Below are 41,107 nucleotides of genomic sequence, written 5' to 3' on the forward strand. Positions count from 1 at the left end.
CGGTCAAAACACAACCAGAACCCAAGGAAACGCCGCCAACGCTGGTGTTTTATCCCTTGTGTTCTTTCATTGGAGCGTTTCATGGTGGCGCCAAGAATTCGCATCACCGACTAGTTTCGATCATCATGCCATCGCCTTGCTGCGTGCTGCGGTCCAACTTCCTGGCGACCGGCCGGCAGGGCGATGGTACGGTACCCGACAAACGCCAACCATGGCGTTTCAAGAAAATTCTGATATCGTCGGCGCACCCGTGGGGAGTGAGCGTGATGACGAGATTGGTCCCAGATGCGTTTTATTGGGCGCGACCGCGAAAGCATGCAAAGGGAAGTGCAACAGTCGTTCAAGTGTCCAGGATCTTTGGCGAGGACCCAGACTATTGGACGCTAGCGGTGACCGGTTCCGACCAGCACCACATGATCGAGGACTTCGATATAATCGCGCCGATCGAATTGCTTGACGCCGTCGCGGCGGAACTCAGGGTCGCTGCCGAGTAACCTTGCCCGTTGGAGCCTCCGCTTTAACGGAGAGCCCCAGGGAACTATGCGTTTGGTCGAATGACAACCCTCACGCAGCCGTCCTTCTTGTCGCGAATCTTCTAGGCCTCTGCCCTCCTTCTAGCCTGGTCCTATGCGTGAGGAGGGAAGATGGATCGTTCCTCCCTTCGACGATCCGATCCATCAGCGGGCGCGGGCATCTCTGAAAATGGGTCCGCCCCCTCTTTAGCGTGAGGGCTTTGCCGTGGAATGCACCAAAGGGCGCCGCGATGGCCGACCCAACGAACATGCCAGGCGATAAGACGATGCCGCCTGGACGACATGCAAGGACCGCTTGCCACAAGGCGTAAGGAGGCTCGATGCTGGAGCTTCGATTGCATTGTTTCCATCAATCTCCCCGCCCCATGGCTTTCCATGCCAACATGCCTCGATCACCGCATCCGCCCCTACCGTCCGTCAGGTCGAGCATACGCTCATGGAGATTCTCGTCGGTGTAATCGAGCGTTTCGGCGCCGATCCCCGTGCTAGCGCCAACCGGTCAGCCATGGTGTCGATCCCGATCTCACGCTCGGCAGGGATAAAAAAGGTCGATTTGACGGCGAACTGCCCAGCGGGCAGTTGATGTCGCGATTTTCCGCGGCCATTTATCCCGTCGCAAGTCATGAGACCCCAGTCCAATGTGGAAAACGCCACTGGGTTCCCAACGATAGTCATATTATCCACCCGTCTTAGATAGCGCGGTTCTTTCCAATCACGCTACGAAGCCCCCGCGAATTTCGCGAGGGCTTCACCCGACCGAAGGATATCGGGCAGACATCCGGGTAGCAAAGGACGCCTTCGTACCGAACAAAAGGCGATTGAATAGGTTCCCTGTGTCGGGATATTCGCCAGCTGGACTGAAGGGGATAATCTGCCGAGGGCTGCTCATCCGCGGAGCTTCACGAACTGGTCGGATTGACGGCTTCGCGACGAGCCCTAACTCAAGCTGACGACCAACGGCTTCGATGGAGCAAGCAACATGGAACAGGCAGGCATTGGCTGGTTAGCGGCAATAATCATTGGTGGAATCGCGGGTTGGCTCGCCGAGCAGTTCATGAGGTCCAACATGGGCGTGATCATGAACATCATACTAGGCATCGTGGGCGCAATCGTCGCGAATGCTATCCTTTCCGTTTTCGGTGTCGTGCTTGGAGGTTGGATTGGATACCTCATTGCGGGTTTCGTCGGCGCCTGCATCCTGATCGCGATCGGACGAATCTTCCGGCGTTGAGGAAATCACGGTTGCTCTCAAACCAAGCCCCAAAAGCGCGCGGCGACGCGGCGGCCCATTAAAGTTTCCTGGGCCATGCAGCGTTGCCGTGGCCTCGCTCCTAACGGGGTCTGTCCGGGGCGGCTCGAACGCGATCGCGTTCTGTCGGCGCCGGGTCACCGTGGGGCGCCGCGTGAGGTCATCTGGACATGAGTCTGACGGCGGGACACAACATCGCAATTCAAACGGATAAGCTTTGGACAAGGTGACGACTTCCACTGCCGTCGGTTAAAGTGCGCCACAACGCCGTGATAACGCTTGGCAAGGCCCACGCGAGACCCCGCAAGTCTCGAAAATATGTTTGGCTCGTGGGAAGAAACGCGTGGCGTGGAGCAGATGCGGCTTCGAAGTTTCAGATGGACCAAAAGACTTCGGTCGCTTTTCGAGAGGTCAGGAAAATACACCGCGACCGGCTGGTGAGTCCGCGTAGGGGCGATCCGGTCTTGAGGTGGGTCTAGATCTTCACGGCGCACGCGTGATTCGAGACAGCTCGGAAACGTTTTCCAAACGAGTTAGGCGAATTCTTCCAACGACTGAGCTCTGGTCGGTTCCGGTAGCCCATCCCTTTCCATCAGGAGGTTGTCGTGATCGCGGTCACCGTGGGGACACGTCTCCCCACACAAAAATCAGATCCAAACGCGCGTCAGCCATCACCGCATGCCCTGGATCAAAGCCAGTGAGAGCTGCGTATCCCAAAGCTGCGTAAAGGGTCTTACTTCCCAACCTTCCTCGAGCCACGCCGCATGGCCGAGAAGGCGCTGACAGCTGTTATCCAGGAAGCTTGCATTCAGGGCATCTCGACGTGTTGCGTGGATGATCTCGTCAAGGCCATGGGGATGAGAATTTCATCGCGTAATCGACATTTACATCCACTCTCGTGATTATCAGGATCGTGGGCTCATCGGCTTTACCGGGATGGCCATCATCGTTGCGGTCTACTCGGCGAGACGGGACAGTATGGATTGTCACGCAGTGACTGCGCGATTGGGACCGAATAACCTTAATCAAACAATTTGTCATAAGCCTCGGAACAAACAGTCTTTTTCGAGGTTTCGTCCTCGTAACTCGAGGAGACACCAATGAAAAAGATCACAACGCTTTCCGCCGCCATAATCCTTTCGGCAACCGCCGCGTTCGCGCAGAGCGAGACCCCGTCCACCTCGCAGACGACGCCGGCCGTTAACACGGAACACAATCCCGCCGCCCCGGTCGCCGGCAAGAATAGCTTCACCGAGGATCAGGCGAAGTCGCGCATCGAAGGTGCCGGCTACACTGACGTCATGAGCCTAAAGCTTGACGACCAAGGCGTTTGGCGCGCCAACGCGAAGAAGGACGGGGCGGACGTCAAGGTTTCCCTGGACTTTCAGGGCAACGTGACGTTGGCCAAGTAAACAAAAGAAGAGGAGACAAAAACATGCGAACAGTTACTGGACTATATGACAGCTACGACGACGCCCGTTCCGCTGTGAAGGCGCTTGAAGACGCTGGCGTGCCGTCCGACGACATCAGTATCGTCACGAACAAGGCAAACGGCGTCGATGTCGAGGGACAGGGATCCCATGCGGCTGAAGGGGCTGGAACCGGCGCGGGTGTCGGCGCGGTTGCCGGCGGCGCGGGCGGTCTTCTGACGGGACTTGGAATGTTGGCCATTCCAGGTGTTGGTCCGGTCGTCGCCGCGGGATGGCTGGCGGCCACGGCAGCTGGCGCTGTCGCGGGCGCTGTTGCAGGGGGCGCGGTTGGCGGCATCGTCGGCGCCATGGTTCGGGAAGGCGTATCCGAAGACGAAGCGAATTTTTACGCCGAGGGAATTCGCCGAGGGGGTTCGGTAGTTACCGCGAGGGTCGAAGAGAGCAAGGTCGCAACCGCTCAGTCCATCCTTACGCAGTCCCGTCCGGTTGATTATCAATCGCGACGAGCCAGCTATGTGGAACAGGGTTGGAACCGCTTCGACGAGAACGCTGAGCCCTATTCGGCGGAACAGATTGAAGCGGAGCGTTCGCGGTATCGTCGCGGTTGATCCATCGCGGTGAGGCAACGTCGAGCGGTCCATCTCGGGCCGCTCGAAGCGCGCCTTTATGGGGTCTCGCGGCGCCGCGTGGCGAAAAGCCAATGCACGAGGCGGCCCGGTTGGACCTGACCAACACACTGGCGCCCATGTCTTCAGAAAGCCGGTGGAGAGCAGTTGGATATGCTGAAGAGCCGACTAGGATCTATGCTTCGTGGCTGTAGTGAAGCATATCGGCCAATCATTAGAAGATTGTGCCTCCCCTTTAAGACGCCTCGCACGAGTTCGCGATCGTGTCCCCGAGCGTTCTCTGATCGCGGTTGTCAAGCTGGTCGCAGCTGGCATCGCGGGTCAGGCTCATGGTTCTCTTCGAGGTCGGCACTTTGACCGCCTCTTACCGAGAACGGTTCAAACGCTTCCAATCGCGTCTGGGCACGACGCTACTTTCCGCTCGGCCACAATCCTGCCTTCGTCATCAGCGATCCAGATTGATGTCGTTTGCTGGCTGACATCCAGTCCGGCATGATACTTCATGGCAGTTCTCCTCATAGCTTGGGCACACTGGCCACAGTTGACAAGAGACAGTGTGGAGAGTCGACGCCTGAGCCTAGGCCCTGAGCGATCACACTATGTGGTGTAAGTCGACGGTAGCAAAGCCGCTCGCGAGCGCGCCCTTAGCGCGCTGTAGCGAGTGAGCGGCTTTGCGGGCGGTCATCGATAATCTCCGGTATGGTTGGGTTGCTGACACTCAACCAGATACGAAGGATACATCGATGACCAACGACATAATGGACCTACGCGAGCTCGTGGAGAAGACCCCGGACGCGGATATTCTGCGCGAAGTGATCGGTTTTGCTGCTGAGCGACTGATGGAATTGGAAGTTAGCGCTGCAACTGGCGCGGCCCACGGTGAGAAGAGCCCATCACGATTGGCGCAACGCAACGGTTATCGCGACCGTGACTGGGAGACCCGTGCAGGTACGGTAGAGCTGCGTATCCCAAAGCTGCGTAAAGGGTCCTACTTCCCAACCTTCCTCGAGCCACGCCGCATGGCCGAGAAGGCGCTGACAGCTGTTATCCAGGAAGCTTACATTCAGGGCATCTCGACGCGTTCCGTGGATGATCTCGTCAAGGCCATGGGGATGGGCGGCATCTCAAAGAGCCAGGTTTCCCGCCTGTGCGAGGAGATCGATGACAAGGTCAAAGCCTTTCTCGATCGGCCAATCGAGGGCGACTGGCCGTACTTGTGGGTGGACGGCACCTACCTCAAAGTGCGGGCGCGTCAGGCGGGTGGGCGACACCAGGACGCAAGCCGTGAAGGCGACGGGGCCAAGCGGATCGCTGTTTGCGCGGTCCGAATGGGAAGCGCTGATCGAGAGCAACGAACCCGTTCTCGATCACACGAGCCGGCTGCCTGGGGAATTCGGTGGCGAGCTGAAGCTTGAATCCTTTTTCGACTTGATGATCGCGAGGCGGCTGTGCAATATCGTGGAGAATGGCTAACGGATAGAGGTGGCCCTTGATGAGGTTTACGCCATTTCCGCTGACCGCCGTTCTCCGACAAGGGAGGTCGAGATCGAACTGAAAGAGGGACGCGCGAGCGATCTGTTCGTTTTCGCCCCTAAGGTTGATACGGTCGCCAGCTTCCGGATCGGCGTGAGATCAAAGGCCGAGCGGGGCCCGAACGCCGCCGCCGCGTTCAAGGCGATCGCGCTCTGATGCGTTCGCCAGTATAGGCTCAGCGGAGATACTTTCCTCCAGCGCCAAAACCCCGCAGCCCTTCACCAGGCGAGGGTAGTGCTGCGCCGCCTGCGATCCGCGATCGTGGTTAAAGAGCGTCCTGCCGGGTAGCGGTCACGCGGGCGCGCTGCAGTCATATCCCCGCGCGGAAAAAAGCGGACCCAGCGGTCCCAGTTTTTGTGGTTCTGAAACATACCGTGTACGAAAAAATCTGGGTTATCTCTCATCCACCATTTGGTTTCGAGACATCGAACCCGGCGCAGTCAAACCTGTTCCCCGCGTCGCCCTTGCCTTCAAGCCCGACGGCGCTTGGCGGAAGAGGTCATCTCATCGACCAATGACGCGATGGCCGTCACGCTGTAGGGCTTGGGTATAAACACCGCGCCTGTCGGCAGATCATCTTGACTAAGTAGATGCCCACCGGAGGCGACGATGACGGGGACGCTCGCGTGGTTTCTTGACATCATCCGCAGAAGATCGAGGCCGCTCAAGCCACCCGGCATATCAACATCGGTGATTACGGCATCAAGCTCTTTTTGCCCGAGGATTGCGACAGCCTCGAGAACGTTTCCTGCTTCCAGCACATCGTAGCCCCGGTCAAACAATGTGTCGGCGAGCACCATTCGGATCAAAAGCTCGTCTTCTACGATAAGTACGGTACGCTGGTACATGGCCGTCTCCATTCCGTGGATACGAGATGAACTCGCTCGCCCAGGTTTTCGATCGCCCCTCCGACGGGATTATTATCGAACATATTTAATAAAATACGAACGAACCGCCGGAAGGTGGCGTCCTAAAACCTCCAAGTATCGCGGCCTTGAAGATGACGGTGGCCGCAATCCCATGATACAGATGACCTCTGTGGCTTTTACTTCCCGATTTCAAACGGCAAAATGTCATAGGCAAGTTAGTTTTAGCGAATAGATTCGCGCGAATTTTCCGCTAACGATTTCAATGAAGCACTCTCTTGACCAAGCAATTGCGCGATCCAATAGTCGCAACTCGACCGATTCCGGATGAGCAATGGTCGGCCGCTCGCCGCTGTCTCGAGAGCTGGACAAAATCCTCGATAGTGATGGCCCGCGGCAAGCTGCCACGGCTCGCGCCGCAGCGGAGCTGCGGCTGACGACGCGGCAAGTCTACAATCTCCTTGCCCGTTATCGCGCGGATCGAACGGCGACGGCCCTGCCGCCACGCGCCGCCGTCAGCCGGCGCAAGCGACTGCCCCAACAGATCGAGGACATCATCGACGCAACGCTGCGCGAGGAATGGCTGACGCTCGAGGCGCCTCCACTCACTCCTGTCGTTGCCGAGATCCAGGCGCTGCGAGGAAGCCGGTCTTGCCATGCCATCCTATGTCACGGTCGCCCGGCGCATTCCGGCATTATTCTCGCCTGAAGAGATTGCGAAGAAGCGCTCATCCAATCCGAAGCACCTGCTGCGCCTGAAGCCAAGAACGGGCTATATCCATGCACCGCCTCGGCGCCGGTGGCCTCGGGCGTTCGGTATTGCGTTCGACATTTTACGCGGACGAGAACCCGATGCCCACGCCGCCTAAAACCGTACGCGGCTCAAGCTGCACGTCTGGACGATCGTGGCTTTTCTCCTGGGCGGCATATTGGGTGTGATCGCCTATCGCCAAGTGGGTGGATATCTGTTGCTGGTCTGCGCGGGGCTGCTGTTTGCGATTTCTCTCAGCGGGATCCGACACGGACGCGGGACCTTTGCCACCACAGCAACCAGGCGTCTCCGGTGGCTACCGCAACGCCGGCAATGAGGCCTCGATAACGCGAGAGGATTTGAAGCATGGACGCCTATGGACACTTGCGAGTTCTCGTCAGCCTGGTCCTCGGGCTGTCGATAACCCGCGTGCTGTCCGGTCTGTCTCGTCGCCTGCAGGAGCCAGGAAAGACCGATAGAATGCATGCGCAGATCGTCTGGTCAATGGCACTTCTGCTTGGCGCCGTCCATTTCTGGTGGTGGGAGTTCGCGCTTCGCCTGGTCGAGACATGGAATTGCTGGATCTACATTTTCGTGCTTGCCAACGCTTCGTTGTTTTTCCTGATGTCGACGCCGCTCTACCCCGACCATCTTCAGGACCATGGTGACAGGGAGGTGTTTGTCATCCGAAGACGGCACGCCTTCTTCGCCCTCTTTGCCATATCCTTTGCTTTCGACCTGATCGACACGCTCATCAAAGGACGAGAGCACTTCGCCTCGCTCGGCGTCTGGTACATCGTGCGTGGCCGGGGCCGCGATCGCTCTGTTTGCAACGAGAACCGACGACAGCCGCAAGCTCATGTGGCCCGGGCTGGTCTGGCTCGCGGGGAGCGTCCTGTGGATCACCATGCTTTACAGTGAATTGCTCTGAAAAGTTCTTTGTGACTGCTCTCGAAACCGGGCAGGCGGCGTCCTGGTCGTTAAGTGTCCATCTCGTCCGCGGGTCATCGAACCTATGCCCTCACATTCTGATTGAAACCTGTTCGCGGTGGCTGGAGCGCGGCGATCAGGATAGGACGTCTTACCGACATTGCGCTCTGTACGGTCCCAGAGTTAGAGCGTCGTCCTCCAAGCGAAAGCGCTTTGGGGGAGTCGGCCCCCTTCATCCGTATGAAATCGGGTGGGAAGATGTTCAGTGCCGACTTCATCCCGTTGCCCTTCGCTTGAAATTTGAAGCTAAAGCTTCACCCGAAACTGGTTCCAGGGTTGGGCTACTGTTTTATCGATCTTGGAGTAACGCTCGTAGGGCCTCATGTTCAGGCCCGTTGGGTTTCAGATCGAGGAAGGCGTCGACCGACCTTCGTGTTTCGTGCCCGCCCGACGCCGGATTGGCCCGATGAAGGACAAAGGCACTTTCAGGCTTGCTCTGACCGCATAGGATCCAGCAGTCGCCATTGGAGCTCGCGGCGAATTCGATCTGCTCTTCCGGTTCACAGCTTTTCTCAACAGGATTCATCTCGTCCAGGCGATGCGCCTGCCCGTGCGAGATCGTTCCTTGATCCATCGGCTCGCCAGGGCGTCGCGTGTCAGCTTTGATTGTCGGCGCGGGATAGCCATCCGGTCGGATCATGCCGGATCGGATCTGCTCAATGAGAGTGCTCTCCGCCGCGTGGTTCGCTCCCGCTTCGGGCTTCAAGTCAAGCGTCGCGTAATCAGCTCTTTTGAGAAGCTTTCGAAGAAGAGACTGTTTCACGCCGGTTATACTCACCATAGCCAACCCTCCGAGATTAGGAACAGGATGAAGACGAAGCTTGTAACGGCGACAGCTACAGGAGCGGCGCTGGAAGGGCTTGGCCAAAAATTTTTAAAGGTGAGAAGCATCGTCTCTTTCCGTGAAAGCGTCGTCCAAGCAGCGGTTGGTCCCCGCTGATACGCCCTTATCACCCAACCTATGGTGCTGATTTCCGGCGCCGAGCAGGACGTATCGGTTTCAGCTCGATCGGCTGCGCTTCGCGCAACTGGCGCAGGCGCTCGGTTTTGCGGATCCGGTCGGCCGCTTCCGTTTCAATGATCTGTCGCGCGACTTGACTCGTGGTCGCAGCCTTATCGCGTGCGGAGATTTTCTCGGGCTTGAACAACTCCTGCGTCGTCGTGGTCATGATAATTCTCTTTCGGTGTGTAGCTCGGACGCATCCGAGACGTCGACGGTCGGATCGAAGCCGGAGACGAGGCCAGCCAAACAAAAAGGCCGGGCGCTAACCCCGACCTCTCACAGTCACTCAGCTCTGCTGCCAGTACATCCGTGGTCAGCGAGGCGAATGAAAACTTAAGCCGCCTGAAGATTTTCGGCGGAGCTTTTGCCGGACTTGCGGTCCTGAACAACCTCGTAGGAGATCTTCTGGCCATCTGAGAGCGAACGCATTCCGGCGCGCTCGACAGCGGACGGATGGACGAAGATGTCCGTGCTACCGTTATCCGGTTGGATGAAGCCGAAGCCTTTGGTGGAGTTGAACCATTTGACGGAACCAGTCGTCATGACGATCTCCTTTCAGAACAATCGTTGTGGTTCCCGCGATGCCTTGCGGGATAAGATCGATGATTTGAGAGGAAATCCGACGGGAGCGAAGCTCCGAACCAACATCACAAGCAATGGTCGATAAACAATATATGGGCACAAGTTCTGATTTTACAAGGGAGCGCCGGATTTATGTTCTGCCCATGGAAAATTCAACCGCTCCGTCTGTTGCTCGCACCGTCAAGCGATTAAAGCGATGTCCACGGCGACATCCATCGACACGAACGCATCCGCAGGGCCGATAAACGTTCCCGACACAGGCATAAGCTGGGTAATGTCGCGTGCGACGGCCACCGGGATCAGGTTTGCGCTACCCATGCTCCTGTTCGTCGGATCGAACGCGATCCATCCTGCGCCCGGGAGGAACACTTCAACCCATGCATGGGTCGATCCGCCCGGCGACGAACCGACGAGGGTTCTCACTGGGTCGTGGAGATATCCGGACACGATCCTCGCCCCGAGGCCAAGAACCCGCACAGATTCGGCAAAGAGTGTCGCAAGGTCCCGGCAACTCCCGGACCTTACGCGAAGGGTTTCCAGCGGAGCCTGCGTCCCTTCAATATCTCGCCCCTGATAGGCAACGCCGTTCGCAACGCCGGCACTGAGGTCCTTCAACAGCGACAGCGTGTCGGTCGAGTTCTCCATGACGAAGCCCATGACCCACTGATGCAGTTCACCGGAGGGGTCGGGATATTGAGCATCCCTGAGAGAACCAAGATCCTTCCAATCCTGATCGTCGTAAAGGAAAGGGTAGGTGGCGCCCGACGCGGCGATGTCGAACACCGGCCAGGCCTGCGATTTCAGGTCGACGTCGGCATGGCTTACGATCTCCAGCCGGCGTGTCGGCTCCGAGAACGTCAGGGTCGCAACCGCGTTTCCGAATACATCCGTCGTCCAGGCCACCCTGCCTTCGGGCGAGACCGTAATCTGGTGATGTTGCAGCAAAAGATCCGGCCCTTCGCGCGGTCGCAGCAATAGCCGATAGGGCGTGAGTTGGACGGGAAACCGGTAGCTGTAGGTCGTCCGGTGCTGTATGGAAAGCTCTGCCATTTACGCTCCTCGCGCAGAAGGACCAAAAGCGCGCATGTGTTCAGGGATGGTTTCTCCCTCGGGGCAGCCAAGGAAATCTCATCTCATAAGCCCGGCGGATCGCAGCGCGCTCTCGATGACATCCTGGACATAGTTCGTCACATCCTTGCGGTCATCGCTTCCTATCTCGTTTGAGGTCGTCGCCCTCCCATCAGGTTGGACCCGACGCTCGAAGGAGGGCGTGAGACCCCAACTGCGGGCAATGTGTTCCGTCGAGGAGACGCCGACGTCGAGCATGTAGGGGGCTCGCGCGCCATAGCCGCTCGACGTGTCGATCGGAGTGCCGTGTCCCATGCCGCGAATGCGGTGAAGCTCAATGGCGTCCGCGCCTGCCCTGTTTGTCCAAATGTGATGTTCATGTCCATCCATAGCGTCGGACCGCGCCGGCTGATCGCCAACCTCGTGCATAGCCTTCCACTGCTCAATGATGGCCCGTGCGTTCAACTCATCGACGGTCTTGTCGGCCGTACCGTGCCAGACCGATATCGTGGGCCACGGGCCAACATGCGGCGATGCCGATCGGAGACGCTCTTGGAGCCGTTGGTGGGAGGGCAGGCCGTGGCCCCGCATCCGGTCAAACGCTTCCGGGACCGTGGATGCAACGCCATAGGGCAGACCCGCAATGATCGCTCCGCCGGAAAACACCTCCGGATAAGCAGCAAGCATAGCGTTCGCCATGGCGCCGCCGGCTGACAGCCCCGTGATGAACACTCGTGCTGGATCGATGCCGTGGTCGGAAACCATCGTATCGATCATCTCACGGATCGAGCGGACCTCTCCGCGATCCCGCTCAATGTCGCTTTCGGAAAACCAGTTGAAACAGAGGTTGGGGTTGTTCTGGCGGGACTGTTCGGGAAACAGAACGGCGAAACCGAATTCGTCCGCCAATTTCGACCACCCTGATCCGGCATCGTAGCCGGCCACGGTCTGGGTGCAGCCATGCAGGACGACGACAAGCGCAAGCGGGCCAGATCGATCGCCGTTTTCGGGAGCATAGTACCAGCCGAGGAGGTTGCCGGGATTAGCGCTAGCGATCTCCAGCTGCGTTAGTCTGGTTGGAGCCGCATCCATCACCGGAATGTTGCGGTATCGTTGCAAGCGCTGCAATGTATCCGAAAGACTTCTCATGGAGCATCCTCGCTGGTCGCGGAAGGCCAATCGACGTCCCGGATGTCGTAGGTAATGCTGCACTGCACAATTGCAAGTGCCGAACGTCGGATAGAGAAGCCGAGCCCACTGCAAACGCCGCATTCAACTGGCAGATAGGGCCGTTATCACGCTTCCTTCTCGGCCTGGCTGCAGGAAATCGCTGCGTTTCTCGTTCCAAGGCACGAGCCTGACTGACGCCGGGCTGTCGCGAATACCGACAGGACCAACGTCGGCAAGCTGAGGATGGTCGCGAAGTACCTAAGGCAGCCAATGAATCGGTATGCGTCGTCAAGATGGCGCCGAAAAGCATTATCTAAAGAATGGCCCAAATCATCGAGCAGAACAGGCAAAAATCACGTCGAGGAGAGCTCAGCGCCGGCTGACAGTGCGGAGGTGGCGCCGGCGGCGCAATGTGGCCAGATCAGACTGAGCTTTCCGCTGAATCGTTTGCCGACAGGCTTCTCTTGAGGCGGTGTTCATCAGCCGTCGTCTCGCTGAAGAGCCAATCTCGAAACGCTCTCAGCTTCCGATGCCGAAGCCCGCCTTCAGGGTAGACTACGTAATAGCTCCATCGGGATTTCAACGCGAGATCGAACGGGCGCACCAACCGTCCCGATGCCAGATCGGCTGAAACCAGCGCGCTGCGTCCAAGAAGAACCCCCTCCCCTTGCGCCGCAGCCTCGATAGCATAGGCCGCGGTTTCAAATTTCACGCCGCTTGTGTGGTCAATGCCGTATAGGCCCGCAGCCTGGAGCCAGGTCGACCAGGCAATGCGGAAGTTGTCATGAATGAGCCTGTGGTGCCGCAGATCCTCGGGCGTCCGCAAAGGATGCTTTCTTTGGAGGAGCTCGGGACTGCAAATCGGAGAGACGTCCTCGTCCATCAATAATTCCGACGTCACGTTGTCGTAATTGCCTTCGCCATAGCGGATCGCGATGTCGATTCCATCCCTGACGAAGTCGGCGAGCACTCCGGACGTTGAGAGGCACACGTCGATATCGGGGTGGGGCCGATGAAACCGATGTAGCCGGGGAACAAGCCACCGTCCGGCAAAGCCATCGGACGTGCTGACATTCAGCACGCCGGACGATCGCGAAGCGGCGGTTGCCATCGTCGCGACGCTTATCCGATCCAGGGCCGCTCCTACCTCTGCTGCATAAGCCAGGCCTTCCGCCGTGAGCTCTACTGAGCGCGTCCCGCGATCGAACAGCCGCACGCCCAGCCCGTCTTCGAGATGGCGCACAGCTCGGCTAATCGCGCCGTGGGTCACATTGAGCTCGGCAGCAGCCTTCGTGAAGCTGAGATGGCGGGCAGCAGCGTCGAATGCGGGCAATGTCGTCAGGGGCGGCAGTCTACGAGCCATGGCAAAGCCTGTGAGTAACAGTCACATATGATCGACTATTCATCGTTTGTCGTCCAGCGGTGCAAGGCTCAAAATCCCCTCATTACAGAACATTTTTCGCGCTGTCCGAAGGCAGCGCCACGGAAAGAGAATGACAAGCCATGATGAATACTCACTCAAACACGGGGGACTGTGGCGGTGCGCCGTCATCTGCTCTTGGCCCGGCGGTTTCCTCCCTGCTCTCGACGATGAGCGGAATGACCACGGGCCTGCTCTTCGCTCTGCTGCACCGCGTGGCGATGCGGCGCATCGAGCGGTTTTCAGATCGTCGGCTCAACGATATCGGATTCGAGCGCGACTGGGACAGCTCGGTGATCCACCGGGTCCGATCGTCCGCACCCCGTGGTCTCACGCCCTGAAGGAGAAGCGATATGAAAGTCTACCCCCATCTCTGGTTCAACGGACGAGCCGAGGAGGCCATGGAATTCTTTATGTCCGTGTTCCGCGGATCCAAGGTCCTCGAACGCACGAAACTGCCCGACCCGGAACTGTCAGTCGTGCGGTTCGAGCTGCCAGGCCTGCCTGTAGCCGCCCTCAATGCCAACTCGTCTATCCCCTACAACGAAGCGTTCTCCTTTCTGGTGGAGACCGACGACCAGGCGGAGACGGACTACTATTGGAATGCCCTCATCGCCGACGGCGGCAAGGAACAGCCCTGCGGATGGCTGACCGACAAGTTTGGCGTCTACTGGCAGGTGTCGCCCAGTATTCTTCTCCGGATGATTGCCGATCCCGACCAGGCGAAGGCCAGCCGGGTGATGCAGGCCATGTACAAGATGAAGAAGATCGTCATCGCGGATCTGGAGCGCGCCTACCAAGGCTAACTACTATCGCAACGCTCCCCGACGCAAAACTCAACCCAAATCACAAGCTTATGGAGGCTCCCATGGCATCGCTTATGGAAAGAAAGTTATCGTAAATTGGCGGCAGTTCCGGCATTGGGCTGGGCGTGGCCGGCGCTGCGCTCGAGCGCGGTGCGGAAGTTGTGATCGTCGGGCGCGCTGAAGGACAAGCTCCAGGCAGCCGCTGGGACGCTTGCCGCAGGATCCCGCTTGCGCACCATGTCCGCCGATATGACACAGGAAGCCGAGATGAGCCGCCTATTCGGCGATATCGGCGCCTTCACCATCTGGTGTCGACGGCGGGCGCTGCACGGTTCGAATAAGGCCGTCGGGATACAAGCCGGGGTGTTTGACCTGCAAGCGTTCAAGAAACTCCCGCCAAGTTCGCCAAGGCTCCGCCTCGAACCATTCCGGGAGTTCAGCAGTGACGGCGAGTAGAGGATCGGGTCTGCGCCGCTCTCGCTTGGCTGCTGGCTTGGAACGGGCAGTCGGCTTCACTTCACCGCCACGCCAAGCTGCAACGGCGGTCTCGACACACCCACCCGACACATAGCCAACAAATCCCGCCATCCGCAACGATCGCAACTTGCGCTCCCAGCGCACGCGCTGCGCCGCCGCTTATTTCGACCAATGTCGCAAGGGCTGCTCCGCCGCGTTGCACAGCGGAGGCCGCAAAGGTGAGGATATCGACAGGACTGTCGGTGCTGCTTACCCTGAACGGGACGAGTATTTCCGTCATAAGGACCTATCCTCGTTAATTGGACAAGGTAAAAGCGTGAGTGCGTTGATTTCAGAGGGAAGTGCCCGGCTTCTAAAGAGCCGAGCCACCAAGTCGTTGCCCATAAGCAACGGTTTGCTCGTCGATGAACATGCGCTCCGACTGATATGCTGCTAAACCCTCCCGAAGTGAGCTTGCCCGCACCAAGTTTCGTTGCAGGGAAACTGCATCTGCGGCCGCCTTCGAAACTCCCATCGCGGTATGGGGTCGAGCAACAAAGGCCGCGTCTCCGACCAGCGCTACGGATTGGCCAACCATGCGATCAGCCGCGTAGTCAAAGATCGCCTGGATCGACGGCGTATTCTCTGCCTGAACGGCGAGCGCGAACGGTGTCGGCAGCATCGCCGCAGCATCCGCATGCAGGGCCTCCACCCGGCTTGTTACAATAGTGCCGCGCGGGAGGGAATAAGGATAGGCTGTTCCGTCACGATCGGTCAGGGTGCTTGCCAGCTCGGCGTCATTGACGGGGCGGTACCAGACCCAGTTGTAGCGCCTTTGTCCCGGCGTCGTTTCGCCGTTAGGGCCAGGTACTAGGTAGCCGAGAATATGCACACCGGACTGGATATAAAAGGCGAAACGATCGATCAGAATTGATGCTCCCGAAGGAAGTTCATTTTCAGGCAACAGTCCGCGCCAAGCGACATATCCCGCATATCGGTTATGCCAGTCCTCGTTGAGGGTCGCCCGAACCACCGAGCCGAGCCCGTCCGCACCGATCACCAAATCGGCTTTTTCGGATGAACCATTGGCAAAAACGATGGTAGCACCATCGTCGGCATCAATTACGGCCTCAACGGCACGTCCGGCTTGGTACCGTCCTTTTTCCAGACGTGCCAAGACTTCAGAGTAAAGAAAGTCCCACGAAATCTGCATCTGTGGCATCGACAGCTTCTGGGCGACCGAGCCATCGGCATTGAAGTAGATCCGTTCGCGGGCGATCACGCCGACATTGGCAGCGTGATCCGCGCCGATCATCCTCAGCATGTGAAAGACGTCTTCCTGGGGCACCAGTCCCGCTCCGCGTCCGGCAAGTCCGGAGTGAGAGCGCTCGTAAACAACCACATCATGACCGTCAATTTGCAACAGAATTGCGGTGAACAGGCCCGCGAGCGAGCCACCGACAACGCGAATACGCAATGGTTTCATGATTAGCGTCCTTCTTGTTCGCTGAAGGCAGCGCCTGAGCGTCGGTTGCCGAGGACCAGAACCAAAAGCGCGATGAGGGCGAGCATTCCACCCAAGATGCTGACGCCGGTCCATTCTCCTTGACTCCACGCGACGGTAGCGACTGCCGAACCAAATGAGCCACCAAGGAACATGCCCGTCATGAAGATGGTATTCAGACGGCTACGGGCTTGCTGGTCGAGCGCATAAATGAGGTGCTGGTTCGAGACGAGCGCACTCTGGATACCGAAATCCAATACGATGACGCCGACGATTAGACCGGCAATCGCGCCCCAAAGACCGAACACCACCCATGCAACCAGCGTCAGGATAGCACCACACCACACCACGAAGGACGGGCCATGCTTGTCGGCGACGCGACCGGCGAGCGGTGCTGCGAAGACGCCCACGGCGCCAACAATGCCGAACAGACCGGCCACATCGGCTCCAAGATTGAAACGCGGTCCCTGGAGGTAGAGTGCCAGAATAGTCCAGAACGCCGTGAACGAGGCAAACAGAGCAGCTTGAACGAATGTCGCCGTGCGCAGCGTTGGCAAGCGTGTCCAGAGATGTGCGAGCGAGCGGAGCGCCTTACCATAGGGCATGCTGGAGGTTGTTCGGTGATGGGGCAAAGTCACGAACATCAAGACGGCGGCGACCAGAGCCAGCGGTACCCCGATCCAGAACATTTCACGCCAGCCGCCGTGCTCTGCGACAAAGCCGGACAACGTGCGGCTGAAAAGGATCCCTGACAGCACGCCGGCCATGACAGTGCCTATCGTGGCACCGCGCTTTTCCGGTGTTGCCAGTGACGCCGCAAACGGAACAATCTGCTGCGCCACCGTGGCGCTCGCGCCAACGACGAGCGAGGCCATGACCAACATCCAGGCTGTCGGCGCAATTGCAGCCAGAGCCAAGGCGACAGCCAGCACGACAAACTGACCGACGATCAGCGGTTTGCGATGGAGGATATCGCCCAGCGGCAGCAACAGAAACAGGCCGAGCGCATAACCGAGTTGGGTTGCGGTCGGGATCAACGTCGCCGCGGACTGCCCAGGAAACTCCGCCTCGATTATACCGAGCATCGGCTGGTTATAATAGATATTGGCAACAGCGATACCGCTGGCGGCCGCCATGGCCAGCAGGCCGAGTTTACGGGTTCCTTTGGCGGTCACGTCACTGGGTAAGGGTGATGCTTTCGAGTTTTGTAAAGTTTTCATTTCGATGTCTCTCCAGGGTGGTTTCGTCAGCCACTTTTCTATAATTTAATCTTAATCAGTTTTAGTGGGTCCGATTGTTTGGCCCGAATATCGAGACTCGTTATAATGAATACCGATGATTTGCGCGTTTTCACCACTGCCGTCGACGCTGGCAGCCTTGCAGAAGCAGCCCGCCGGCTGGGCATCCCGGCCATGGCTGCAAGCCGTCGGCTGGCTGCGCTCGAAACATCGCTCGGCATACGGCTGATGCACCGCACCACCCGCGCGTTGTCGCTGACACCAGAAGGCGAAACCTTTCTGCCCTATGCCCGGTCGATCATCGACAATGAGCAGGAGGCCACATCGCGGTTGAGGTCCGATGGCCGGGGCGCGGGCGGATTGCTGCGCGTTTCGGTATCCGCGGCCTTCGGCCTTACATTTGTGGCGCCGCTTGTGCCCCGTCTGCTGATGGAAAATCCCGAGCTGCGCATCTCGCTCGACGTTACCGACACACTTCCTGATCTGGTCGCGACTGGTATCGATCTCGCCATCCGCATTGCTCATTTGCGCGACAACAGCTTGATCGCTCAAAAACTGGCCGACAATCCGCGGCTTCTGGTAGCAGCACCCGATTATCTTCAGCGACGTGGCCAGCCGGCTTTCGTGGGTGATTTGGCTTTGCACGATTGCCTTCCGCTTAACGGCATTAGTCATTGGACGATGCGGGACGAGAGGGCGCCGGAAAGTGAGCGGGAAAAACATATCCGCGTTCATGCGCGTTTTTCATCGAGCAGTATTGCCATCTGCCATGCCGCCTGCCTGGCGGGCGGCGGCATTGCGTTATTGTCGCACTGGGCCGTCCGCGATGACCTGCGGGCGGGCCGGCTTGTGGCTGTCACTCTCGCCGACGGCGCGCCAGAGAACATGCCAATCTGGGCAGTGTATCCCACCACGCGGCTGGTCTTGCCTAAGGTGCGGGTATTCGTCCTGGCACTGCAGGAAGCCTTCGCCGCCTATGCTGATCAAGGGGGCCAAGTCGCAACTTGATCTGCTAGAGGGTTACAATCGCGGCTCTTACTTTCTCGGCAGTGATCGGCATGTGAGTGAATCTGACACCGGTGGCATCAGCCAGTGCATTCGCAAGTGCTGCGGAAGCTGGGCCTTGTCCACACTCGGCTACGCCCAGGAAAGGCTTTCCCGGCTGCTGCTGGACGGTGACAGCAATCTTTTCAGGTACGTCGCGGAAGCGTAAAATTGGATAGGTGCTCCAATCGAAGGCTGTGCGCAGAGTGCCGTCATTGCCCGATGCTTCGCGGGTGCACCAGCTCAACGATTGAATAATCGCCCCTTCAACTTGATTATGGACACCGTCCGGAGAAACGACCTCGCCGCAGTCCACATCAGCCTGGACCCTTCGAACTGTCAGGCGACCCGTGTCGCGCTCGACTGTGATTTCCATGAACACGGCGCAATAGGCGCCCAGATTTTTGTAACGCGCGAACGCCATGCCGAACCCTTGCAGCGGCGAAGTTTTCTTGCGAGTTTTCCAGCCGAAGGCTTCCGAGGCGGTCAGCATGACGCTTCGTGCTCGGTCGTCGGCCATGTGAGCCAACCGCATATCCAGCGGATCCACTCCAGCCTTCAACGCAAGTTCATCAAACATGCTTTCGATAGAAAACACGTTCAGGTGCGCTCCGAGCGACCTCAGCGCGGAAACCCGTATCGGCATGTCCTTGATGAAGTGGTAGATGACATGCGTGTTTGGCAAATCGTAGAGCGGGTTCGAGTTGCGGCTGCCGTCGCCTTCCGGCATTGGGATCGGCTTGCCCTCCGGAATAGGAAACGATTGCGCCACCTCGTTTCCAACAAGCACGCCGCCCGCCCCGACCGGCCGGTTGTTGTGAGGATTGCTCCAGACATCGTAGTTCCATTTGACGATCCGGTCGCCGGCATCGATGGCGGCGTCGACTTCCGTCACCATTCCCGGACCAAGTGGTTCCCAGCCGAACTCTTGCTCTCGCATCCATTGTAACCGGATAGGCTTGCCCGGCATCGATGCGGCAATCAGGGCAGCTTCCGCAGCAACGTCATCCGCGCCGTTCTGTCCATAGCAACCGGCGCCTTCGACGTGGATGGCGCGTATGGTTTCTATCGGGCGATTGAGAAGCTCCGCGGCCACACGCCTGACGTCAAACGTCCCCTGACTGTGTGTCCATATTGTTAGCTGATCGTCTTGCAGCCATGCCAACGCGCAGGAGGGTCCAATCGACCCATGGCTGATCCAGTTTCTGGTAAAACTTTGGCTGACAGAATGCTTGGGGTCAGCAGTCGGTGTACTCGTATCCAGTATGACGATGTCGCGTGCAGGCAGCGCCTTCAATGTCTCGGCGACTCCTCCCGAGGGAAGAGGTTCGTTCGCGGCCGTGTACGGTAAGGCTTGCAGTCTCCGCATCAGCTTGACAGCATCCCACTCGCGCCGGGAGACGACTGCCGCAAAATCGCCGTTGCGGACAAACTTAACAACGCCGTCCATAGCTTCGATTTCGCTATCCGGCGGAAGCTTCAGCCGTGTGCCTATGCTTGGACCGCGAATGACCCGGGCATGCAGCATTCCCGGCAGGCGCATGTCCTGTATGAACGCCTCCCCCCCGGTCGTCTTTGCCGGGATATCCAGCCTCGGTAGGTTGAAACCCATCGTCCGAAACTGGCCTTTCTGGCGAAGAGGTGCATTGGGCAGCGCTTCCACATGCAGCGATACCGCCGCGGCAATCTCGCCATACCCAAAGCTGCGGCCATCGGCTGCGACAATGGTTCCATTCCCCTTTGTAGCAACATCGGCCTCTGCGACCCCGAGCGTTGCGGCGGCTTTCGCGAGCAGGAGCATGCGCACGTTTGCAGCAGCGTTGCGGATCGCGGTGCCACTGTCCTGCATGGAATGACTGCCTGCCGTCAGCCCTTCGTCCGGTGTGCGCAATGTATCGACCGTAACAAGTGTGACTTTGGAAGGAGGAAGATCGAGTTCTTCCGCAGCTACCTGCGTCAACGCTGTCCGTATTCCCTGTCCGAGCTCGGCCTTACCCGTGAAGACGGTGGCTTTCCCGTTTTGATCGAGCTGTATCCAGGCGTCAAGATAGGGCCAGGATTTCAGGCTGCCTGGCAGGTCGGCATTGACAATAGCCGGGCCGGCGCCCCCTTCTCCGCCTCCGGCCAACTGGGCTCGTGCAGGTCTTGCGAGAGCGAATGCTACCGCGATACCGCTGGCCGCCAGAAAAGATCGTCTGGTGATCGCGCTCATCTGGCCACTCCTGCCATGACGTCGCTGGCGCGCCGGACGGCGCGGAGGATCCTCGCATGGGTGCCGCAACGGCAGAGGTTGGGTTGCAGATGGTCGCGGATTTCATCATCGCTCGGATTGGGGATCTTGTCCAAAAGGGTCTGCGCACGCATGATCATGCCAGCGATACAGTAACCACACTGCGCGGCTTGCTCATCCTGAAACGCCTTTTGCAAAACGCCTGGAGCGTCGACAGAGCCGAGGCCTTCAATCGTTCGAACCGACCTTTCGCCAATCGCGCCTAGCGGAGCGAGGCAGGAAAAGACTGCCTTGCCGTCGATATGAACAGTGCAGGCGCCGCACTGCCCAAGCCCGCAACCGTATTTGGCGCCGTTGAGTTCCAGATCGTTCCGCAGCACGTAAAGAAGCGGTGTATCTGTGTCGCTATCGACCTGGTGTCTCTTTCCGTTGACCGTGATCGATGTCGTCATTGTGCGTTCTCCTTGCGAATATCGCGAACGGTGTCTTCAAGAGGCGGCCAGGGTGGTTGCGTTGTGAAGCGCGATCGGCCGTAGGCCAGCAGGTCCGCGATCTGTCTATCGGTGAGATTGTCGGCAAACGACGGCATGAACGGAGCGTCGCTGGACGGATCCCTTATGCCCTGCAGGACGGCCTGAACCGCATTGCGGGGGTCTTTCGCGTTCATGTCCGACGTCTCTGAAAGCAGCGGGCGCCCTTGCCTGCCCATCGGCGCGGATGGCTCGTGACATCCGCCACACGCACCATCGAACAGGTTTGTCCGAGCGTCCGGCAGCCCAGCGATGGCGGGCGGCGTCACCGTCGAAGACGGCGTGGTACCGGAATGAATTGTCGTATTGATGTAAACGGCAATCGCCCGTACGTCGGCATCGTTGAGCCTCGACAGGCCCTCGGTCACTGGCCCCATCGGGCCAGCTGCCGTGCTGTGGCCCTTCGCAGTCCCGGTTTTCAGATAGGCTTGAAGCGTATCGACGTTCCAGCGATCAGCTGACGGGTTGGAAGCGTCCAGAGGTGGCGCGTTCCAACCTTCCGCAACACCCCCAGCAAACTCGTCCGCCCACTTTTCCCCGCCCAGGATGTTTCGGGGCGTGTGGCAACCTCCGCAATGGGCGAGCCCGTCGACCAGGTATTTTCCACGGTTCCATTCGCTGCTTTCCATGGGTTCGGAGACCGTCGCTTCGTGCCGCAGAAACAACAGTTTCCAGCCGGCAAGAAGTGGACGAAAGCCCAGACCAGGGAGAAGTTCGTTTGGAGGAGCGCTCTCCTTGACCGGCTCGCGGCTCATTAGAAACGCGTAGATAGCATCGAGATCTGCATCTGTGACGCGCGTGAAATGTTCATAGGGAAGTGCTGGATAGAGATGGCTGCCATCGCGGGCGACGCCCTCCTTCATCGCGCGGCGAAACGCATCTGCCGACCAGTTGCCGATCCCAGTTTCAGGATCCGGCGTGATGTTGTTGGAATAAAGAGTTCCAAATGGCGTAGTCAACGGCCGCGAACCGGCAAGCGCCGGGCCGTCATCGGCGGTGTGGCAGACGATACAGTCGCCTACGGTCGCCAACTGCTCACCCTTGCGGATCAGAGCCGGCGGAATCGAAGCCCGATCAGGGGGCGGGATTCTCGAAAGTTCCGGTTCGTAGGCGATCCACCCAAAGACCCCAAAGCCCACGGTGATCGCGAGGCCAAGGATTGAGGCCCCCGCCTGCAGTGTGCGTTTACTGTAATGCATATGGACTTGCCTCTGTATTACGAATGCAGGCGACGATCTGTCTGACAGCATCGCTGTGGCAGGCGCAAAGACTGAGCGCACCGTTGCCTCGGCATCCATGCCGTCATCCAGAAATCGATTTGTGAAGGTTTAACAGCCTCGGCGGATGGCGAAATCGCACTTTGGTTTGAACGACCTATACCTCGGTTTAGGACCGACCTCGCTTTTTCAGTCAGCCGTTTCCCGCACCGGTTTCGGCAGCCGCGTGGATGAGGGCTGGATAGTCCACATATCCGCGACTGTCGCCGCCGAAAAACGTTGAACTGTCAGGCTCGTTCAAGGGAGCTCTCGTGCGCAAGCGATCCGGAAGATCAGGGTTTGCGATGAACAGCCGTCCGAATGCGATAACATCGCCGCGTCCCTCGGCAATTGCTGCCTGGGCTTTCTCGTAAGTGAAGCCACCCGCCAAAATCAGGGGGCCTTTGAACCGCTCGCGAAGCAGTTTCATGATGCTGTCCCAACGAGGGTCGTAATTCTCATCGAGAACGGTTCCGACAATTTCCGGCTCCACCAGATGAAGATATGCAAGGCTGCGTTTGCTGAGCTCTTCGGCAATGTAGCCAAATGTTTCTTCCGGAGTGTCGTCTCCCATCCCCATGAAACGCCCCATTGGCGTCAAACGGACACCCACCCTACTGGCACCAATTTCCTTGGAGATTGCATCGGTGACTTCCAGAAGCAGCCGCGCGCGGTTTTCTGTCGAGCCGCCATATTCATCCATGCGATGATTGCTGTTGCTGTTGATGAACTGGTCCAAGAGATAGCCGTTGCCCGCATGGATCTCCACGCCGTCCATACCGGCAGCGATAGCGTTCCGGGACGCTGTGACATAGTCGGCAATGATCGTCTTGATGCCACTTGTGGTCAGTTCCTGCGGCTCCGGGATCTCTCCCCAGACGCCCTTGCCCGTTTCATCAACAATGAACGTTTTTCCAGGCACCGGCATTGTGGTCGGGGCCACCGGCAGCCCGCCGTTCGGTTGGAAGCTTGGATGAGAGACGCGTCCGACGTGCCAGAGTTGTTGGAATATTACCCCGCCCTCTTCGTGAACGGCTTTGCTGACCTCAAGCCAGCCGGCGATTTGCTCAGGCGTATAGATACCCGGCGTCCAGGCGTAACCCTGTGCTTGCTGCGAGATTTGCGTCGCCTCGGTAATGATCAGGCCGGCGCCCGCACGCTGACGATAATATTCCACATTCATCGTGGTCGGCACGTTACCTGGTTGCCCGGCGCGAGAACGGGTCAGGGGTGCCATCGCAATACGATGACGCACGGTTAGCCCTGCTATTTCTATAGGAGAAAAAATGTTGGCGTTCACGGCTTTGTCTTTCAATTTGAAGTTTTGATGCATGGCCCGAGACCTGCAATCTAACTTCACAACGATCGACGCTGTAGTGGTTATAAATGATCAGCCGGCATATCGGTTTCCGTTACAATGATGCCGGTGCCCCTTTTCAGTCCGACAGTAGGCACCAACATTTCCCTGGCTCTAACCATGCCGGCAGTCGCGTCGGAAAGAAATCCGGCCTATGAAACACCGATCGCGCCGATTGACAGAATCCCCTCCTTTGCCGACAGGCAAATTCTGCCTGCCCGTTTTCATTGGTGATCCATACTATAGCTGGCCGATTTGGAGCGGTGGTGAGGGCATATTTGACATGAATAACTCTTTACTCGCTTTCACTTCGGGGACTCGTCGAGCAAGGTGCGCGCCAGCGGCACGACCTTTGATCCATAAAGTTCAATGCTCTGCATAAGTTTGTCGTGATCCATGGGACCAGCAGAATACTTCATCTGGAACCGTGATATCCCAAGCGTCCGGACGGTGGTTGCGATCTTTTGGGCCACGGTCTCCGCCGATCCCGCATACAGCGAACCATGTTCGATCTCGTTCTCAAAATCCTGCTCGGTCACCGGCGGCCAGCCACGTTCCTTGCCGAGCCGGTCCCGGATCTTCTTGAAATGTGGGAACAGGTCACGGCGAGCCTGCTCATCGCTTTCGGCTATATAGCCTGGTGAATGGACGCCAATAGCGCCGAGCGTTCTCCCAGCTTGGTCGGAAGCCTTTTTGTAGAGCTCGACATAGGCACAAACCGGGCTGGATCGCCACCGATGATGGCCAGCATCAGATTCATATCATACCGGACTGCACGTATGACGGACTCCGGGCTACCGCCGACACCGATCCAGGTTTTAAGCCGACCGTCTCCGATGGGCGGATAGATGCGCTGATCCTCCAGCGGCGCGCGCCAGTCACCGCGATAATTGACGACGTCTTTGGAGACGATCTCCGAGAACAGATCGAGTTTCTCTTTAAACAGTTCCTCGTATTTCGACAGGTCGTAGCCGAAGAGTGGGAAGGACTCGATAAACGAACCGCGGCCGAGAATGACTTCGGCGCGCCCGTTCGAAATCGCATCGAGTGTCGAGAACCGCTGAAACACACGGATCGGGTCGTCTGAACTGAGAACGGTGACGGCGGAGCCGAGCCGTATCTTGCTGGTCTGAGCCGCAATGGCAGCCAACACCACCTCCGGCGCGGAGATGGCAAAATCCTTGCGGTGGTGTTCGCCGACACCGAAGAAGTCGATGCCGTGCCGGTCAGCCAGAACTGCCTCTTCGACCACATTGCGGATCACCTGCGGCTGCGCAAGCAGGTCTCCGTCAGGGCCTGTTGTGACATCGCCGAACGTATCGAGGCCGAATTCCAAGGGTTGTGTCATGATATGTTCCAATCGGATAAAAGAAGACGTTGTTAGCGCACAGCTGGGAGTGACGATGAGGGCGAGCCGGATCCTGCTGACGAGGTCGCATTTTTCGTCCACGGCCACTGGCCATCGATCTCGGCTTCAAGGGAAAAACTGAGAAATGTCCGGATGAGCACGATCAGTCCGAGAAGTCCGACGCTTTCCCAGGTCAGTGGTGCGATGATGGTCGCTATGATGTCAGCACCGATCAGGATCTCCAGTCCCAACAAGATCCCGCGGCCGAGATTGGCGCGGTAGCGCTCATAGGCCTCGCGTTGGTCGATCGAGAAGACATCCCTGATGTATCCGACGGTTGCGACCAGAACGCCGACCAGGATCACACCCACGCCGAAGAATTCCAGACCGGTAGCCAAGGGCTTGAGAATGGGTGCTATCAGGTTGGCGATACCGCTTGCCTCACTGCCGATATCCATGATGATTTCCTCTTCAATTCAACAGAGCAGAAGCTGGTAAGGTTTCAGGATTCGGCCGCGGCGCTGCTTGCAAACAGAGCGACGACCGCTATGACAGCAGGCAGGGTGAAAGCGACAGCCGGTGCGTACATGTAGCCGACGGCACCAAAGCCGCAGCCAAGGGCAAAAGTCGCCACGGCAGCCGCCATCTTCTTTATCCGCGCCTTGGCCGTTGCAACCTCGTCGGCTTTCGGATCGGCCAGAATGTCGGCAAGATCCAGCATGATTTGCGTGGTCGTGCCGGTCATCAGTGTCGATGGCGGCGCTTTCGACAGATGCGCCTTGTGAAGCCCGTTCTGAATGGCCATCGCGGAAACCAGCGCCATGCCGACCGTAAGAGTGGCGACGCCTTCGTCTGCCCGGAACGGACCGTGATAGAGCGCGTAGGCGGCAACGCCGACGAATAGCAAGAGCTTGACCACAAGCATCGGACGGATCGGCGAGCGATTTTGGCTCGGCAGTTTCAGGCAGACCAGCCGTGAGGCAAAGACGACCAGGCAGAACACCGGCAGTGCCAGGAGTTTTGACCATGCGCCATCCAGACCGTGCGCCATGCTTGCGCCAAGCGTCACGAAGTTACCCGTGACATGCGCGGTAAACAGGCCGGACAGCGACAGGAAGCCAAGGGTATCGACATAACCGCCGTTGAAGCTCAGGAGGGTCGGAAGGGGGGGAGTTTTCATCGCTGTTCTCTTATCTAAAATCTGGTATCGCGATGTTCTGTCTCGCGATATGCCCCAGTTTTGCCCGCAAATCCTCCGTTCAACAATTGTATCAATAGTTTCGAATTTATTGCGCCGCGCGACATAATGAAAAGGGCGACCGAAGCCGCCCTGCCATTTGTTCTGATGCTGGTATCGTTATGCAGTACCTGGCCGATTGATCGTCAGGAAATGACGGACGACCGGCTTTTCGGGTCCGACATGGTAGGTCAGAACCTTGCCCTTCAGGTCGGCGTCGGCATTGGAAACCCGCTTGTGCTGGCGAAGGTGCTCGGCCCAGGATTCCACCATGAACCATTCGACGATCTTTTCCGGATCGGCACTGTCTTCGGTGACACCCCATCCATAGGCTCCGTCGCGGCGCCGTTCCTGGGAGAGTGTATCGAGCGCATGCAGGAAGGCGCTGCGATGCTGCTTCTCGACCTTGTATTCGATCAGGATCAGGACCGGACCACGATCATGGGCAAAAGGGCTCGGCAACGAGCGGCTCGGGCCAATGGTTGGACGGTACCATGTCGGCATCGCCGGCCGGAAGCTTGATACGGTGCATGATGAAGCCTGCCACGAGAAGACCGGCCGCACCGATGAGCAGGGTCGTCTGGATGCCGACCGCCGTACCGATGGCGCCCCAGCCAAGGCTCCACGACCACGCACCCAGTTCGGGAGCACAGCCTGCGCGGCGCCATTCAGTGTCGTCAGCGCGGTGATCCATGCGCCACCAAGGAAGAGAAGCGCAACGATGGCGACGATCTTTGGCGGAGCGAGCGCCGCGGGGCTTGTTGGGCAACAGCGGTGTCGACCATTCGTGGTCCGTCAGTTCGTAGCGACGACGCGTCATCAAATGCGTCCTTATTCGGAAGCCTTGAACAACGACAGGCGATAGACACCAAGCATTTTATGAGTTTACGCCGTACAATCCAATGTTCCCGACGTAAGCCGTGAGGCATGCTCCCTTTTTTCAATTTCGAGGTCAATCGATCCAATTGGCTGCGGGATTTCGGTCTTACGGAAAAAGAGACCTGACGTCGTGATGGAAGCCAGCGTGTTCGGTTGCAGCGAAATCGTTTCGACGCCTCTCGTCAGCTGCAGCCTACCTCGCGGTCAGGTCGAGAGCCACGCCTTGTTGGCGATGAGATCGCCAACATTAACATCGGACCAGTTCTCTTGATCCAGCGTGAACTTGGCCTGATTAGTGGTCCGGGCCACATGCCAGTCGTCGTCAGCGGCCTTCGCCGCGTTGGAAAGAAATATGAGTTTATTTAAAACATAACGAAAAACAACGACATGGACCTCCCCTCAAAATTAACGGGGATATGACCACATGCCGCAGTTGAGATTAATTATAGAAACTTCAGCTTGGTGTGAGACCGTACGAAATAGTCGGCTCCGACGTGAGCGTGGTCTTTGAACCTTTAACAGGCTGTTGAAGAAGTCAGTCGCGTTCGCACACGAAGCCGGAATCGTCTCCGTTGTGGATATAGATATGCCCGACAAGGCGTCCAGCGGAGCCAAGTGCTGCCCATCCGCGACCACAGACCGGGTCATTCTCGTCTTGTCTTTCCCACGAGAACTCCGCACAGGCTGATCCACTTCGCGCGCTATACCGGACATCGAGAAAGCCCTTGAGAGCAACGAATGCGATTTCGCCGTCGGCCGTGCCCTGGAATGACAGATGTGCCTCTTCCACGAGATCGAGCGCGTCATTGTCCCAGTTGTCCATCTCGACGATGCGCCAACGACCGGCAAAGGCCCTGGCGAAAGCAGGAACTCTCGCCATCAGCTTGTCTCCGTCATGAGCTTCGGCAGCCGCACAAGATTGTAGGCGGCGGCCGCGAAGGTGAAAGCCCATCCGGCGCGGCCGCGCCCGCGCAACTTCGTCTTGTCTTGCTCCGCGACGGTTTTGATCCCGCCGAACGCCTCCGCGATGCGCTTGCCCATGCGCAAGGTGACCCCGTAGCCAGGATGGCGCGTCGTTCGTCCGTCGATAGCCGAGCGGCGACCATTGACGTTCTGCGCGACATGCGGGTTCACCTTCATCGACCGAAGATCTTCGACGACGTCCTTTGTGTCATGGGCCCTGTCGGCACCCAGCGTGATCGCTTTCGTCCGCCCGGTGAAGGGCCCGATCATGTGCGGCGACGCTACCCGTTCAGCATAACCGCTGGCCTCTGTTAGTCGCGCATCGACCAGCAGGCCATGGCGGTTTTCCATCAGCCCGTGCCCCATGAAGCACATCTTGGCCTCCTTGCCTTTGCCTGTCCTATAAAGCTTTGCATCTGGATCAGCCGTTGAAGCATGCGTCTCGTTCGAACGCCTTTCGCCATGAAAGTCTGCTTCCACATTCCGACCGCCGCCATCCGATGGTCCGCCCGAGCCATTCCTCGGCCTGAAGCTCTTGATCGACGCCCAGGCTTCGATCAGCGTGCCATCGACGTAGAAGTGGTCCGTTGATGGTAGCCACTCTACCTTGGGCGGCGAAAGGGTCGTACCCAAGAGCGGCGATGTCGCCTTTCAGCAACCGGTCGCGGTTCTTTGAAAAGAACCGAATGGTTCCGAGCTGGATCGTCAAAGCCAATCTCCACAAACCAGCTGAACACAAGGTCGTATTCCGGCCGTTCCATCAAAAGCCGCTTCGAACGGCTTGAATAGAAGGCTTGCAGAAGCATTGCCCGCAGAAGCTTCTCAGGAGCGATCGATGGCCGTCCAATCGGTGAATAGAGTGCCGCGAACTCGCGTTCCAACGAAACGAGCGCTTCGTTCACGATCTGCCGGATGGCCCGTAAAGGATGATCCTTTCGAACCCGATCCTCCAGATCGACATAGCTGAAGAGTTGACCTGTCCTCGCATTGCCGCCGCGCATCCATCAACTCCAAATAGCCATACCGAGAGTGAATCACGACAAGAGCATATATGCCAGCGCCTTTCTCAACAGCCTGCCAGTTTTCTACTCGGCGACTCATTGCAACTAGCGTCGAGGCTACGCGGAGCGTCGCTTATTCAGCCATCGCAAGACACGTATCTCTTCATCGTCCAGCCAAGTGAGTAGTCGGATGCTCCTCGTTTTCAACTTGAAAATGTCCTTCAACTGGCCCGCTTCGAAATCTTGAAAAACCGCGGGGTGTATGTAGGAGGAGCGGCACACGGACCGAGTGTTTACAAGCTTGGCGGCCACGTGATCGATCGCTTCGTTCACCTGACGAGCCAGCGCTCGGTTGGTGGTAGCCTTCTCCACACCGGCGAGGGCCTCAACCGCCATGCATGTCGCGCCCCAGGTTCGAAATTGTCGGGAGGTGAAATCCTCGCCAGCGACTTCCTTGATGTATGCATTCACGTCGTTGGACGATATCTGCCGACAACCTCCATCGTCGCAAACGTACTGGAAGAGATGCTGGCCGGGTAGTTCCTGTAGTTTCCGCACGACATTGGCGATCCGTCGGTCGCTATGAGCTAAATTCCATTCCTTTCCCGATTTCCCCTTGAACCGAAACCTCACGCTGCCTCCTTCAACGTTGACGTGGCGGTTTCTAAGCGTCGTCAGCCCGAACGACCTGTTCGTCTCGGCATAGGCGGCGTTGCCGACCCGAATATACAGGTTGTCGAGCATCCAAACGACCGTCGCGAGCGCTTTATCCATGTTGAGTTTTCGCGAACGCAGGTCAGTGTCAACCCTTTCGCGAAGATCCGGCAAACGGTTGGCAAACGCCGCAAGTCGCTCAAATTTCGCCTTTCCACGCTCCGCGTGCCAATCTGGATGGTAGCGATACTGGCGACGTCCTCGTGCGTCGGTGCCAACCGCCTGCAGGTGAGAGAATGGGTTAGTCGAGATGACGACATTGGTGTAGGCCGGGGGTATCGCCAGCGCGTTAAGGCGAGCCACTTCCGAACCCTCGGTGATCCTACGACCATCGGGTCCGTAGTATCGAAATCCTCTTTCGCCCTGTCGGCGGGTTATCCCGGTTTCAAGTCCCGCAATATAGACTAGACCGGAGGACAGTTTCGCCTCGGCTACCGTGGTATCGATTTTGGTTATTACGGTGTCCATTCCGCTAAAACTCAAATCTGATAGCTAGGTTCCCTACGACCTCCGTCAGGACGAGATCATTGCGGACATGCAGTTTTCGTTGGCATCTCACACGGGATCCGCCGTTATCTCTGTTGGGACACTGTGTGCCATGGCAGGGGAGGGTCATATTGAATGACGCCGCGGATCAAACCCATATTGTTCGCTAGAACATAATCTCAGTGGCCGAAGTCGGCCTTACCGAACTCTCCCGCGCCGGGCGTTGCGCCCAAGACCAAGGACCTCGTCACCGAGGCGGCTAGCCGCACATGTTCCAGATTCAAGCGAGCAAGCTTGCTCTCAAGCGTTCGCGAGATGCGTCGACCAAGAGCTTTCCTCAGCAGATGATCACCGATCCTGCGAAAACCACGGAAGAATGTTGGCCCGCGCGTCATGCGCAATCGGTGAATCCCGAGGCAAGATTAGGCCGGAACCAAAGCGTTCGTTGCACATTCTATGGCCGTAAACAGCCGGATTGAATTCGGTGTCGTGCATCGCCTTCAATCATACAGGACACCTCCACTTCCCACGCCCACGAGATACGATCATGGATGAGAACAGAAACGATTGGACCGCAACTCGAGCTTATTCCCTCTGGGAGCAGGCAGGACGTCCCTTCGGCCAGGACGAAAGACATTGGGCGCAAGCCGTACTTGAGAGAGACCTCCTTGAACGTACCCGCGCTTCGAGCGATGGCGCTGAGGTAATTTCTCGCGCGCGGCAAAACGAGCGTTCTGGTCATGGTGCGAAACATAGTATTCTAATTGTGGAGGATGAGCCGCAGCTCCGCTATAGCTTCGTCGATTTTTTTGACGAAGCTGGACATAAGACGTTTGAAGCAGGCAATGCCGACGAAGCATTGGTGCACCTCAGGAACAACGAGATCAACACCCTCTTCACGGACGTCGACATGCCTGGGAGCCTGGACGGCCTTGGTTTGGCGGCAACGGTTCGATCTAACTGGCCAAGCATCAAGATAATCGTGACGTCGGGTCTTATCACACTCGCGCATTATGATGAGGAGCTCGGCGTCTCGTTTCTCGCGAAACCCACCTCGGCTTTCGAATTGCTCGAGTTGATCGCCACGAACACCCAAAAGGCATAGGTCAGTGCATTCGGGTCTGGGGGGATGCTCCGATGGAGCGCTCCTCCGGATGACAAGGTTGGTTTTGTCGATCCCCCCAAGCTTCCCATGAATCCGTCCGGTAGCAGACAGGAACAAACGTCTCGCGGCCAAGTTAGCTTTCGTCTCCCATCGAAGGCGCGGCTAAACCAGCAACTTGCATGCAGGGAGAGAACAAACCAACGGAGGATATCATGGCAACGACCAAGACACTCGATGACCTTTTTCTCGATACACTCAAGGACATCTATTTCGCGGAGAAGCAAATCCTGAAGGCTCTGCCAAAAATGGCCCGTGCCGCGCAATCCGAGGAAGGCAAGACCGGATTTCTTCAGCACCGCGACGAGACGCAAGGACAAATCGATCGGCTCGAGCAAATTTTCGACCTCCTGGGGAAATCTGCCCGTGGAAAGACCTGCGAAGCGATTCAGGGCATACTGGCCGAGGGCGAGGAGATCATTGATGAGTTCAAGGGCTCACCGGCGCTCGATGCCGGCCTGATTTCATCGGCGCAGGCCGTCGAACATTATGAAATTGCCCGTTATGGCACCTTGATCGCATGGGCAAAACAGCTCGGTCTAAAAGAAGCTGTCCCGCTGTTGGAAGCCACACTGGCCGAGGAAGAGGCAACGGATCGGAAGTTGACGCAGCTTGCTGAATCACGGGCCAACGCGCCTGCCAAGGGCAAGGCTGCTTGACACCATAAAGCGGAAGTACGAGGGGGCCGCCGGCAAGGCGGCCTCTTCGCAGTTGTCTGATTTTTACCAAGGGACATCAACATGGCCAAACGCCCAGCGAAATCCGCATCCATCTCCCCTGATGGGACGATCCATATCAACGACCAGCAGCTTCACCGAGGCGATGGAGGTGAACTCCATCAGTTCGCCGAGCAAGGACAGGATATCCTCACCACATCGCAGGGCGGGCCGGTCGCCGACGATCAAAATTCGCTCCGCATAGGTCCACGCGGGCCACTTCTAGTGGACGATTTCCATTTCCGTGAGAAGATTTTCCACTTCGATCATGAGCGTATTCCCGAGCGTGTCGTTCATGCTCGTGGCTACGGTGCGCACGGCTTCTTTGAGACGTATGAATCTCTGTCGGACATCACGCGCGCGGATGTATTTCAACGCGCGGGCGAGAAAACGCCCGTATTTGTTCGGTTTTCAACGGTGGCCGGCAACAAGGGCTCCTCGGATCTCGCGCGCGACGTCCGCGGCTTCGCGGTCAAGATGTATACGAAGGAAGGCAACTGGGATCTCGTCGGTAACAATATTCCCGTCTTTTTCATTCAAGATGCCATTAAGTTTCCCGACCTTGTCCATGCCGCTAAGCAAGAACCGGACCGAGCGTTCCCTCAAGCCCAGACCGCTCACGATAATTTCTGGGATTTCATTAGCTTAACCCCAGAGAGCATGCACATGGTCATGTGGATCATGTCAGATAGGACGATCCCCCGATCGCTCCGTTTCATGGAAGGTTTTGGGGTTCACACCTTCCGTTTCGTGAACGCCGAGGATAAATCCACATTCGTCAAGTTCCACTGGAAACCGAAACTGGGCCTGCAATCGGTCGCTTGGAACGAGGCCGTTAAGATCAACGGCGCGGATCCTGACTTTCATCGCCGCGATCTTTGGAACTCAATCCAATCTGGCAACTTCCCGGAATGGGAGCTCGCGGTTCAGCTGTTTGATCAGGACTTCGCCGACCGGTTCGACTTCGACGTGCTGGATCCGACAAAAATCATTCCGGAGGAAGTGTTGCCAGTGCGTCCGATCGGCCGGCTGGTGCTCGATCGCATGCCAGACAACTTTTTCGCCGAGACCGAGCAGGTTGCTTTCATGACCCAGAATGTCCCCCCTGGGATCGATTTCAGCAACGATCCGCTACTGCAAGGCCGGAACTTTTCCTACCTCGACACCCAGCTCAAACGCCTCGGAGGACCGAACTTCACTCATCTTCCGATCAATGCGCCTAAGTGTCCCATGCATAATTTCCAGCAGGACGGGCATATGGCCATGCGCAACCCCGTCGGCCGCGCCAACTACCAACCGAACTCGCATGGCGAGGGACCGCGAGAATCGCCCACTCGCGGTTATCGGCATCTAGCCGCCGAGGAACAGGGACAGAAGGTGCGGGCGCGTCCAGAAAGCTTTGCTGATCACTACAGCCAAGCAAGGCAATTCTTTATTAGCCAGACCGGCGCGGAACAGCGTCACATCGCCTCGGCGTTGACATTTGAGTTGAGCAAGGTCGAAATTCCAGCGATCCGAGAGAGAATGGTTTCGCACCTTCTGAACATCGATGAGACGCTGGCGACCACGGTCGCGCAAAAGCTGGGCCTCCAGTCGATGCCGGAGCCCGCTGACGCGGCGATGCCGACCCGCCAAGATCTGGACGCCTCTCCGGCCCTTAGTATCGTCGAACGAGGCCCAAAACGCTTCGAGGGGCGCAAGCTTGGCATTCTCGTTACCGACGGCGTCGATCGAAAGCTCCTTATCGCGCTGACCAAGGCGATTGCCGCCGAAAAAGCTAATGTCGAGCTGATCGCGCCCAAGGTGAGCGGGGTGACCGCGGACGATGGGAGCTTCATCGCGGCCAATCATATGATCGACGGAGGGCCTTCGGTCCTGTTCGACGCGGTTGTCCTTTTGACGTCCCATCAAGCCATCGACGATCTCGTCAAGGAAGCCACCGCCCGCGACTTCGTCGCGGACGCCTTCCAGCACTGCAAGTATATAGGCTTTCACCAGTCCGCCATGCCGCTTCTAGGGAAAGCGGGAGTTGCAGATCAGCTCGACGAAGGGACGATTGAACTGACAGCCAGCAAGGCCATTGCCGCGTTTGTCGAGGAACTCGGCAAGCTACGTGTATGGGGTCGCGAACCCTCGCTCAAACTTGGGCAGGCTTCACCGCCACTCGCATGAGGCAAAGCGGGCGCGGGAAAAACCCGCGCCCTCTCATGGGCCAACAGGAACCCATTATCATTTTGAACTCCTGCATCCGCCAAAATGCATCGTCATCCAGCTTGCGTAACAAACTTGTCTGTTTGGCAACCCCAGACGCCGACCGTGCCGGTAGGCATGAAGGTTTATCGGTGAGTTCGAGAACGACCGCTCAGATTGCAACAAATCCACCGGCGACCCGCTATCTCTCGGTGATACATTGACGCCCTTCAATCTCAATTCATTAAGCAACACACGCGCCGCTAACTCTTGGGAACGATCACTCAAGTTCGACGTTACTCGGTCGCAACACTTAATTTAATGGGAGATTTCATCATGGGTCGCGGCATTCTACTTTGGCTTCTCGGCGTACCATTGCCGATCATCATCCTTCTTGCGTTATTCATGCGATAGGAGGCAACGATGTCTCTATCGGATGTGCAAGAAGCCGTTCCTGTCGAATCCTCAAAGTCAGCTGTGTCCTGGGGCCCTATCCTCGGTGGTGCCTTCGCGGCCGTCGGCACCACGCTAATTCTCTTACTACTTGGGTCAGGCGTTGGCCTGACCATGGTTTCGCCTTGGTCGGGAGAAAGTAGCTCCGCGGCAGCGGTTGGTGTAACCGCCGCAATCTGGCTCGTTGTCGTCCAGTGGCTTTCCTCGGCTCTCGGCGGCTATCTTACAGGACGACTGCGCACCAAGTGGACGGCTGCCCATACCGACGAAGTTTTCTTCCGCGATACGGCCCACGGTTTTATCAGTTGGGCCGTGGCGACCGTGTTCGTGGTCGGCTTTTTGACATCATCCCTAACGTCTCTTGCCGGCGCGGGGGCAAGTGCCGCCGGTGCGGCGGCGACCGCGGCCGGTGCCGCGGGAACGGCCGCCGCGTCATCTTCAGCATCCGCGACGGATCTCTCCACTTCCTATTTCACCGATGCCCTCTTGCGCCCGGAGCGCGTCAGCGCGAATGCGTCGAGCGACGATGGAGCCGCTTCGGCGGAGGTCTCACGTATCCTCTTGAACGACGCGGCAAAGGGCGAGGTGCCTGAGGGTGACAAAGCGTACATCGCGAGCATCGTCACGGCACGTACCGGGTTGACCGAGGCGGACGCCCGGGCACGCGTTGACACGATATTGAAGCAAATTGACGACGCCAAGGTTGCAACGCAAGCCGCCGCGGACAAAACGCGAAAGGCTGCCGCAACCACGGCATTGGTAGGGTCGATCTCCCTCCTCATTGGCGCCTTTATTTCGAGTGCCGCCGCCGCCTTTGGAGGGAGGCAGCGCGATGAGGAAGAAGACATCTTACTAACGGGTCGAGGACCGCTCGTGTAATGGAGATTCAAGACGCCCCACGGTGGCTCGACATGTGGGGCGTTTTGTCGATGGCACGTTTGATGAACCCCACCATGCATCCCAGCAATGCTTGTCCCGGATGCGAACCGGCAAACGCCAGACGGCCGGGCTTTAAGTGGATTTCTCTGCGGAAACAAACAATGGCGACCTCGGCCCAGGAGGTAGCTACAAAATCGACAAGACGGTGAGCGAAGTTTCGGCATCGGATTTCGATGGCCTGATCATCCCTGGGGGCACGGTAGGTGCCGAAACTAAGGGGAAACGCGCAAATGGTGCCCTTTGTACGAGATGTAATCAACGGGTCCAAGCCAGTGGGGGTCATCTTGCCACGGTCCTTGGCTTTTGGCCGAAGCCAATGTCCTCAATGGGCGGACGGTGACGTCGTATGCGTCCATTCGCACCGATATCGAAAACGCGGGTGGCACATGGATTGACCAGGAGGTAGTGACCGACCAGGGCCTGGTGACAAGCCGCAAGCCGCATGACCTACCAGCATTTTGCGCGAAGATTATCGAGCAATTCGATGAAGGAAAGCATCCCGGGCAGGTTTATCGAGCTTAGTTGACGAACCGTATCCACTCACCTCGCCGGTTTGTCTCTCTCTGATCAAGGACGAGCTTTGAGGTCGAAGTCCGGTTCCGCGATCGGCTAGCCTCGCAACGCCAAGAATCCGTCTGTCACGGGTTCAGCGGAAGCGCACACTCCCTAGGAACTTCCACGATCATTGGCCGTTAACCTGTCAATTTGGAGATAAATGAATGGCAAACACCAACAACCTCGACAACGTCTGGGATCTCGCCGAGAAGATCGGCTTCTGCATGTTGACGACCCGAATATCACACGAACTTCGCGCACGCCCGATGGCCGCGCATCCCGAGCGTTTGGAAAACGCGTTTTATTTTCTCACTGACGTGGACGGACACAAGGATGAAGAGATTGCGCGTAACCCGCATGTCTGTCTAGCGTTCGCCGATAGCAAGGGGCAAAAGTACGTGTCGATATCAGGATCGGCGGAGGTGAGCAATGACCGCGAACGCATTAAGGAACTATGGTCCACGCCCGCCAAGGCATGGTGGGATAGCCCCGAGGACCCATCCATTCGCGTTCTTAAGGTCACACCTTCATTCGCTGAATATTGGAGCAGCCCCGGTACGATCGTGAGTTATATGAAGATGGCGGCCGCCGCCTTGGGCAGCGCTAAGCCTGACATGGGTAACAATGAAAAAGTCGATATGTAATGAGGGAGCGCGTTAAGACTCCTCACCGGCGTCCCAGAGCATCGCTTTTCGAGACGAAACACGTGAAGCGCCGCAACGGCAGAATCAACCGAACGCTGACCTATGGCGCGCGAAAGGTGTGACCCCGAACCTCACGCGCCGCTCACCTTTAGGCGAGATGGAGAAATTCAACATCTTTTTAGCGGCTAAGCCCCATAGCGAAAAGACCGCGCTTGAGGGTGGGATGGCACGGGAGCTTGCGGTAGCGTGGATCGGGGACGTGACGCAGGCGGACCCCGCCACCATCGAACACCGGCGTTCCCCGATTCGACCATCGCGCGGTGGACGCGGTTTGGAAGCTTGCATTACGAAAGCGCGGGGTCGACTTTCATTTGGACGCGAAGTTTGTACGCTAACGAACAAAGTTGGAACCATAAGTCCCAACCAACGTTTTCGCGGTTTCAAGCTATCGAGGTCGAAATGATCGCCAATATGCACCCCAGCGACCTTGGCCTATTATACGAGGTGTTGCGGGACGCTGCTGAACTGGTGACGGAGCCATGTGAAACCACGCCAAAGGCGAACGTCGCGGCTAATTTGCTGATACAGCTGATCCAGCGCAGGGTATGCCACCTCGAGCGAACATATCGTCCTTATGGCAAATTGAACGAGATTGCCCTGATGGAAATCGCCCTCCCGCGAGGGCCGGTTTTAAAGATAAGTCCGCCCACTGCCTTCGAATGGCCGGGAACATAGTCAAGTACCGTCTCAGCCGCTTCCACCAGTTTAGGCTCTTCAAATACCTCTCCCCTTACCGTTACCTGCGAGGCGGTCTGGCTCGAACGATTTTGGATTTCGAATAGGACTTGAAACCCATTACTTCGTGCCTCCACTTGAAGAACGGACACGCCGAGGTCTGGGGAAGTGTCGCGATCCATCAATGCGTCCCTACCAATCCAGATCAGAACCGCCAGGATGACCAAGGCGGATAGGGTTCCGGTTGTCCACTCAATCCAATGAGGCTCGTTAGTCTCAATATTTGCGTGACCGGTGTTTTTCGTCATTTAGGCCTCTAGAGTATCAGGCGGGCGGCCGCCGCGCCAATCGCACCAGGAAAACTCAAGATAACGATCATCATCAACGCTTGCGTGGCCCCTACGTCGTCGGTGCGATGAAACGTCCAAAGGCAAAACGCGCTAATCATTCCAGCGATGACGTAGCCTGGAATCGTGAAGCGCACGAGGGCATGCCAGCTCGGTGTTCCCTCGGCAAGGTCATGACTTCCTCGGAATGAAAGTGTGTAAACAAATCCGTGCATGAGCGCGACGGAAGCTACTATCAAGAGAAGGGCATGCCATGGCGTCATCTTGTAAGACAGAAGGATCATCTCCTCAGTCGGCGCGACATTCAGGCTCAGGAAAAGTGCTCCAATAGCCATGAGAAACAGTTCGCCAGCATAGCTAGTCTCCCGGTCGCGCAGCGGATCGCCACTATCGGGATCGCCCTGTTGAGATTGCCCTCCCAACTGACTGCGTCCGAGCATCGCGCCAATGCTGGCTGGGACCGATTGCACAGCGATCATGCCGATGATTTCGTGAGGCGCCTGATCGGAGGTTACAACACCGATCGCCACGAGAATGAGGCCGCTCGCGAATATGCCAAGACAATAGGCAATGCTTGCATCCCTCATCGCTTCAAGCCACGTTGTGGTCTGTTCGAAACCGACGCGGTCCGATAAGACGATAAGCAAAGGAATATTGAGGACCATGAGGATCAATAACCTTGTTCGGTCCATGTAGAACCCAAGCTCCCACATCTCCATGGTCATTAGCATGGGTAAAGCGAACAGAAGCGCGCCGGCGATTCCTCTTGCAATGCCGGCAAGAAACTTGCCCAGGTCGAAATCCTTCGCAGTTGAACGTGGAGCCAGAGCGTTATTCATGATATTAAGTTCCACCGTCCAAACGCCGACGCGGCCCCTTTAAGGAAGAGGGCGGCCACGGTTGACAGTCGCGTTGGCCTCGGGAGCGCGAGAGCAGCGGAAAGCAGCGCGGTCATTGACATCAACGTTGCCATCTTCATTGTCCCTGTCACGCGTGGAAGATGATGCTCAAACACTAGCGACGAAGCTCGTGCCACCCCACTCGCAGATCGGCGACGGATGGCGACTTTACCCGCCGATAACGGGCTTCGACAAGATTATAGATACCGAAGGCCGCTAGACCGATTGCCACGAGAAGGTAAAGCACGCGGCCAAAAGGCAGTTGCCTAATCCAATTCAGCGCGTCGCTCATGCTGCCTGCCCGACTGGCATCAACTGTCACGGCGGCATAGCAGAAAAATATGCCCACGATGGCAAAAACCACGCCGCGAGATATGAGCCCATATACGCAAATCAAGATCAAGGGCCGATTCTCTCCAAGATCAAGATAACGCTCAAATCGCCGCGAGATGCCCTTCGCCGCCGTTGCGACGCCTCCAATGAGAAACCCCACGCCGATCGCGCCCGCTAGGTAGCGGCCAAAAGGCTGAGACATCGCCCACGCCGCCAAACTATCTTCCCCACCGCCATGGCTCGACCCCATCCCTACCACACTCTGAAACGCGTAGGCCGCCAAACCTAGGTAAGTGCCTGCGCTGCCAAAAAGAGCGGCACGGACCAGATAGCTTTTGAAGCTAGCGTCGTGGCCATCCGCGTTCGCCAAGGACTGCGCGAGGCGCCACGCCACGAAGCCAAGAAGACCAAGGGCAATCAATGTGAGCCAGATTGTCCCCAACCATTGGCCAAGGAGCACATCCAGCGCCGACTTTGTGTCAGCCTGTCGGCCGCCGAAACTCGAAAATGTAGCCAGTCCAGCGACTAGCAGGAATACGATACCCCTTGCACCGTATCCAGATCGAGCCAACCAAGCAAATCCCGTATGTTTCATCGACTGTTCTCCCGCGCCTTGAAGAACGTGTGGGCCAGCGCTTAGGTTCCGCGTCAGCAGTCCACGGCGCAAACGCATCAGGCCACAATGGCCTCCCAAAATGTTTCATGTTTCACGTCAACACGCGTGGAACTGTTTAACGACTACCCAGCTCTGAACATCGGCTCGTTTCGCCGTTAGGGTTTTGGGAAATGGCGAACCGAGAGACGGATGGCTAAACATTTTTAACGTCGTCGGAACTCCGACGGCGTTACCGGCGTTGAACCGACGTATATCTTTCGACTAGAGGTTTAACACCATGAGTACTTTGCTGATTATTGTCATCCTTTTGGTATTGCTCGGAGGCGGCGGGGGCTACTACGCTCACGGGCGGTACGGGGGCCGAGGCTTGGGCGGCGTCCTGGGTTTAGTCGTCCTCGTGCTGATCATCCTATGGCTGTTCGGCGCGCTGCACGGCGGTGCCGCACCACCTGTCTAAGCCCTTGTGGCAGTCGACGGACCCGCGCCTATCGCGCGGGTCCCAGATCAATGAAAATAGCATTTACGGGACACGGCGCCAATCAATACCCTTGCAAAGGAGCCCTGCTAGGACGCAGCCCTTGGTGGTCATCCTGTCGCCCCGTAGCGTCACCGTGAGCTTGTAAGTCATATCACGCTGCGGATCGAAGGCCGTGCCGGTATAAACACCATCGACTCCAGGCTTGATGGACATGACCAACTTGTCTCCTTCCTTTTCCTTCGGAGTTCCTGGCCTGATCCACGTGTTGGTGGCGCATATTTCCGATCCGCACGAACCAATTCGAACCTTGGCGTTTCCGTCTCCTCGCGCCCATTGGCCATCGATTTCGGCGGCGTTGGCCTGAACTATCACGCAGAAGGTCAACGTGATCGCGGCGACTATCCTTGCACTCATGTTCGGATCCTTATCTCGGGTTGATATCGATACGAGAGGTAGTGGTGAACGGTTTCATCAAGCCTTGCAGATCCGAAAAATTTATCCGGACGGTCTAAACCGAGGAAGCATGACGTCCGTAAACAAAGACGTCGACGCGCTCGGGTAGGCCAATGAGTATTTTCCTTCTAGTCTCGGTTGCTATCTGGCTATCGCTGGCCATGGCCGGCGCGTGGGCGATACAGCGCAGCAGCGGACAAAGTGGGTGGATCGATACAATATGGTCGGCCGCCGTGGGTGTCGGAGGCGTGGTCGCTGCCTCGTTCGCCGGTGGTGACTTCAACCGCCGTGTCGCCCTCTTGATCGTGATCTGCGCC

At 57.8% G+C, this 41,107-nt stretch carries 40 protein-coding genes and 9 pseudogenes; 21 read left to right on the forward strand and 28 right to left on the reverse strand.

Features of this window, described 5'->3' with window-relative positions:
- From ACCD05_RS28285 to ACCD05_RS28305, 5 genes and pseudogenes are all read left to right on the forward strand, one after another.
- Window positions 1–494 (forward strand): hypothetical protein (locus tag ACCD05_RS28285; RefSeq protein ID WP_413396861.1); only part of this gene is annotated, 494 nt, incomplete at its 5' end.
- A gap of 1,018 nt (window positions 495–1,512) precedes the next feature.
- A complete protein-coding gene (locus tag ACCD05_RS28290; RefSeq protein WP_111564199.1) occupies window positions 1,513–1,764 on the forward strand; it encodes a GlsB/YeaQ/YmgE family stress response membrane protein in 252 nt (83 codons plus the stop codon).
- A gap of 719 nt (window positions 1,765–2,483) precedes the next feature.
- Window positions 2,484–2,639 (forward strand): annotated as a pseudogene (locus ACCD05_RS28295) (transposase); the annotation flags it as partial.
- Between the two features lie 243 nt (window positions 2,640–2,882).
- A complete protein-coding gene (locus ACCD05_RS28300; protein ID WP_111564200.1) occupies window positions 2,883–3,194 on the forward strand; it encodes a PepSY domain-containing protein in 312 nt (103 codons plus the stop codon).
- Between the two features lie 23 nt (window positions 3,195–3,217).
- The gene (locus tag ACCD05_RS28305; RefSeq protein ID WP_111564201.1) at window positions 3,218–3,820 is read left to right on the forward strand and encodes a general stress protein; all 603 of its coding nucleotides are present in this window, start codon (window positions 3,218–3,220) and stop codon (window positions 3,818–3,820) included.
- 396 nt (window positions 3,821–4,216) lie between these two features.
- Here the strand turns inward: ACCD05_RS28305 and ACCD05_RS28310 are convergent, their stop codons facing one another.
- A complete protein-coding gene (locus ACCD05_RS28310) occupies window positions 4,217–4,342 on the reverse strand; it encodes a hypothetical protein (RefSeq protein ID WP_283193637.1) in 126 nt (41 codons plus the stop codon).
- 239 nt (window positions 4,343–4,581) lie between these two features.
- Here ACCD05_RS28310 and ACCD05_RS28315 point away from each other — a divergent pair.
- Window positions 4,582–5,106, forward strand: a pseudogene (locus ACCD05_RS28315) (transposase); the annotation flags it as partial.
- A gap of 214 nt (window positions 5,107–5,320) precedes the next feature.
- Window positions 5,321–5,527 (forward strand): hypothetical protein, encoded by a 207-nt coding sequence (locus ACCD05_RS28320; RefSeq protein ID WP_111564202.1) that lies wholly within the window; start codon window positions 5,321–5,323, stop codon window positions 5,525–5,527.
- Window positions 5,528–5,841: 314 nt separating this feature from the next.
- Here ACCD05_RS28320 and ACCD05_RS28325 read toward each other — a convergent pair whose 3' ends face one another.
- The gene (locus ACCD05_RS28325) at window positions 5,842–6,219 is read right to left on the reverse strand and encodes a response regulator (protein ID WP_111564335.1); all 378 of its coding nucleotides are present in this window, start codon (window positions 6,217–6,219) and stop codon (window positions 5,842–5,844) included.
- A gap of 296 nt (window positions 6,220–6,515) precedes the next feature.
- On the opposite strand from ACCD05_RS28325, the pseudogene ACCD05_RS28330 reads away from it, so the two are divergent.
- Window positions 6,516–7,022, forward strand: a pseudogene (locus ACCD05_RS28330) (transposase); the annotation flags it as partial.
- 332 nt (window positions 7,023–7,354) lie between these two features.
- Window positions 7,355–7,909, forward strand: coding sequence for a hypothetical protein (locus ACCD05_RS28335; protein WP_413396864.1), 555 nt, complete (start codon window positions 7,355–7,357; stop codon window positions 7,907–7,909).
- 358 nt (window positions 7,910–8,267) lie between these two features.
- On the opposite strand, the gene ACCD05_RS28340 is transcribed toward ACCD05_RS28335, so the two are convergent.
- From ACCD05_RS28340 to gcvA, 6 genes are all read right to left on the reverse strand, one after another.
- Window positions 8,268–8,759 carry a hypothetical protein gene (locus ACCD05_RS28340; RefSeq protein ID WP_112437003.1) on the reverse strand — a complete coding sequence of 164 codons (492 nt, stop codon included), beginning with the start codon at window positions 8,757–8,759 and terminating at the stop codon, window positions 8,268–8,270.
- A gap of 178 nt (window positions 8,760–8,937) precedes the next feature.
- Window positions 8,938–9,147 carry a hypothetical protein gene (locus tag ACCD05_RS28345; RefSeq protein WP_111564204.1) on the reverse strand — a complete coding sequence of 70 codons (210 nt, stop codon included), beginning with the start codon at window positions 9,145–9,147 and terminating at the stop codon, window positions 8,938–8,940.
- Window positions 9,148–9,314: 167 nt separating this feature from the next.
- Window positions 9,315–9,524, reverse strand: coding sequence for a cold-shock protein (locus tag ACCD05_RS28350; protein ID WP_112437004.1), 210 nt, complete (start codon window positions 9,522–9,524; stop codon window positions 9,315–9,317).
- A gap of 219 nt (window positions 9,525–9,743) precedes the next feature.
- Window positions 9,744–10,613, reverse strand: a complete 870-nt coding sequence (locus tag ACCD05_RS28355; RefSeq protein ID WP_112437005.1) for a transglutaminase-like domain-containing protein — start codon at window positions 10,611–10,613, stop codon at window positions 9,744–9,746.
- A gap of 78 nt (window positions 10,614–10,691) precedes the next feature.
- Window positions 10,692–11,780, reverse strand: a complete 1,089-nt coding sequence (locus ACCD05_RS28360) for an alpha/beta hydrolase family esterase (protein ID WP_111564207.1) — start codon at window positions 11,778–11,780, stop codon at window positions 10,692–10,694.
- Window positions 11,781–12,222: 442 nt separating this feature from the next.
- Window positions 12,223–13,164, reverse strand: coding sequence for a transcriptional regulator GcvA (gene gcvA / locus ACCD05_RS28365; protein WP_112437006.1), 942 nt, complete (start codon window positions 13,162–13,164; stop codon window positions 12,223–12,225).
- Window positions 13,165–13,400: 236 nt separating this feature from the next.
- Between gcvA and ACCD05_RS28370 the strand changes: the two genes are divergently transcribed.
- Window positions 13,401–13,562 carry a hypothetical protein gene (locus ACCD05_RS28370; protein ID WP_162718203.1) on the forward strand — a complete coding sequence of 54 codons (162 nt, stop codon included), beginning with the start codon at window positions 13,401–13,403 and terminating at the stop codon, window positions 13,560–13,562.
- Window positions 13,563–13,574: 12 nt separating this feature from the next.
- The gene (locus ACCD05_RS28375) at window positions 13,575–14,027 is read left to right on the forward strand and encodes a VOC family protein (protein ID WP_112437007.1); all 453 of its coding nucleotides are present in this window, start codon (window positions 13,575–13,577) and stop codon (window positions 14,025–14,027) included.
- Window positions 14,028–14,348: 321 nt separating this feature from the next.
- Here ACCD05_RS28375 and ACCD05_RS28380 read toward each other — a convergent pair.
- The 4 genes and pseudogenes from ACCD05_RS28380 to ACCD05_RS28395 form a co-directional block, all read right to left on the reverse strand.
- Window positions 14,349–14,561 (reverse strand): annotated as a pseudogene (locus ACCD05_RS28380) (transposase); the annotation flags it as partial.
- Window positions 14,559–14,784, reverse strand: a pseudogene (locus ACCD05_RS28385) (XdhC family protein); the annotation flags it as partial. The pseudogenes ACCD05_RS28385 and ACCD05_RS28380, both read right to left, overlap by 3 nt.
- 72 nt (window positions 14,785–14,856) lie before the next feature.
- Window positions 14,857–15,969 carry an FAD-dependent monooxygenase gene (locus tag ACCD05_RS28390; protein ID WP_111564211.1) on the reverse strand — a complete coding sequence of 371 codons (1,113 nt, stop codon included), beginning with the start codon at window positions 15,967–15,969 and terminating at the stop codon, window positions 14,857–14,859.
- A 2-nt stretch (window positions 15,970–15,971) separates the two neighbouring features.
- Window positions 15,972–17,207, reverse strand: coding sequence for an MFS transporter (locus ACCD05_RS28395; RefSeq protein WP_111564212.1), 1,236 nt, complete (start codon window positions 17,205–17,207; stop codon window positions 15,972–15,974).
- Window positions 17,208–17,312: 105 nt separating this feature from the next.
- Between ACCD05_RS28395 and ACCD05_RS28400 the strand changes: the two genes are divergently transcribed.
- Window positions 17,313–18,233, forward strand: coding sequence for a LysR family transcriptional regulator (locus ACCD05_RS28400; protein ID WP_111564213.1), 921 nt, complete (start codon window positions 17,313–17,315; stop codon window positions 18,231–18,233).
- Between the two features lie 4 nt (window positions 18,234–18,237).
- On the opposite strand, the gene ACCD05_RS28405 is transcribed toward ACCD05_RS28400, so the two are convergent.
- The 12 genes and pseudogenes from ACCD05_RS28405 to ACCD05_RS28460 all read right to left on the reverse strand — a co-directional run bounded on the left by ACCD05_RS28405 (window position 18,238) and on the right by ACCD05_RS28460 (window position 30,252).
- Complete coding sequence (locus tag ACCD05_RS28405) at window positions 18,238–20,481, reverse strand: xanthine dehydrogenase family protein molybdopterin-binding subunit (RefSeq protein WP_112950156.1); 2,244 nt, start codon at window positions 20,479–20,481, stop codon at window positions 18,238–18,240.
- Complete coding sequence (locus ACCD05_RS28410; protein WP_413396869.1) at window positions 20,478–20,951, reverse strand: (2Fe-2S)-binding protein; 474 nt, start codon at window positions 20,949–20,951, stop codon at window positions 20,478–20,480. The genes ACCD05_RS28405 and ACCD05_RS28410 overlap by 4 nt, the downstream gene beginning before the upstream one ends.
- Window positions 20,948–22,228 carry a cytochrome c gene (locus ACCD05_RS28415; RefSeq protein ID WP_111564216.1) on the reverse strand — a complete coding sequence of 427 codons (1,281 nt, stop codon included), beginning with the start codon at window positions 22,226–22,228 and terminating at the stop codon, window positions 20,948–20,950. The genes ACCD05_RS28410 and ACCD05_RS28415 overlap by 4 nt, the downstream gene beginning before the upstream one ends.
- A gap of 211 nt (window positions 22,229–22,439) precedes the next feature.
- Window positions 22,440–23,618 carry an alkene reductase gene (locus ACCD05_RS28420; protein ID WP_413396871.1) on the reverse strand — a complete coding sequence of 393 codons (1,179 nt, stop codon included), beginning with the start codon at window positions 23,616–23,618 and terminating at the stop codon, window positions 22,440–22,442.
- Window positions 23,619–23,947: 329 nt separating this feature from the next.
- Window positions 23,948–24,990 (reverse strand): annotated as a pseudogene (locus ACCD05_RS28425) (LLM class flavin-dependent oxidoreductase).
- Between the two features lie 32 nt (window positions 24,991–25,022).
- Window positions 25,023–25,448: a DUF1622 domain-containing protein gene (locus ACCD05_RS28430; protein ID WP_111564218.1), complete on the reverse strand. Its 426-nt coding sequence runs from the start codon at window positions 25,446–25,448 to the stop codon at window positions 25,023–25,025.
- Between the two features lie 44 nt (window positions 25,449–25,492).
- Entirely contained in the window at window positions 25,493–26,170 is a 678-nt protein-coding gene (locus tag ACCD05_RS28435) for a YoaK family protein (protein WP_111564219.1), read from the reverse strand.
- Between the two features lie 177 nt (window positions 26,171–26,347).
- Window positions 26,348–26,977: pseudogene (locus tag ACCD05_RS28440) on the reverse strand (MFS transporter); the annotation flags it as partial.
- Window positions 26,952–27,047: pseudogene (locus tag ACCD05_RS28445) on the reverse strand (IS5/IS1182 family transposase); the annotation flags it as partial. The pseudogenes ACCD05_RS28445 and ACCD05_RS28440, both read right to left, overlap by 26 nt.
- A gap of 594 nt (window positions 27,048–27,641) precedes the next feature.
- A complete protein-coding gene (locus ACCD05_RS28450) occupies window positions 27,642–27,986 on the reverse strand; it encodes a hypothetical protein (RefSeq protein ID WP_111564220.1) in 345 nt (114 codons plus the stop codon).
- Window positions 27,986–29,070 (reverse strand): annotated as a pseudogene (locus ACCD05_RS28455) (IS5 family transposase). Before ACCD05_RS28455 ends, ACCD05_RS28450 begins: the two are co-directional and overlap by 1 nt.
- A gap of 117 nt (window positions 29,071–29,187) precedes the next feature.
- On the reverse strand, window positions 29,188–30,252 hold the full coding sequence (locus ACCD05_RS28460; RefSeq protein ID WP_111564221.1) for a DNA topoisomerase IB: 1,065 nt from the start codon (window positions 30,250–30,252) through the stop codon (window positions 29,188–29,190).
- A 287-nt stretch (window positions 30,253–30,539) separates the two neighbouring features.
- Between ACCD05_RS28460 and ACCD05_RS28465 the strand changes: the two genes are divergently transcribed.
- The 7 genes from ACCD05_RS28465 to ACCD05_RS28495 all read left to right on the forward strand — a co-directional run bounded on the left by ACCD05_RS28465 (window position 30,540) and on the right by ACCD05_RS28495 (window position 36,929).
- Window positions 30,540–30,749: a DUF4142 domain-containing protein gene (locus tag ACCD05_RS28465; RefSeq protein ID WP_111564222.1), complete on the forward strand. Its 210-nt coding sequence runs from the start codon at window positions 30,540–30,542 to the stop codon at window positions 30,747–30,749.
- Window positions 30,750–30,817: 68 nt separating this feature from the next.
- Window positions 30,818–31,375, forward strand: coding sequence for a response regulator (locus ACCD05_RS28470; protein ID WP_111564223.1), 558 nt, complete (start codon window positions 30,818–30,820; stop codon window positions 31,373–31,375).
- A gap of 212 nt (window positions 31,376–31,587) precedes the next feature.
- Window positions 31,588–32,091: a ferritin-like domain-containing protein gene (locus tag ACCD05_RS28475; RefSeq protein ID WP_111564224.1), complete on the forward strand. Its 504-nt coding sequence runs from the start codon at window positions 31,588–31,590 to the stop codon at window positions 32,089–32,091.
- 81 nt (window positions 32,092–32,172) lie between these two features.
- Complete coding sequence (gene catE, locus ACCD05_RS28480; protein WP_111564225.1) at window positions 32,173–34,320, forward strand: catalase C; 2,148 nt, start codon at window positions 32,173–32,175, stop codon at window positions 34,318–34,320.
- 441 nt (window positions 34,321–34,761) lie between these two features.
- Window positions 34,762–35,670 carry a hypothetical protein gene (locus ACCD05_RS28485; protein WP_111564226.1) on the forward strand — a complete coding sequence of 303 codons (909 nt, stop codon included), beginning with the start codon at window positions 34,762–34,764 and terminating at the stop codon, window positions 35,668–35,670.
- Window positions 35,671–36,066: 396 nt separating this feature from the next.
- A complete protein-coding gene (locus ACCD05_RS28490) occupies window positions 36,067–36,252 on the forward strand; it encodes a DJ-1/PfpI family protein (protein WP_413396880.1) in 186 nt (61 codons plus the stop codon).
- Window positions 36,253–36,449: 197 nt separating this feature from the next.
- Window positions 36,450–36,929, forward strand: coding sequence for a pyridoxamine 5'-phosphate oxidase family protein (locus ACCD05_RS28495; protein ID WP_111564227.1), 480 nt, complete (start codon window positions 36,450–36,452; stop codon window positions 36,927–36,929).
- 632 nt (window positions 36,930–37,561) lie between these two features.
- On the opposite strand, the gene ACCD05_RS28500 is transcribed toward ACCD05_RS28495, so the two are convergent.
- From ACCD05_RS28500 to ACCD05_RS28510, 3 genes are all read right to left on the reverse strand, one after another.
- Complete coding sequence (locus ACCD05_RS28500) at window positions 37,562–37,972, reverse strand: hypothetical protein (RefSeq protein WP_112950157.1); 411 nt, start codon at window positions 37,970–37,972, stop codon at window positions 37,562–37,564.
- Window positions 37,973–37,980: 8 nt separating this feature from the next.
- Window positions 37,981–38,850: a TIGR02587 family membrane protein gene (locus ACCD05_RS28505; RefSeq protein WP_111564229.1), complete on the reverse strand. Its 870-nt coding sequence runs from the start codon at window positions 38,848–38,850 to the stop codon at window positions 37,981–37,983.
- A 175-nt stretch (window positions 38,851–39,025) separates the two neighbouring features.
- On the reverse strand, window positions 39,026–39,838 hold the full coding sequence (locus ACCD05_RS28510) for a DUF1206 domain-containing protein (RefSeq protein ID WP_111564230.1): 813 nt from the start codon (window positions 39,836–39,838) through the stop codon (window positions 39,026–39,028).
- Window positions 39,839–40,136: 298 nt separating this feature from the next.
- Here ACCD05_RS28510 and ACCD05_RS28515 point away from each other — a divergent pair, with 298 nt between their 5' ends.
- The gene (locus tag ACCD05_RS28515; protein WP_111564231.1) at window positions 40,137–40,316 is read left to right on the forward strand and encodes a DUF3309 family protein; all 180 of its coding nucleotides are present in this window, start codon (window positions 40,137–40,139) and stop codon (window positions 40,314–40,316) included.
- A gap of 63 nt (window positions 40,317–40,379) precedes the next feature.
- Here the strand turns inward: ACCD05_RS28515 and ACCD05_RS28520 are convergent, their stop codons facing one another.
- Complete coding sequence (locus ACCD05_RS28520) at window positions 40,380–40,751, reverse strand: DUF2147 domain-containing protein (protein ID WP_111564232.1); 372 nt, start codon at window positions 40,749–40,751, stop codon at window positions 40,380–40,382.
- Between the two features lie 152 nt (window positions 40,752–40,903).
- Here ACCD05_RS28520 and ACCD05_RS28525 point away from each other — a divergent pair.
- Window positions 40,904–41,107 (forward strand): DUF1295 domain-containing protein (locus ACCD05_RS28525; protein ID WP_413396878.1); only part of this gene is annotated, 204 nt, incomplete at its 3' end.

The organism is Rhizobium sp. Rhizsp42 (assembly GCF_047304155.1).
In the GTDB taxonomy this organism is placed as follows: Bacteria; Pseudomonadota; Alphaproteobacteria; order Rhizobiales; family Rhizobiaceae; genus Rhizobium.

Coding starts and splice junctions, on each gene's coding strand:
- ACCD05_RS28305 (WP_111564201.1), top strand. CDS start 3,218: ATGCGAACAGTTACTGGACTATATGACAGCTACGACGACGCCCGTTCC.
- ACCD05_RS28335 (WP_413396864.1), top strand. CDS start 7,355: ATGGACGCCTATGGACACTTGCGAGTTCTCGTCAGCCTGGTCCTCGGG.
- ACCD05_RS28390 (WP_111564211.1), bottom strand. CDS start 15,969: ATGAAACCATTGCGTATTCGCGTTGTCGGTGGCTCGCTCGCGGGCCTG.
- ACCD05_RS28355 (WP_112437005.1), bottom strand. CDS start 10,613: ATGGCAGAGCTTTCCATACAGCACCGGACGACCTACAGCTACCGGTTT.
- ACCD05_RS28520 (WP_111564232.1), bottom strand. CDS start 40,751: ATGAGTGCAAGGATAGTCGCCGCGATCACGTTGACCTTCTGCGTGATA.
- ACCD05_RS28510 (WP_111564230.1), bottom strand. CDS start 39,838: ATGAAACATACGGGATTTGCTTGGTTGGCTCGATCTGGATACGGTGCA.
- ACCD05_RS28370 (WP_162718203.1), top strand. CDS start 13,401: ATGACCACGGGCCTGCTCTTCGCTCTGCTGCACCGCGTGGCGATGCGG.
- ACCD05_RS28475 (WP_111564224.1), top strand. CDS start 31,588: ATGGCAACGACCAAGACACTCGATGACCTTTTTCTCGATACACTCAAG.
- ACCD05_RS28420 (WP_413396871.1), bottom strand. CDS start 23,618: ATGCATCAAAACTTCAAATTGAAAGACAAAGCCGTGAACGCCAACATT.
- ACCD05_RS28405 (WP_112950156.1), bottom strand. CDS start 20,481: ATGAGCGCGATCACCAGACGATCTTTTCTGGCGGCCAGCGGTATCGCG.
- ACCD05_RS28515 (WP_111564231.1), top strand. CDS start 40,137: ATGAGTACTTTGCTGATTATTGTCATCCTTTTGGTATTGCTCGGAGGC.
- ACCD05_RS28350 (WP_112437004.1), bottom strand. CDS start 9,524: ATGACGACTGGTTCCGTCAAATGGTTCAACTCCACCAAAGGCTTCGGC.
- ACCD05_RS28400 (WP_111564213.1), top strand. CDS start 17,313: ATGAATACCGATGATTTGCGCGTTTTCACCACTGCCGTCGACGCTGGC.
- ACCD05_RS28450 (WP_111564220.1), bottom strand. CDS start 27,986: ATGGCGAGAGTTCCTGCTTTCGCCAGGGCCTTTGCCGGTCGTTGGCGC.
- ACCD05_RS28505 (WP_111564229.1), bottom strand. CDS start 38,850: ATGAATAACGCTCTGGCTCCACGTTCAACTGCGAAGGATTTCGACCTG.
- ACCD05_RS28430 (WP_111564218.1), bottom strand. CDS start 25,448: ATGGATATCGGCAGTGAGGCAAGCGGTATCGCCAACCTGATAGCACCC.
- ACCD05_RS28415 (WP_111564216.1), bottom strand. CDS start 22,228: ATGCATTACAGTAAACGCACACTGCAGGCGGGGGCCTCAATCCTTGGC.
- ACCD05_RS28395 (WP_111564212.1), bottom strand. CDS start 17,207: ATGAAAACTTTACAAAACTCGAAAGCATCACCCTTACCCAGTGACGTG.
- ACCD05_RS28360 (WP_111564207.1), bottom strand. CDS start 11,780: ATGAGAAGTCTTTCGGATACATTGCAGCGCTTGCAACGATACCGCAAC.
- ACCD05_RS28375 (WP_112437007.1), top strand. CDS start 13,575: ATGAAAGTCTACCCCCATCTCTGGTTCAACGGACGAGCCGAGGAGGCC.
- catE (WP_111564225.1), top strand. CDS start 32,173: ATGGCCAAACGCCCAGCGAAATCCGCATCCATCTCCCCTGATGGGACG.
- ACCD05_RS28435 (WP_111564219.1), bottom strand. CDS start 26,170: ATGAAAACTCCCCCCCTTCCGACCCTCCTGAGCTTCAACGGCGGTTAT.
- gcvA (WP_112437006.1), bottom strand. CDS start 13,164: ATGGCTCGTAGACTGCCGCCCCTGACGACATTGCCCGCATTCGACGCT.
- ACCD05_RS28300 (WP_111564200.1), top strand. CDS start 2,883: ATGAAAAAGATCACAACGCTTTCCGCCGCCATAATCCTTTCGGCAACC.
- ACCD05_RS28465 (WP_111564222.1), top strand. CDS start 30,540: ATGTTCCAGATTCAAGCGAGCAAGCTTGCTCTCAAGCGTTCGCGAGAT.
- ACCD05_RS28500 (WP_112950157.1), bottom strand. CDS start 37,972: ATGACGAAAAACACCGGTCACGCAAATATTGAGACTAACGAGCCTCAT.
- ACCD05_RS28470 (WP_111564223.1), top strand. CDS start 30,818: ATGGATGAGAACAGAAACGATTGGACCGCAACTCGAGCTTATTCCCTC.
- ACCD05_RS28460 (WP_111564221.1), bottom strand. CDS start 30,252: ATGGACACCGTAATAACCAAAATCGATACCACGGTAGCCGAGGCGAAA.
- ACCD05_RS28290 (WP_111564199.1), top strand. CDS start 1,513: ATGGAACAGGCAGGCATTGGCTGGTTAGCGGCAATAATCATTGGTGGA.
- ACCD05_RS28310 (WP_283193637.1), bottom strand. CDS start 4,342: ATGAAGTATCATGCCGGACTGGATGTCAGCCAGCAAACGACATCAATC.
- ACCD05_RS28340 (WP_112437003.1), bottom strand. CDS start 8,759: ATGGTGAGTATAACCGGCGTGAAACAGTCTCTTCTTCGAAAGCTTCTC.
- ACCD05_RS28345 (WP_111564204.1), bottom strand. CDS start 9,147: ATGACCACGACGACGCAGGAGTTGTTCAAGCCCGAGAAAATCTCCGCA.
- ACCD05_RS28485 (WP_111564226.1), top strand. CDS start 34,762: ATGTCTCTATCGGATGTGCAAGAAGCCGTTCCTGTCGAATCCTCAAAG.
- ACCD05_RS28325 (WP_111564335.1), bottom strand. CDS start 6,219: ATGTACCAGCGTACCGTACTTATCGTAGAAGACGAGCTTTTGATCCGA.
- ACCD05_RS28495 (WP_111564227.1), top strand. CDS start 36,450: ATGGCAAACACCAACAACCTCGACAACGTCTGGGATCTCGCCGAGAAG.
- ACCD05_RS28410 (WP_413396869.1), bottom strand. CDS start 20,951: ATGACGACATCGATCACGGTCAACGGAAAGAGACACCAGGTCGATAGC.